Source organism: Flavobacterium succinicans LMG 10402 (genome assembly GCF_000611675.1).
GTDB classification, from domain to species: domain Bacteria; phylum Bacteroidota; class Bacteroidia; order Flavobacteriales; family Flavobacteriaceae; genus Flavobacterium; species Flavobacterium succinicans.
Genome location: NZ_JATV01000017.1, coordinates 1 through 57,671 on the forward strand (window position 1 = coordinate 1; position 57,671 = coordinate 57,671).

Below are 57,671 nucleotides of genomic sequence, written 5' to 3' on the forward strand. Positions count from 1 at the left end.
GGTACGGTCACCATTACTTATAGTGCGAGCAATACAAGTGGTTGTGTGACTAGTGTAAGCAAAACCATCACGGTAACCCCAGAGCCAGTAACACCTGTTATAGCAACTTCAGGTCCTACTTCCTTTTGTTTACCGGGTTCGGTAGTATTGAGTAGTAGTGCCACCACAGGGAATCAGTGGTATAAAAATGGTGGACCTATAGCAGGGGCTACAGCGAGTGTTTATACTGCTACAGATTCAGGATCTTATACGGTAATTAGCACCCAAAGTGGTTGTTCGAGTAATGAGAGTGGCGCTGTTGTGGTTCAGGCGAATGTGGTACCAGTGTTAGACCCCATAACTGGAGCAGATGTAGTATGTACAAGCACAACGACCTTGCTGAGCAATACGTTTCCTAGAGGAGTGTGGAGTAGTAGTAATACAGGTATTGCCACTATTGATGGTTCAGGACTTTTAACAGGAATCAGTGCAGGTAGGGTAACAATTACGTATACCATAACCAGCCGATTATCGGGTTGTTCAAGTACTGTTAGTAAAGAGATTACGGTTAGTACTTTACCTAGTAAGCCAAGTATTACCACATCTGGGGCTACAAGCTTCTGTGCCCCAGGCTCGGTGGTCTTAAGAAGTAGTGCTAGTTCAGGCAATCAGTGGTACAAAGACGGTACTGCAATAACAGGAGCAACAACAAACAGTTATACTGCCACCGATTCGGGTATTTACACGGTAATAGTGACGCAAAACAGCTGTGTTAGTCTAGAGAGTAACCAAGTAACGGTAACAGCCAACGCTACCCCGAGTGTTCCAACGCTCAATGCTACAGGCAACACGGTTATTTGTGAAGGGGCAAGTGTTCAAAAAATAACAGGCAATAAATGGTTTAAAGACGGTGTAGAGATTTTAGGGGAAACTGGCAGTGATTATATCGCGACCACTACGGGTACTTATACAGTAGAGAGTATCAATACGACGGGTTGCGTAAGTGGTTTGAGTGTGCCTATTGTGGTAACGGTAAACCCTAACCCAATAGTAGTGCCTATCACAGGAGCAGACAGGGTTTGTGCCAATGCGAGCATCACCTTAAGCAATGCTACTGCAGGTGGGGTTTGGAGTAGTAGCAACACTGGTATTGCCACTATTGATGGATCGGGAGAGGTTACAGGAATAATTGGTGGTACGGTAAGCATTAGTTATAGCGTGACCAGTTCAAGTGGTTGTGTGACGAGTGTAACCAAAACCATTATGGTAACCCAAGAGCCAGTAACCCCTGTTATAGGAACTTCAGGTCCTACTACATTTTGTATACCGGGTTCGGTAGTATTGAGTAGTAGTGCCACCACAGGAAATCAGTGGTATAAAGATGGTTTACCTATAGCAGGGGCGACAGCGAATGTTTATACTGCTACTGACTCAGGATCCTATAGGGTAATTAGCACCCAAAACGGTTGTTCAAGTATTGTGAGTGGCGCTGTTGTGGTTCAGGCAAATGTAGTACCAGTGTTAGACCCCATAACTGGAGCGGATGTTGTATGTACAAGCACAACGTCTTTGCTAAGCAATACGATTCCTAGAGGAGTATGGAGTAGTAGTAATACAGGTATTGCCACTATTGATGGTTCAGGGCTTTTAACAGGAATCAGTGCAGGTAGGGTAACGATTACGTATACCTTTACCGCCCGATTATCGGGTTGTTCAAGCAGTGTTAGCAAAGAGATTACAGTTGGTACTTTGCCTAGTAAGCCAAGCATTTCCACATCAGGAGCTACAAGCTTCTGTACCCCAGGCTCAGTGGTCTTAAGAAGTAGTGCCAGTTCAGGCAACCAATGGTATAAAGACGGTACTGCCATAGCAGGAGCAACAACAAACAGTTATACCGCCACCGATTCGGGTAGTTATAGCGTAATTGTGACGCAAAACAGCTGTGTTAGCCTAGAGAGTGACCAAGTAACGGTATCAGCCAATGCTACCCCAAGTATCCCTACATTGAATGCGACAGGTAATACGGTTATTTGTGAAGGGGCAAGTCTTCGTTTACACACGTCCTCTTTAACAGGCAATAAATGGTTTAAAAATGGAATAGAAATTCCAGGGGAAACTGGCAGTGATTATATTGTAACCACTAGTGGATCATATACTGTAGAGACAATCAATACGACAGGTTGCGTGAGTGGCACAAGCGCTCCGATACTAGTAACGGTTGATCCGAACCGAATTGTGGCACCTATTACTGGAGCAGACAGGGTTTGTGCCAATGCGAGCATCACCTTAAGCAATACTACTGCAGGTGGGGTTTGGAGCAGTAGCAACACCGGTATTGCCACTATTGATGGATCGGGAGAGGTTACGGGAATAATTGGCGGTACGGTAAGCATTAGTTATAGCGTGACCAATTCAAGTGGTTGCGTGACTAGTGTAAGCAAAACCATTACAGTAACCCCAGAGCCAGTAACACCTGTTATAGCAACTTCAGGTCCTACTTCCTTTTGTTTACCGGGTTCGGTAGTATTGAGTAGTAGTGCAACCACAGGAAATCAGTGGTATAAAGATGGTTTACCTATAGTAGGGGCAACAGCGAGTGTTTATACTGCTACTGACTCAGGATCTTATTCGGTAATTAGCACCCAAAATGGCTGTTCGAGTATTGATAGTGGCGCTGTTGTGGTTCGGGCGAATGGTTTACCTTTCTTAGACCCCATAACTGGAGCGGATGTTGTATGTACAAGCACTACGACTTTGCTGAGCAATACGATTCCTAGAGGAGTATGGAGTAGTAGTAATACAGGTATTGCTACTATTGATGGTTCAGGGCTTTTAGCAGGAATCAGTGCGGGTAGAGTAACAATTACGTATACCTTTACCTCCCGATTATCGGGTTGTTCAAGTACTGTTAGCAAAGAGATTACGGTTAGTACTTTACCTAGTAAGCCAAGCATTTCCAAATCAGGGGCTACAAGCTTCTGTGCCCCAGGCTCAGTGGTCTTAAGAAGTAGTGCTAGTTCAGGCAATCAGTGGTACAAAGACGGCACTATAATAGTAGGAGCCACCGCCAGTACCTATACCGCTACCGATTCAGGTATTTATAGCGTAATTGTGACGCAAAATAGCTGTGTTAGCCTAGAGAGTGACCAAGTAACAGTAACGGCCAACGCTATCCCGAGTGTTCCAACATTGAACGCTACAGGCAATACGGTTATTTGTGAAGGGGCAAGTGTTCGTTTACACACCTCTTCAGTAACAGGCAATAAATGGTTTAAAAATGGAATAGAGATTCCTGGAGTAACCGGCAGTGATTATATCGCGACCACCACAGGTACTTATACCGTAGAGACAATCAATGCGACAGGTTGCGTGAGTGGCACAAGCGCTCCGATACTGGTAACGGTAAACCCAAATAAAATTGTAGCGTCTATCACAGGAGCGGACAGGGTTTGTGCCAATGCGAGCATCACCTTAAGCAATGCTACTGCAGGTGGGGTTTGGAGTAGTAGCAACTCCGGTATTGCCACTGTTGATGGATCGGGAGAGGTTACAGGAATAATTGGCGGTACGGTCACCATTACTTATAGTGCAAGCAATACAAGTGGTTGCGTGACTAGTGTAAGCAAAACCATTACAGTAACACCAGAGCCAGTAACACCTGTTATAGGAACTTCAGGTCCTACTACATTTTGTATACCGGGTTCGGTAGTATTGAGTAGTAGTGCAACCACAGGAAATCAGTGGTATAAAGATGGTTTACCTATAGTAGGGGCAACAGCGAGTGTTTATACTGCTACGGATTCAGGATCTTATTCGGTAATTAGCACCCAAAATGGCTGTTCGAGTATTGAGAGTGGCGCTGTTGTGGTTCAGGCGAATGTGGTACCAGTGTTAGACCCAATAACTGGAGCGGATCTAGTATGTACAAGCACTACCACTTTGCTAAGCAATACGTTTCCTAGAGGAGTATGGAGTAGTAGTAATACAGGTATCGCTACTATTGATGGTTCAGGACTTTTAACAGGAATCAGTGCAGGTAGGGTAACAATTACGTATACCTTTACCGCCCGATTATCGGGTTGTTCAAGTACTGTTAGCAAAGAGATTACGGTTAGTACTTTACCTAGAAAGCCTTCGGTTACGGCAGCTAGTAGTACAAGCTTCTGTGCCCCAGGCTCAGTGGTACTGAGAAGCAGTGCCAATACTGGCAACCAATGGTTTAAAGAGGGTGTAGCCATTCAAGGAGCGACAGCCAATAATTATACCGCTACTGATTCGGGTATTTACACACTAGTAGTTACTCAAAATGGATGTGTTAGCCTAGAGAGTGACCAAGTAACAGTAACGGCCAATGCCACCCCAAGTGATCCAACGCTCAATGCTACAGGTAACACGATTATTTGTGAAGGAGCCAGTGTGCGTTTACACACATCATCACCGTCAGGGAATATATGGTTTAAAGACGGTGTAGAGATTCCAGGAGAAACCGGCAGTGATTATATCGCGACCACCACAGGTACTTATACCGTAGAGACCATCAATACGACGGGTTGTGTGAGTGGCTTAAGCGCTCCGATACTGGTAACGGTTGATCCGAACCGAATTGTAGCACCTATTACTGGAGCAGACAGGGTTTGTGAGGGTTCTAGCATCACTCTTGCTAGTACTACTACAGCAGGAGTTTGGAGTAGCAGCAATACCGGCATCGCAAGTATTGATGGTTCTGGAGTAGTGACAGGGGTGAGTGCGGGTACAGTCACCATTACCTATAGCGCAAGCAATACAAGTGGTTGTACAACTAGTGTAAGCAAAACCATTACAGTTATAGCCCAACCGATACAGCCTACCATTACCGCTTCAGGAGTCACAAGTTTCTGTTCTCCAGCAACAGTTACTTTAACTAGTAGTGCTACAACAGGCAACCAGTGGTACAAAGACGGCGCTGCGATAACGGGTGCTACCGCTAGAGTCTATACTGCATCGGATTCAGGGTCTTATACAGTCAGTGCGGTAAACGGCTGTTCTAGTATAGAGAGCATTCCAGTGGTAGTTACCGTTAGCGTGCCACCAGTGGTAGATCCTATAGTAGGAGCAGCAGTGGTGTGTGCAGGAAATACAATACAGTTGAGCAATACCATCCTTAAAGGGGTTTGGAGTACTAGCAATACAGGCATCGCCACAATTGATGGTTCAGGACTTTTAACAGGAGTAAGTGCAGGAACGGCTACCATTATTTTTACCGTTACCACTAAATTTGGATGCGTGACTAGTGTGAGTAAAGACATCACGGTAAGAGGCTTACCCAACAAGCCAAGCATTACCCCATCAGGAGCTACAAGCTTCTGCGCTCCAGGCTCAGTGGTACTTAGAAGCAGTGCTACAACAGGCAACCAATGGTACAAAGATGGAACCGCGATAGTAGGAGTAACAACGAGCAGTTATACCGTTACCGTTTCAGGTATTTACACGGTAATAGTGACGCAAAACGGTTGTGTTAGTATTGAGAGTGACCAAGTAACAGTAACGGCCAATGCTACGCCTAGTGTTCCAACGCTCAATGCTACAGGCAACACGATTATTTGTGAAGGAGGCAGTGTGCGTTTACACACCTCTTCAGTAACTGACAATATATGGTTTAAAGACGGACTAGTAATTCCTGGAGTAACCGGCAGTGATTATAACGCGACCACTACAGGTACTTATACTGTAGAGAGTAGTAACATATCGGGTTGCGTGAGCGGCTTGAGTGTGCCTATTGTGGTAACGGTAAACCCTAACCGAATTGTAGCGCCTATTACAGGAGTAGATAGGGTTTGTGAGGGTTCTAGCATCACCCTTTCAAGTACTACCACAGCAGGAGTTTGGAGCAGCAGCAATACCGGCATCGCAAGTATTGATGGTTCTGGAGTAGTAACAGGTCTGAGTGCAGGTCGCGTAACGATTACCTATAGCGTAACTAATGCTGCTGGTTGTACAACTAGCGTAAGTAAACTTATGACGATTATCTCACAAACTATAAAACCTACCATTACCCCGGCGAGCAGCACAAGTTTCTGTGCCCCAGGCTCAGTGGTACTTAGAAGCAGTGCTACAACAGGCAACCAGTGGTACAAAGACGGTAGCACCATAACAGGAGCAATAACCAGCAGTTATACCGCTACTGATTCAGGTATTTATAGCGTAATTGTGACACAAAACAGTTGTGCTAGTGAGATGAGTGATGGGGTATTAGTAACAGCCAATGCTACTCCTGGCATTCCAATAATTCGTTCCTCAAGAAATACAACGGTTTGTGAAGGCACTAGTGTTCGTTTGTATACGTCATCTACAACAGGTAACCAATGGTTAAAAGACGGCCTAGTGATAGCTGGTGCTACAGGTAGTGAGTATTTTGCTACTACAAGTGGAAGTTATACCCTTGAGACGATTAATGCTACAGGCTGCGTTAGTGGGGTAAGTACAGTCATACAAGTAGTAGTTAGCCCAAATCTAGTAGTAACCCCAATCACAGGAACAGATACAGTTTGTGCGGGTTCTAGTATTCTCCTATCCAATAGCACCACAGGCGGCGTTTGGAGTACTAGCAATACAGGCATCGCCACTGTTGATGGTTCAGGTCTTGTAACAGGGGTGAGTGCAGGTAGCGTAACCATTACCTATAGCGTAACTAATGCTGCTGGTTGTACAACTAGCGTAAGTAAATCTCTGACGATTATCGCACAACCTATACAACCTACCATTACTCCGGCGAGTAGCACAAGTTTCTGTACACCAGGATTAGTTATTTTAAACAGTAGTGTAAGTACGGGCAACCAATGGTTTAAAGATGGTACCGCAATACTAGGTGCTACCGCTAGCAGCTACACTGCTACAACATCAGGATCTTATACGGTGCAAGTAACCCAAAACAGCTGTTCGAGTGTAGTGAGTAATGTGATATTGGTTACGGCTAATGCATTGCCAGTACTTGGACCAATAAGTGGTCCAAATTCTCTAAATGTCGGAAGTTCTATTACGTTGACCAATGGAACATCAGCAGGAGTTTGGAGTAGCAATAACAATGCTGTAGCAACCATTACGCCCTCTGGAGTGGTTACAGGTATTTCTTCTGGTTCAGTGATTATTAGTTACACTGTTACTAATGGAGCAGCTTGTACTTCAGTAGTTACAAAAACAATTACAGTATTGGATTTTGTACTTAATGCTGTAGATGATGATTTTACTTCGACTCCGTTTGATGCATCAAAAGAGCAAGTTTTGGATGTTTTGGCAAATGATAAAGAAAATAATGGAACAATAAATGCTCAAAGCATTGTAGTTACCATTGTAGACAATGATGGTTTGCAAGGAGTAACGGTGGATAGCCAAGGAAGAGTTGTTATTCCTGCAGGTTCAGCAATAGGAATCTATATTTTAACGTATTCAATTTGTGATAAACTCAATGCTAATAATTGTTCAACGGCCATGATTACGGTTGAATTAAAAGACCCTTGTGACTTTGATGACAGTGCAGCTGGTTGTGATGTTGTTGCAAGGAATGCCATATCACCCAACAATGACGGTTTGAATGATGTATTTATAATCGACCGAATTGAGAATTATCCTGACAATACTGTGGAAATTTATAACAGATGGGGACAATTGGTATTTAAGATGAATGGCTATAATAACAGCTCGAAAGTGTTTGTTGGAAATGCAGAAGGCGCTGGTGTTAATGATAAGAACGCCAACTTAGCTTCAGGTACTTATTACTATGTAATCAAATACAAAAAACCAATAAGTGGCGCTATGAAACAAAAAGTAGGATTCTTATATATTTCATATTAAACAGAAGTAAACGAATATACTTTTCCAATAGAAAACCCTTTCTGAATCAATATATTCAGAAAGGGTTTTTAAATTATGAGAGATTTGGACTAAAACAGTAGCATAGCGATGCTTTAGGTAGTCTATTTTGGGGTGTTAAAGTCGATCTTTGTTCTTCGTAGTTCAAAATTTTGTCCCAAATATACTCGGCGCACCATTTCATCTTCCACCAATTCTTCAGGAGTTCCCGCTTTTAGAATCCCTCCTTCAAACATCAAATAAGTTTTGTCGGTGATGGCTAAGGTTTCTTGTACGTTATGATCGGTGATCAAAATACCAATGTTTTTGTTTTTTAATTGTGCTACAATGCGTTGAATGTCTTCTACAGCCACTGGGTCTACGCCCGCAAAAGGCTCATCCAACAAGATGAATTTTGGGTCGGTGGCTAAACAACGTGCAATTTCTGTTCTTCTTCGTTCACCTCCCGAGAGCAAGTCGCCACGATTGGTACGAATGTGTTCTAAACTGAATTCTGCAATGAGACTCTCCATTTTAGCTACTTGCTCTTCTTTGGTGTGATTCGTCAATTGCAAGACACTCAAAATATTATCTTCGATACTTAATTTTCTAAAAACAGAAGCCTCTTGTGCAAGGTATCCCACGCCTTGTTGTGCTCGTTTGTACATCGGATATTGTGTAATGTCCAAATCATCCAAATAAATATGACCAGAATTGGGTTTTACCAATCCTACAATCATATAAAAAGACGTGGTTTTACCCGCGCCGTTAGGACCCAAAAGACCTACAATTTCCCCTTGGTTCACTTCCAATGAGATGCCTTTTACAACACTACGTCCTTTATATGTTTTGATGAGGTTTTCTGCTCTTAATTTCATTTTCTTTGAGTTGCTAAAATCCTGAGATTTTGTATTGTTTTTAAGTTGAGAAGCTAAAGTTAGCGCAAATACTCTTTGCTAAATAGCGAAAAAATAGGTGCGTTAAGGCTTATTTTTGCTCTTCCAAGGCTTCCCAAAATTCATAAGCTCGACGTAAATGAGGGACTACTATGGTACCGCCAACCAAAGTGGCTATGCCCATGGCTTCCATCATTTCTTCGCGAGTGATGCCTTCTTTGTAACTGGTTTCTAAATGGTATTTGATGCAATCATCACATCGTAAAACCGCTGAGGCTACTAAGCCTAAAAGTTCTTTCGTTTTCACGTCCAAAGCACCTGCGGCATACGCATTGGTGTCAAGGTTAAAGATGCGTTTTACAATTTTGTTGTTATCCGCCAACAGTTTTTCGTTCATTTTTGAACGGTATTCATTGAATTCAGTTACGATATCAGCCATTTTGTTTTTTTTGGTTACGTACAACTAGTTTTGAAATTAAAATACTTACTTCATAAATCAACAGCATAGGTAAGGCAATTATGGTTTGACTTACTACATCTGGAGGCGTCACAATTGCAGCTATTATTAGAATAATCACCACGGCATATTTCCAATATTTTCTTAAAAATTCGGGAGTTACCAACCCTAATTTGGTTAGAAAATAGATAATTATTGGTAATTCAAAAAATAATCCTCCTGCTAAGACAGAGGTTTTTACCAGGCCAATATAGGATTCTAGTGTAAATTGATTTTTTACCATATCAGAAACGGTGAAGGTAGCTACGAAGTTAACCGACATCGGAATGATAACAAAATAACCAAACAATACGCCTAAAAAGAATAACAAAGAGGAGACGCTGATGAAAAATTTAGCTCCTTTTTTTTCTTGTTCATACAATGCGGGGCTGATGAATTTCCAGATTTCAAATAAAATATAAGGAAAACTTAGAATGAAGCCTGCCAATAAACACATCCAAACAAACATGTTGACCTGTCCTTCCATCAAAGTGTTTTGAATGATAAAGGGAAGTTCGGTGATACAAATACTTTCGGCAAAACCGAGTTGCTCTTGCAGGTCGCAAAAAAAGCGATAGGTAAAAAAGCTTGGACGTGTAGGTCCAAAAATGATACTATCAAACAGAAAATTACTAAAAAAATAAGTAACACAAGCCATTATTAGTATTGCCGTTGTACTGCGAACGAGTACCCATCTTAACTCTTCAAGATGGTCTAAAAACGACATTTCGTTCAGGTTTTTCTTAGCCATTATACAATACCTTCTTTTAAAATGTCGTGAATATGTAAAATGCCTTTATATTGTCCATTATCAATAACAATGAGTTGCGTAATGGCGTTGTCTTCCATCATGTTGAAGGCGTCAATGGCCATGGCTTCTGAATGAATTTGTTTCGGATTTTTAGTCATGATCTCTTGAGCCGTTACGTCTGCAATGCTGTCTCTATCGTTTAGCATTCTACGAATATCGCCATCGGTAATGATGCCTACCACTTTTTCGTTTTCGATTACTGCCGTAACGCCTAGTCTTTTTTCTGAAATTTCAAAAATCGCTTTTTTGATGGATGTTTCTGGAGTAACTACTGGTTGTAAAGAATTTTCGATAAGGTCTTTTACTTTGAGTAATAATTTTTTTCCTAAGGCACCACCTGGATGGTATTTAGCAAAGTCTTCTGCCTGAAATCCTCTCATTTCCATCAAACAAACCGTCAAAGCATCGCCCATTACTAATTGTGCAGTGGTGCTATTGGTGGGAGCTAAATTCATGGTACATGATTCTGCATCAACCGTAGTATTCAAAACAAAATGGGAGCCTTTGGCTAAGAAAGAAGTCATGTTTCCGGTTATTCCTATTAAAGTATTACCAAAACGCTTTAATAAAGGAACCAAAACTTTAATTTCTGGACTGTTTCCGCTTTTTGAAATACAGATAATCACATCCTCATTTTGAATCATTCCCAAGTCGCCATGAATGGCCTCTGAGGCGTGTAAAAATAAAGCTGGAGTTCCCGTAGAATTTAAGGAAGCTACGATTTTTTGAGCAATGATGGCGCTTTTGCCAATACCAGTAACCACCACACGACCTTTGGAGTGGTAGATTTTTTCTACAGTGGCAATGAAATGATCGTCTAAAAAAGTAGTCAACTTGGCAATAGACTCACTCTCAGAAAGTATAGTTTTTTTGGCTAATGCCAGTAGGTTTTCGTTGCTTATCAAAACAGAATGTTTAAATTTGTAAAAAATAAAGATTTTTGTATCTTTAAAGGATGCAAATTTATACAAAATACCACATAATAAAGAATGAATTCAAACGAAATTGATATCCACAAAGAATTAAAAAAGTATTTTGGCTTCAGTCAGTTCAAAGGATTGCAAGAACAAGTCATTACGACACTTTTGAATAAAGAAAATACTTTTGTTATTATGCCCACGGGTGGTGGTAAGTCCTTATGTTACCAGCTTCCAGCCCTAGTGTTAGAAGGAACTGCGATTGTAGTTTCTCCTCTAATTGCTTTGATGAAAAATCAAGTAGATGCTATTAGGAGTTTGTCCTCTGATAATGGAGTGGCTCATGTATTAAATTCCTCTTTGACCAAAACAGAAATTACTCAAGTTAAGGCTGACATTACCAAAGGCGTCACCAAATTATTATATGTGGCACCTGAATCCTTAACTAAAGAGGAGTATGTTCAGTTTTTACAACAAGTTCCTTTGTCTTTTGTAGCTATTGATGAAGCGCATTGTATTTCGGAATGGGGTCACGATTTTAGACCTGAATACCGCAATTTACGCCATATTATTAAGCAATTGGGTAAAGTGCCAGTAATTGGTTTAACCGCTACGGCTACGCCAAAAGTGCAAGAAGATATTTTGAAAAATTTAGAAATGTCGGATGCCAAAACCTTTAAAGCTTCTTTTAATCGTCCGAATTTATATTATGAAGTTCGTACGAAAACTAAAAATATTGAGTCAGATATCATCCGATTCATCCGCCAACACAAAGGAAAGTCAGGAATTATTTATTGTTTGAGTCGTAAAAAAGTAGAGTCTATCGCTGAGGTTTTACAAGTAAATGGCATTAGTGCCGTACCGTACCATGCCGGATTAGATGCTAAAACGCGAGCCAAACATCAAGACATGTTTTTGATGGAAGATGTTGATGTGGTTGTAGCAACGATAGCTTTTGGGATGGGAATTGACAAACCCGATGTACGTTATGTGATTCATCACGATATCCCTAAATCCTTAGAAAGTTATTATCAAGAAACTGGTCGTGCAGGACGAGATGGCGGTGAAGGACATTGCTTGGCGTATTATTCCTATAAAGATGTAGAAAAGCTTGAAAAATTCCTTTCTGGAAAACCGGTTGCTGAACAAGAAATAGGATTTGCACTGTTGCAAGAAGTGGTGGCTTATGCAGAAACTTCGATGTCCAGACGTAAGTTCTTATTGCACTATTTTGGTGAAGAATACGACAATGAAGCCGGTGAAGGCGGTACAATGGACGACAATGTTAGAAATCCAAAAACCAAGATCGAAGCCATGAATGAGGTGGTAAAACTTCTTCAAGTGGTTAAAGGAACCAAACATATTTACAAGTCAAAAGAAATAGTATTCACTTTAATTGGTCGCGTCAATGCCGTGATCAAAGCACATAAAACGGATTCACAATCCTTTTTTGGAAGTGGTAAAGAGCATGATGAAAAGTATTGGATGGCTGTGCTGCGTCAAGTGCTCGTTGATGGATATTTGTCGAAAGACATTGAAACCTATGGCGTGGTAAAAATCACCTCCAAAGGACTTGATTTTATAGAAAACCCATTCTCTTTTATGATGTCTGAAGATCATGAGTATAATGAATCAGAAGACGAAGCAATTGTGACAGCTTCTAAGTCAACAGGAACCGCTGATGAAACCTTAATGGCCATGTTGAAAGAGTTGCGTAAAAAAGAAGCCAAGAAACTAGGCGTGCCTCCCTTTGTGGTTTTTCAAGACCCTTCTTTAGAAGATATGGCCTTGAAATATCCTATCTCGCTCGATGAATTGATCAATATTCATGGGGTTGGAGAAGGAAAAGCTCGGAAATATGGTAAGGCATTTGTGACTTTGATTCAAAGTTATGTAGAAGATCATGATATCATTCGTCCGGACGATTTGGTGGTAAAATCAACGGGTGTGAACTCAGCTAATAAGTTGTACATTATTCAGAATATTGATCGCAAATTAGCCTTAACGGATATTGCTTCTGCAAAAGGCTTAACGATGGGTGCTTTGATCAAAGAAATGGAGCAGATTGTGTATTCGGGAACCAAATTAAATATTGGTTATTGGGTAGATGATCTTTTGGATGAAGACCAACAAGAAGAAATTCACGATTACTTTATGGAATCGCATTCTGATAATATTGAAGAAGCCTTGAAAGAATTCGACGGCGATTATGATATTGATGAGTTGAGATTGATGCGCATTAAATTCATTAGTGAAGTAGCGAATTAAAATCAAATCACAATATTTTAAAAATCCAAATTCCAAGTTGCTCTTTTGAGTTTTGGAATTTGGATTTTTTTTATTGGAATTTAGCTTTCATAAACTTCTCCTCGATGTGGTTTTAAGGCATCGCGTACTGGAATCATATCTCTTTCTTCTACGACCATAAAAGCAATAGCGTGCATTTCTCCATAGGTTTGAAATCCAGTAATTTCAAGGGGTAGCTTTTCGATTTTGATATATTCTTTCAAATGTATTTCGTGATGTTCAGCGGTTTTTGCAGAAGCAGGACCTCGAAAATCCCAAATTAATTTTATTTGTCTAGACATAGTATTTGATTTAACTAGTGCACAAAACTACAAAGACTTATAATGAAAATCTTTGTTTATTGCTGATAAAAAAGTCAAAAGCTACAGATTAAAAGATTACAAAAGATATTATCACATAACTTCTATGTTCATAAATTCCTTATATGGTCTAAACACACACACACACTTCGTTTTATTAAAATTTTCATGACTTATATGTTTTGTGATTTTGAGCCCCTTTCGGTTAATCTTTTTTTAATTTTGATAAGGATGTTAGTAAAACTTATATGCCCTCAAATGCCTTATATGGTTTAAAAACATAAACACTTCATTTCAATTAAAACTTCCATGACTGATATGTTTTATTTTTTTGAGGACCTCTTGTCGTTTTTTATTCTTATTCTCAAAATTGAATTCAAAATAGTACTTTTGTAGCCTGAGTAAACGAAGATGATTTACTCTAAAAATTGAAGTATTCAGATACCATGCCACAAGAACTCCTATTACAAGTTGCTCCAGAGATTGCCGCTAACGAAACGTTACTACACGATTATTTGTCTCGACAATTAAAAATTTCGGTCAAAGAAATTCAGCATGTAACTATTGTAAAACGTTCTATTGATGCGCGTCAAAAAGTTGTCAAAATCAATTTAAAAGTGATGGTTTACTTAAAAGGAGAACCTTTTTTGGAGCAAAAAATAGCTTTGCCAGACTATCAAAACGTAGCGAATGCACAAGAAGTGATTGTAGTAGGTGCTGGACCTGCTGGACTTTTTGCGGCACTTCAGTTGATAGAACTGGGTTTGAAACCTATAGTTATTGAACGCGGAAAAGATGTTCGCGGCCGACGTAGGGATTTGAAAGCCATCAACAGAGACCATATAGTAAACGAAGATTCGAATTATTGTTTTGGTGAAGGTGGAGCAGGAACCTATTCGGATGGAAAATTATACACACGTTCCAAAAAAAGAGGTGACGTAAATAGAATATTAGAATTATTGGTAGCTTTTGGAGCTACTCCTGATATTTTGGTTGACGCTCATCCACACATTGGTACCAATAAATTACCGCAAATCATTCAAGATATTCGAGAGAAAATCATCGAATGCGGTGGTAAAGTCCTTTTTGAAACTAGAGTTACGGATATTAGTATAAAAAACAACGAAGTTCAAGGAGTGACAACTCAAAATGGTGAAGTCATTTCTGCCAATAAATTAATTTTAGCTACTGGACATTCTGCACGTGATATTTTCGAGTTGTTGGATAAAAAGAAAGTTTTAATTGAAGCCAAACCTTTTGCCCTTGGCGTGAGAGCCGAACATCCACAGTCTTTGATTGATAGTATTCAATACAGTTGTGATTACCGAGGGGAACATTTACCACCAGCGCCGTATTCAATAGTAAAACAAGTGAATGGTCGCGGGATGTATTCATTTTGTATGTGTCCGGGAGGTGTAATTGCACCTTGTGCTACCAGTCCAGGTGAAGTAGTTACTAATGGTTGGTCGCCTTCTAAAAGAGATCAGCATACGGCCAATTCAGGAATTGTAGTCGAATTGAAATTGGAGGATTTTAAACCCTTTGCCAAGTTTGGAGCACTTGCAGGAATGGAGTTTCAAAAAAGCATTGAACAAAAAGCATGGCAATTGGCGGGACAAACGCAAAAAGTGCCTGCACAACGTTTAGTCGATTTTACCCAAAGCAAAATGTCCTCTGATATTCCTAAAACATCTTATGTTCCGGGAACAACCTCAGTAGAATTGGGACAAGTTTTTCCAGGGTTTTTAACCCAAATCATGCGAGAAGGATTTTCAGAATTCGGAAAATCGATGAAAGGCTATGCTACCAACGAAGCGATTTTGCACGCACCCGAATCTAGAACCTCTTCCCCAGTTCGAATTCCAAGAGACAATTACACCTTAGAGCATCTTCAAATAAAAGGTTTGTATCCTTGCGGCGAAGGAGCGGGTTATGCAGGAGGCATTATTTCGGCAGCGATTGATGGCGAGAAATGTGCACAGAAGATTGCGGAGGTATTGAAAAATTAACTTTTGGATAGCTGTGTGAGGGCAATGTCATTAAGTTAAGGATTAAATGATTGCTGATTTTTGCTTAACGATTTTTGATTGCAGAGGTGTAAAATGCTGCAAAACAAGTAATTTTATTCACTAGCACAAAAATCTTAAATCAAGAATCGTTAATCATCAATCTAAAATCTTTTAATTTAATGCGTGCGGGATAGGAGCCAATGTCATTAAGTTAAGGATTAAATGATTGCTGATTTTTGATTAACGATTTTTGATTGCAGAGGTGTAAAATGCTGCAAAACAAGTAATTTTATTCACTAGCACCAAACTCTTAAATCAAGAATCGTTAATCAACAATCTAAAATCTTTTAATTTAATGCGTGAGGGATAGGAGCAATCCGCCATTGCGGAGCGGATAGCCCGACAGCATAAAAAAAAGAGGCCGACTCACCACTAGCATGAGTTGGCCTCTTTTTTTTATGGTGGCACGCCCTGAATAGGATTAAAATTGATTTGTGAAAAATACATTTTAATGGTCATAACTTATCATTCGTGAAACTTTCCATTGATTGCCTATTTTTTTCCAGATGGCAACAAATTTAAAGGTGCCAACTTCTTCTTTTCCGTTCTCCATATGTCGGAATTGATGTTGGGCTACTTCGATGGCTCCAAAATCTTTTATAGGATGTACTTCAAGGCTTCCTTTTACTAGCGTTCGAGTAAGTTTGTTTTCGTTTTTGAACATTTTTTCAAAATTGGCAAAAACAGTGTCATACGACAATAAACCACCATTGTCTTGGTACCATTCTAAGTCTTCGGTAAACAAGGGTTTAAATTTGTACATGTCTTTTGCGTTGAAGGCCTCAAAAAGTTGAGTGTCCATAGTAGCAATTTCATTGTACAACTCTTGTGAAGTTGGCGCTACTTTTTTTTCTTGAGCAATAACGGTTGTTGCGAATAAAAAATTGCAAATAATATAAATGGAGAATAGATAGGTTTTCATGTATTACTTTTTAGCATTCATTTCCATATAGTCCAAAGTCAAAGCTGCCATACTGGTCATTCCTAAAACAAAGCTGCCTTCGTCTATATAAAAGTCAGGAGTATGATGTGAAGGCATTTCACTGGCTTTTTTTCCTTTGGGCATTCCTCCAATAAAATAAAACAATCCAGGAATTTTGGCTTGATAAAAAGAAAAGTCTTCGGCTCCAGTAACAGCTTCGGTTAAATGAACGTTGTCTTTTCCTGCGGCTGCTTGCAAAGTTGGTAGCATTTGTTCTGTAAGCGTGGGTTCATTGTAAGTAATTAATGTTTTTTTGGTAATGGTAACTTCTGAAGTGGCTCCAGCACTTTCGGCTATATTGGTAGCAATAGTTTTGATTCTACCATGAATAAAGTCTTGAGTTTGGGAATCTAACGTTCGAATCGTACCACTCAGCGTCAACGACTCAGGGATGATATTGCTTCGAACTCCAGCATTAATTTGGCCTACGCTCACCACAGCAGCGTTTTCGGTTAAATTTACATTGCGACTTACAATAGTTTGTAGGCCGAGAACAATTTGTGATGCGGTAACGATAGGGTCAACGGATTGCCATGGATAAGCACCGTGCGATTGCTTACCGTTGACTTGTATGGTAAACCAATCTGAGGACGCCATAGTTCCTTTTGGACGGTATTTGATTTGGCCGACTTCGGTTTGTGCATTAATGTGAAGACCAAAAATAACATCTACTTTAGGGTTATTCAAAACCCCTTCTTTTACCATTAATTCAGCGCCGCCTTCTTCGCCTTCTGGTGGTCCTTCTTCCGCAGGTTGGAAAATGAATTTTACAGTTCCTTTAATTTCATTTTTTATCGAGGCTAGAATTTCAGCTGTTCCCATTAACATGGCTACGTGGGTATCATGGCCGCATGCATGCATTACACCAACAGCTTGTCCATTATATTCTCCTGTAACTTTGGAAGTAAAGGGTAAATTCACTCGTTCTTTTACGGGGAGTGCATCCATATCGGCTCTTAGTGCTACAACAGGCCCTGGTTTTCCTCCTTTTAGAATGCCAACAACTCCTGTTTTTGCCACTCCTGTTTGCACTTCTATGCCTAGTGAACGCAAATGGGCCGCTATTGTTTCGGCTGTTTTAAATTCTCTGTTTCCTAATTCTGGATTTTGGTGCAACTCTCGTCTCCAACTAACTACTTTCGATTCTAAACTGGCTGCTTTTTGAGCCACTTTTGTTTTTAGAGCTTGATTTTGGGCGCTACTGCATAATGCCATCAGCAAAAGGCAGGAAGTAATTGTTGCTTTTTTCATGAATTTGGTTTTCGGTTACAAACAAATATAGTGAAAATGGAACTGCTTCGAGGCATAAAAAAAAGCCGAAAATTCGGCTTCTTAAGAGGTATACAAATTGGGTTGTACTTTAATTTTTTGCTTTAATTCGGTTTTTAAACACTTTTTCGAATTTCTCTAATTTGGGTTGTATCACGAGTTGGCAATACGGTTGAGATTGGTTTTTTTCGTAATAATCTTGATGACTGTCCTTGGCTTTATAAAAAGCAGTAAGAGGTTCTAGTGTAGTTACTATTGGGCGGTCAAAAGCTTTTGCCTTGGTTAGCGCTTGAATTATTTGCTGACCCGCTTTTTTTTGAGCTTCATTTTTATAAAATATTGCAGAACGATATTGAGTGCCTACATCAGCTCCTTGGCGATTCAATGTAGTTGGGTCGTGAACGGTAAAAAACACTTTGAAAATTTCATCCAAATTGGTTTCACTTTTATTAAAGGTAATTTGAACCACTTCAGCAGCGCCAGTTGTACCTGAAGAAACCGCCTCATAACTAGGATTTTTTGCCGTACCTCCAGCAAATCCAGATACTACTTTTTGTACTCCTTTTAGGTTTTCATAAACAGCTTCAACGCACCAATAGCAGCCCCCAGCTAATACAATTGTGTCTAAGGAAGATGGAGTAGAAGATAAGGATGATTTTTTTTGAGCCAAACTTATAGTCGTATACAAAAGAATAAGGAAAAATATTTTTTTCATAGTACTATAATTATTGGTTTTCAGGAACGAAATCTAAAGAAATAGCATTCATGCAATAGCGTTTCCCCGTTGGAGCAGGACCGTCATCAAATAGGTGACCCAAATGGCTATCACAGCGCCCACAATTAGCTTCTATTCGCTGCATACCATACGAATTATCGGGTTTGAAAGTGATACTCTCTTTGTTTTCTTGCTCAAAAAAACTTGGCCAACCGCAACTACTTACAAATTTTTGATTGGATTTGAAAAGTAAGTTACCACAGGCAGCGCAATAATAAGTGCCTTTGGTTTCAGAATTCCACATCGTTCCTGTGAAGGCTCTTTCTGTATCAGCTTCTCTTGCCACAGCGTATAAATCAGGCGACAATACCTTTTTCCATTCTGAATTGGGAATGTTGATTTTTTTAGTGTCAGTGTTCGAGTAATAGGGATTTTCTGGTTTTGAAAGAGATGGTTTCATACTTGTTGATTTTGAGGTTTTTGAAGTTGTAGTCTGTGCACAGGCCTGAAACATCAGGCAAGTCAGTAAAAGGAGTATGGTGAATTGTTTTTTCATTAGTTGTACTTATAGGTTGATGTAAAAGTATAAGGAGTTTTGATGTTTATTTGTCGTAAACTTTACAAGGCTTCTTTTTTGTGTTAAATTTAACTTTTGTTTTATTAATTAAAAATAAATCCAAACAAATATAGTGTGTAAATTATCTAAAAATAGGTGCTAATTCCTTAGCTCGCTGCGAGTATTATATAGTTAAAATTAGAGTTCATGCCATTTTTTTTAAAAGAAAACACTTTTAAATAAATTGATATTCAAGTTATTGAAGTTGTTTTTGTTGTTAGTAAAGATACAAAAGTTAGGATGTGAAAAGTGTGTCAAAAAGCAAAAAGAACTTTCGTTGATGGCAAGGATCGACAAAAATAAAGACAATGTTAAAGTGTTTGATTGTACTATCAATTTTGTACTTTTGAGCACTATTGTAATTATGGAAGAAGAAAAAGTAATCTTAGTAAACGAGTTAGACGAACCAATCGGTCTAATGCCCAAATTAGAGGCGCATCAAAAAGCCATCTTGCATCGCGCCTTTTCGGTTTTTGTGTTAAATGATCAAAATGAAATCATGCTACAACAAAGAGCCAGTCATAAATATCATTCACCCTTATTGTGGACCAACACGTGTTGTAGTCATCAACGAGAAGGCGAAACCAATATTGGAGCAGGGACCAGAAGGTTGTATGAAGAAATGGGGTTTACGACTGATATCAAAGAGTTATTTCATTTTATTTACAAAGCTCCTTTTGATAATGGATTAACAGAGCATGAATTGGATCATGTGATGTTGGGGTATTACAACGGACAGCCCGAAATTAACCCTGAAGAAGTTGAAAGTTGGAAATGGATGAAAATTGAGGATATTAAAAACGATATGATCCTTCAACCGGAACAATATACTGTTTGGTTCAAAATTATTTTTGATCAATTTTACCATTTTCTTGAAGATCATACCTTACAAGCTTAAGGGCACAAATTCTATATCCCCCAAAAAATACTATCCGATGAGAGTAACCATTTCAAGAAAAGCCCATTTTAATGCTGCACATCGTTTGTATCGCAAAGATTGGAGTTTTGAACAAAATGATGCCGTTTTTGGCAAATGTAATAACCCCAATTTTCATGGGCATAATTATGAGTTGATTGTGAGTGTTACCGGTGAAATAGATCAGGAGACGGGCTATGTTATGGATGTAAAGTTTTTGACTGACATCATCAAGTCGGAGGTTGAAGATCAAATGGATCATAAAAATTTAAATTTAGACGTACCCGAATTTGAGAACCTTAATCCTACAGCTGAAAATATCGTGGTAGTTATTTGGAATAAACTACGAGCCAAAGTAAAATCTACATTAGATTTGGAAGTAGTGCTCTACGAAACACCTCGAAATTTTGTAACCTACAAAGGTGAATAATAAAAAAAAATAGGGTTAAATTTAACAAAACCTTGCTATGGTTTTTGGCCCTAATTGGCTTAATTTGTAATAAAAAAAATGCAAACCAAATTCTATCCTCTACAATTTACCCCTATTCTTAAAGAACGCATTTGGGGTGGCGAAAAACTTCAAACACTTTTAAATAAATCAATTTCCTCTCCGATTACTGGTGAGAGTTGGGAATTATCAACTGTTACAGGAGATGTTAGTGTGGTGTCTAACGGCGCTTTTCAAGGACGATCTTTAACGGAACTTATTGAACAACAGCCGGAAGCTATTTTAGGAACCAAGGTTTTTCAACAATTTGGCACACAATTTCCTTTGCTTTTTAAATACTTGGATGCCCGTGAAGATTTGTCCATACAAGTTCACCCTAATGATGCTTTGGCAAAAGAACGTCATAACTCTTTTGGCAAAACTGAGATGTGGTATGTGATGCAAGCCGATCCCAAATCACGATTAATTGTTGGTTTTAAAGAGGATTCTAGCCCAGCAGAATATGTTGAAAAGCTAGACAAAAGTGAATTGCTTTCAATTTTAGATACTAAAGAAGTTCAAAAAGGAGATGTTTTCTTTTTGGAAACAGGAACCGTTCATGCCATAGGTGCTGGATTGGTCATTGCAGAAATTCAGCAGACCTCAGATATCACTTATCGCTTGTACGATTTTGATCGAAAAGATGCCGCTGGAAATACGAGAGAATTACACGTTGATCTGGCTTTAGAGGCCATCAATTACCAAAAAGTAGATACGCAGCAATCGTATACTAAAATCAAAAATGAGTCCAATGTTATGGTGGATTGCCCTTATTTTACCACCAATTTGATTCCTTTAGAAGGGCAGGTTGAGGTGAACAAAAACGGAACTTCATTTACTGTCTATATGGTGGTTGAAGGAAGTTGTAGTATTGAAGTAAATGGAGAGCAACATGGCTATAAAACTGGGGATACCATTTTAATTCCTGCTGCCTTACAGTTGTTTACCTTAAGCGGAAATGCTTCTCTTTTAGAAATTTACATTTCATAGCTCGTATTCAAAAGATTATATGTACTTTTGCAAACGCAAATTTTAATACACTATATAAATTAAATAAAAATGGCAAACGTTAAGAATTTAAAAAAAGACATCAACTACGTTTTAGGAGATATTATTGAAGCAGTTTATTTATACGAACTGACTACTACAGGAAAACCAACTGAAGTGACTAATGCACTTATTGACGAAGCAATTAGTGCTTTTGATGCTTTAATTGTAAAAGTGAACCAAAAAAATGTAGAAAATAAAAAATCTCATTTCAAACAAATCAATGTAGAGTTGGAACAAGTTGCCAATCAATTGATTGCTAAAATCAACGAATTGTAATTCAAAAAAAGTAAAAAAAAGTCTGAATTTGTTTTGTAAAATTCAAATTCAGACTTATATTTGCACTCGAAATAAGACGCCAGCGTAGCTCAGTCGGCTAGAGCAGCTGATTTGTAATCAGCAGGTCGTGGGTTCGAGTCCCTCCGCCGGCTCTCAGTAAAACCATCTAAGCAATTAGATGGTTTTTTTCATTTAGACCAGTTTTTAATGGGTAATTTTTTTTTGAAAACTTTATAAAAATTGTTTTGTATATATGATTTATGTCATTATATTTGCACCCGAAATAAGACGCCAGCGTAGCTCAGTCGGCTAGAGCAGCTGATTTGTAATCAGCAGGTCGTGGGTTCGAGTCCCTCCGCCGGCTCTCAGTAAAACCATCTAAGCAATTAGGTGGTTTTTTTATTTACGAAAGTGTACATAAAGGATCAATATTTTGAGATGAGAATGTTTTGCAAAAAAAAGGCCTTGATTGAGTCAAGACCTTTCGTAGGAGTTTAAAAAATGAACTTATTTAAAATTCCATCCAAGGGTTACACCGAAAGCTACAGGTTTTATTTCAGCATCTTTATCAGTACTGTACAAACCATTAGCTTTCCTATCAGATACAGATGTTGGGTTATAACCAATATAGGATTCATTCTTGTTTTGGTCTAAAATTGTACCATATCCATTTTCCAGAAACATTGCCGCATATAACGAATTTTTCTTTCCCATATCAAATGTAAATCCTAACTCAAAAGAACTCATTATAATTCCTTTAGTTTTATACTCTCCTGATGAGGAGTACTTATCCCGGCCACCAAAACCGTATTCTGGTAAATCAACAATTGTCAGGTTTACATCAGGATAATAAGCGGTACCATTAACGTAATCGGCTGTTGATTTAATTTTATAGTTTACCGGTAAAAAATATTTAGCACCCGCTCTAAGGATAAAATCAATACCTGTGCCAATACTTGTGTTATACTGCACAAAAAGCGGGATTTGCAAAGCGTGTAATGTTTGCTTTTCCATATAATTCTTAGTGGTAACATTGTAGCTAAATGCTGATGTGGAAGCATCAATTTCAAAATTTGCCAGCGTAGCTGTAGGCTGAGACAAAGAAACGTATTGTTTGTATTGTGAAAATTCAAGCCCTGAACCAATACCAAAATGAGTATTTAAAGAGTAGATATAACCTGCTTTTACAGCTCCTCCAAGGCGATTACCTTCTTTTGTGCCAGCAATAGTACTCTGAATATTTCCTATTCCCGACTGTAAACCTACATAAAACTGTGCCGTTATTCCTTGGGAAATTAAGAAAGCGATGGTTCCAATTATATTTTTACTATTGAATTTCATAGATGTAAAAGTTATTTGTTTGTGGTCATTTATGGTGTCGTCTTTTCTTATTCGTGTTTGTTTGCAACAAACCTGATTGTAATGGCGATTTCATTTTTTTATTAGAATAATCCATCCTCATTCATTACAAATGAGGATGTCCTATTCGGTAAATTATGTTAATTTTTCACTAAAAGGTTTTTAGTAAAATATTTGCCATTTGCTAAGGTCATTTTTACGATATAAATTCCCCCAGCACTTGGAGCTATCATGTCAATAGTGTTTTGACTTGGGTTTGTAATAGTAGTCAACAAGCTTCCTGTCAAATTATAAAGTTCAACACGCGCATTTTGTAATTTGGTTGAGCTAACGTTAGTAATCAATTGGAAATTCGCATTACTTCTAACAGGGTTTGGAACAATTCTTATGTATTCTTCTTCCACTGATGGAGATAAAGTTAATGGACAGGTCGTAATTAATGTTCCGTCTAATTTTGTTGCTACAGCATAATACGTTCCATTCAAGGCACTATTTTCTTTGAAATATTGTGAGGTTTGGCTCGGAACCAAAACCCCATTTTTATACCAGGTATACGATTTAAAACTCTTAGAACTATTGTCAAAGAAGATAATATTTTCAAATTGTTTTCTAATCAAGTTAGGTTGACTGGATACTACTGGTAAAACTACAGTTGGAGCTGCATTGTAATTCATATTACCTGGTTGCGATGCTGTTATAGTTGCATCCCCATAATTTTGGAAAAGTAATGAATTATTTGATACGCTAGCAATAGTAGCATTAGAAGAGGTATAATTTACCGCTAAACCACTATTAGCAACTGCAGTCATAACAAGACTAGTTTCTCCATTACAACCTAATCCCAAAGTCTGATTCCAAGTAATTACCTGATCTGCCTTAGTAATAGTGAAATTAGAGCCGTTATATGTAATGGTATAATTTCCACCGGCACTTAAGGAGCCTTGCGTTATAGCATAAACACCAACGTTCTCTCCAGCAGCTCTTGTTAATGTTCCAGTGAAAGAATCACCACTTACTAAGCTCGGAGAAACCGTATAAGCAAAAACAGGATCTGTTGTTCCATATACTTTGGTTTGTGAAGCAGCTGCTGTTACTGTGATAGGTTTTGCCGTAATAGTAAAATCTTTGCTTACATAAGTAATGGTATAATTAGATCCAGCACTTAAACTTCCTTGTGTGATAGCATAGATTCCAATGTTCTCTCCACTTGTTCTTGTTAAAGTTCCAGTGAAAGAATCGCCACTTACTAAACTTGGCGAGACAGTATACGAGTAAACAGGATTTGCAGTTCCATATTCTTTGGTTTGTGAAGGATCAGCCGTTACTATAATGGGTTTGGCGGTTATAGCAAAATCCTTACTTATATAACTAATGGTATAATTAGAACCTGCACTTAAGTTTCCTTGTGTAATGGCATAGTTTCCAATGTTTTCTCCTGCAACTCTAGTTAAAGCTCCTGTAAAGGCATCACTACCTACCAAGTTTGGTGAAACTGTATAAGTAAAAGCAGGATCTGTTGTTCCATAAACTTTAGTTTGCGATGGAGTTGCCGTTACTGTAATTGGTTTTGCGGTAATAGTAAAGTTAGCATCTGCGTAGCTAATCGTATAATTAGATCCGGCACTCAAACTTCCTTGGTTAATAGTATAAGTTCCTATGTTTTCCCCCGCAACTCTAGTTAAAGCCCCAGTAATGGCATCACTACCTACTAAACTTGGCGAAACAGTATAATCAAAAATAGGATCTGTTGCTCCGTAAACTTTGGTTTGTGATGGAGTTGCTGTTACTGTAATTGGTTTTGCTGTAATAGTAAAGTTAGTGCCAACGAAAGTAATTAAATATTTAGATCCAGCTGAAAGCGAACCTTGATTAATAGCATAATTACCAATATCTTCACCACTAACTCTTGCTAAAGCTCCAGTAAATGAATCTCCAGGAAGCAAACTTGGTGACACTGTATAAGTTAAAACGGGATCACTCTCCCCATATACTTTAGTTTGAGAAGGTGTTGCAGTTACGGTAATTGGGATTTGATTTAATTTCAGTACATAATTATAGGTAGCAATACAATTATTAGCATCAGTAGCGGTAACTGTAAAATTACTATCAGCAATTTGAGTTGAAATACCCGTTATCTGCCCAGCTGATGATAGGGAAAAGCCAGAAGGTAGACTTCCCGCTGTAACAGCATAGGTTTTAGTTCCTGTTCCTCTTGAAGTTACTATAGTTTCACTATATCCAGTATTATAATCATAACCAGACAAAATGGTTGTTGTGAAATCAATTGGCATGGGTTCTGTGATGGTAAAGTTTTGAGTAGCAGTACAAGAATTTGCATCGGTAACAGTTACGGTATATGTTCCAGCTGCAAGTCCAGTGGCTGTAGCAGCCGTTCCACCCGAAGGCGACCAAGAATAAGTATATCCACCAGCACCTCCCGAAGGAGTAACGGAAGCAGAACCATTAGAATCTCCATTACAAGACACATTTGTTTGCGCAGCAGTTGCTGTACTGATAGCAGTTGGTTGTGTAATTGTAAAGTTTCGAGTAACTGTACATGCGTTAGCATCGGTTACCGTTACAGTATAAGTGCCTGCACTTAATCCAGTTGCTGTAGCAGCCGTTCCACCCGAAGGCGACCAAGAATAAGTATATCCACCAGCACCTCCCGAAGGAGTCACTGAAGCAGAACCATTAGATCCTCCATTACAAGACACATTTGTTTGTGCAGCAGTTGCTGTACTGATAGTCGTTGGTTGTGTAATGGTAAAGTTTCGAGTAGCGGTACATGCGTTAGCATCGGTTACCGTTACAGTATAAGTTCCAGCTGCAAGTCCGGTAGCTGTAGCAGCCGTTCCACCTGAAGGCGACCAAGAATAAGTATATCCACCAGCACCTCCTGAAGGAGTCACTGAAGCAGAACCATTAGATCCACCGTTACAAGACACATTTGTTTGCGCAGCAGTTGCTGTACTGATAGTTGTTGGCTGTGTAATTGTAAAGTTTCGAGTAGCTGTACATGCGTTAGCATCTGTTACCGTTACAGTATAAGTTCCAGCACTTAATCCGGTAGCTGTAGCAGCCGTTCCACCTGAAGGCGACCAAGAATAAGTATATCCACCGGCACCTCCTGAAGGAGTAACGGAAGCAGAACCATTAGAACCTCCATTACAAGACACATTTGTTTGCGCCGCAGTTGCTGTACTGATAGCAGCTGTTTGTGTAACTGTAAAATTTTGCGTTGTGTTACAACCATTAGCATCCGTCACAGTACAAGTCCATGTTCCAGCAGTTAAGCCAGTCACAGATGTGGTTCCATCACCTGTTGGGGTTCCTGGTGTCCAGTTGTAAGTATATGGTCCTGTTCCTCCAGTAGCAGCATTTACTGTTGCAGCTCCAGTTGAACCACCATTACAAGCAATGTTTGTTTGAGATGCTGAAGTTAAAACAATATCACATAGATTATTCACAGTAATTGTAAACACTTTTTCGAATGTCAAACTTCCCTGATCCGTTGTACGAATACGAACAGAATAGGATGATTTGGTTTCAAAATCCGGACTTGCATTAATGGTCAGGCTGTTTCCTGTAATAGAGAACGAGGCATTGTCTGTACTACCTGCTCCAGCAACCAAATTATAGGTAAACGTATTTCCTGAATCAGGATCAGTAGAAGAAAGAGCTCCTACAGCCGAATTAGCACTTACATTTTCGTTAATCGAAGTATTTGAAAGGGCAATATCCGTTGGCGCTTCATTCACATTATTAATGGTAATCGTGAACGCTTTTTCGAAAGTCAAACCGCCTTGATCCGTTGTACGAATACGAACCGAATACGAAGATTTAGTTTCAAAATCAGGACTTGCATTGATGGTCAGGCTGTTTCCAGTGATGGTGAATGCTGTATTATCAGTATCACCCGATCCAGCAACTAAAGTATAGGTAAAAGTATTTGACGCATCAGCATCAGTAGAAGACAATGTTCCTACAGCCGAATTAGCACTTACATTTTCATTGATTGAAGTAGCGGAAAGAGCAATATTCGTTGGTGCAGTATTTGATGCGACTACTGGCGATGATACCTGAATAGAGTTTATACTATGATTGGTAGCTGATTGATCATTAAAGTATCCTCCAGCAGTTATATAAAATCTTACCTCGTCTACATTTTGAAAGGCAGATGTTAAGGTTATCGTTTTTGGAGTATAATCTGAATCAAAACCATCAAAAGTGGTAGAAGCTACTTCACTGCCATCCCTATAACCCTTTACTGTATTAGTAAAAGATGAGGCTTCTCCCCAGTTGTAATAAATAAACTGGTTAAGACGAAACTCACTTCCATTAGCTGATTTTATCGCCATTCCTTTTGAACCAGCATTGTTTTCATTGGTTAGACCTGTATAGGAGGTGCTGGAACTTGCCATAAAAGTATTGTTTTGCAAAGATAATGCGGGTAGTAAAGTTCCGTTGCTATTTGAAATATTATATACTTGGATATCAATATCGGATATAGTTTGAGAACCACCTTCTCCATCGCTTGCAATATCATCGCCAGTAATGGCTGCGGAATTACTGGTAAATGTCAATGTTGGAGAGCTATTTAGTAAAATTCCTTCAGCAAGATTATTGATTGTAATGGTAAATTGTTTATCAAAAGTTAATCCGCCTTGATCCGTTGTACGAATACGAACAGAATAGGATGATTTGGTTTCAAAATCCGGGCTTGCGTTAATGGTCAGGCTGTTTCCTGTAATAGAGAACGAGGCATTGTCTGTACTACCTGCTCCAGCAACCAAATTATAGGTAAACGTATTTCCTGAATCAGGATCAGTAGAAGAAAGAGCTCCTAAAGCCGAATTAGCACTTACATTTTCGTTAATCGAAGTATTTGAAAGGGCAATATCCGTTGGCGCTTCATTCACATTATTAATGGTAATCGTGAACGCTTTTTCGAAAGTCAAACCGCCTTGATCCGTTGTACGAATACGAACCGAATACGAAGATTTAGTTTCAAAATCAGGGTATTAGCGGAAAGTGCAACATCTGTTGGCGCTTCATTGACATTATTCACCGTAATTGTAAACACTTTTTCGAAAGTCAATCCGCCTTGATCCGTTGTACGAATACGAACCGAATACGAAGATTTAGTTTCAAAATCAGGACTGGCCGTGATTCTTAAATCAGAATCATTGATGTTGAACGAAGCATTATCGGTATCACCTGTTCCAGCAACCAAAGTATAAGTAAAAGTGTCTCCTGTATTGGCATCCGTAGAAGTCAATGAGCCTATAGTAGAATTTCCAGTCACATTTTCGTTGATAGTAGTAGCTGATAAAGCGACATCCGTTGGGGCAGTGTTAGGAGGAGTAGTAATTGTGAAAATAGGATTTAAACCTGGAAAGTTTGTCCCTCCTGGATCTATATTATAAGGAATTGTTTCATTATAATTCCATTTGTCTAAATTACATATTTTTGCAAGTATAGATTCTTTTGTACCTTCTCTTATCCCAGTATAAACATTGTTGTCGCCGTGATACGTTACAGTTGTCAGTGCTATCGCGTTTGTGCCTAATGTTAGTGATGGTGGTAAGTAGGTAACAGTAGTAAGGCTTAAATCTCCAATTCCTGTTGTTACAAATTTGCCAGCGGTAATATTAATACTGTTTATATTGAATGGAAATCCATTTCCCCAAAGAAAAATAAAATTACTTACGTTAGTTATACTGCTGCCTTGATAAATAAACCAATTTTCTCCACCAGGGTTTCCAGGACTAGCTGTTGGAGATGGATCGGTCCATCCTGTAACGGTGACATTTCCAGGTAAACCGGTTACAGTATTTGCTCCCTTAGTGATTTCAATTTTGAATACAGTTCCAGGAGTTATAGCAGCGGTTGGTTGCCATAAAATACCACCTTCGGCTTTCAAAGCAATACCGCTTGCAGCCGAAACATTTGTTAAGGTGTTTGGAGTACTTTCGTTGTACCAATAGTCACTAATTCTAATTTGAGTATTAGCAACAATCGGAGCAAGTGTAACGATAGTTATTTCGTAATTTGGAGAGGTGTCAAAGTTAACTCCAATAATTGCAATGTCACCAGCTGACAATGTTTGAGCATTTAAGGATGTAAACAAACTTAGAAAACATCCAATTAGAAGTAGTTTTTTTATCATAATTTTTTAATATAAGTAATGGTAAAAATTTGATGTCGTGTTTTAAAGCTATACATTTCTTAACCACAGCTTTCAAAGATTAGCACAGATTAATTCGTGGCGTAGCAAAAACTCTTTTAAATAATTATGACAATATAAAGTTCTTGCTACTTAGTTATTTTCAAATAAAAAAAAATGGACTATTGAATAATAGTCCATTTTTAATTTATTATGGTCTAGAAGGATAAATACCTATGTAGCAAATTATATATTGCATAGCCACAAAAGGCGGTACCGTTGGAAGAGCTTGAACTCCATTTCCCCAAGGAGTCAAAGTTAATCCTGTTGGATCAAAACTCAAGGAGTTGTTTACTGTTGAACTGCATCCTGCTAAAGGGATGGTTGGTTGAGTATTAGTATAGAGACTGGGTTGGCTAGCTCCTCCAAGATCTATTGCTGTTCCCAAAGCATTATTTGGTGCTGCAGATGGAGATACTCCATCTGCAGTACTCGCTTGTAAAACAGTATTTACTGTTACACCACCTGAAAGATTTGTTCCAGCTCCTTTTATAATTGAGTGAGAGTGAGGAGGCATGTTGTTAGCAGTAACTACTACTGATGGTGCACCGCCAATTTCTCCTAATGAGTATGTTTCGCCTGGATGCGAACCAGAAAAATTGGAACATTGTGTTGGAAATGCACCGCGTAAATCAGGAAGTCGAAATGTAGTTTTTCCATCTCCGCCATAAATATTTCCAATTATAGAAAATAAAGCTGTGTTTTGGCTTATTGATAAAATTTGTCCTTCACAAGTATAAAATCCTCGTGGCGCAAAATTTCCTGCAAAAAGTTTAATAGTTCCCATTATTTCGTCCATAATAGTATAATTTTAGGTTTATAATTATTTAAAAATGTAGAAATTGAGGTATTTTTTAATTGTCTTATATAAAGGTAGTTAAAATATGTTAAAAAAAATATTTTTTGTTATGGCATTGATTTTTAATGGTATAAGATGGGGATAAAGAAGCATGAAAAAAGACTTTTTATTGGCTAGTTTTTTTAAAATAAGATAACCAAGTATCTTTGTTGTTCAATACTAGAGTATGCATCATCATTTCCTTCTTCACAAACCCTACGGCTATCTTAGTCAGTTTATCTATGAACTTAAACGAAAAAAACGTTTGTTGGGGGAACTCTATGATTTTCCAGAAGGCACCATGGCAATCGGTCGTTTAGACGAAGATTCAGAGGGATTGCTATTGTTGACAACAGACGGAAAAGTCAGTGAGCAAATTAGAAGCAAAAAAGTGGATAAAGAATATTATGTGCAAGTGGATGGGCTAATCACTCCCGAAGCCATTGAGCAAATAAAAAAAGGTGTTGAAATTGGTTTCAATGGAACCAAATATACAACCAAGCCTTGCGAAGCTTTTATCTTGAATGAAATCCCTAATTTTGGTCCACGCGGCAAGAAAATTAGAGATGAACGTCACGGTCCCACTTCGTGGGCTTCGATTATAGTTAGTGAAGGTAAATTTCGTCAAGTACGCAAAATGACTGCCGCTGTTGGTTTTCCCACCTTGCGATTGGTTCGCGTTCGAATTGGAAGTGTACATTTGAATAATTTACAAGCAGGCGAAGTACGTGAAGTAAAGAGTTTTGAAATAGCTACTTCCTAAATTCCAAAACCCAAATTCCAAAACCCAAATTCCAAAACTCAAAACCCAATTATGTTAAACATTGTACTCGTTGAACCCGAAATCCCTAATAATACTGGTAACATTGGCCGCTTATGTGTTGGCACTGAAAGCCGTCTGCATCTCATTCATCCTTTTGGTTTTGTGATTAATGACAAAAACCTCAAACGTTCTGGACTGGATTATTGGGTGCATTTGGATGTGACCGAATACCAAAATGTAGCCGAATGGATGAAAGTAATACCTGATACTTCAAGAGTTTTTTTAATGAGTTCGCACGCGGAGCATTCCTATTTGAATATCGAATTTCAAGACGAAGATTGGTTGGTTTTTGGTAAAGAAAGTGTGGGTTTGAGTCAAGAAGTATTGGATTTGTTCGCCAAAGAAAATCAATTAAAAATCCCTATGTCGCCTCTGATTCGCAGTTTTAATATTGCCAATTCCGTTGCCTTTGTGGTAGGAGAAGCGAGAAGACAACTTTCAGTGGACAAAAAATAGTCGGCAGTTTGCAGTGGTTAGTGTTCAGTTTTTATGAGCTGTTACAATTTGCGTCCTTAGCGGTTAATTTTTTACCACAAAGGAACAAAAAGTAGGCACGAAGCAACACAAAGTTATTTAGTTTACTTTGCGATTAATTTTTTACCACGGAATACACGGAATACACGGATTTATTAATTGTTAGTGTGCTTTGTCAACTTTGTGATCTTTGTGTTTGATTTTTAGCTACAGGATTCAAAACTAACCTTATATGGTCTAGTTTGCCTTATATGGTTCAAAATAAACAGTCAATTCAAAAAACTGTTCTGACTTATATGTTTTAGTTGACTTTGCGCCCCTTGCGTAATTCCTTTGCGAACTTAGCGGTTAAACTTTTTTGCCACGGATTACAAGGATAAAACGGATTTATAGCAAATTTAATTGTTAGTGTGCTTCGTGTCTTCTTTGTGAATCTTTGTTTTTGAATTTTTTCAGTTATAGATTTCAAATCTAAACTTATATGCCCTTATTTGCCTTATATGGTTCAAAAAAAGCATTCCAATTCATAAAAAACTGTTATGTCTTATATGTTTTAGTTGACTTTGCGCCCCTTGCGTAATCCCTTTGCGCCCTTTGCGGTTAAATTTTTTTACCACAAAGCAACACAAAGTAGGCACGAAGCAACACGAAGTTGTATAATAGCTTTTGCTTTCTTAGCGTTTAAACTTTTGCCCCAAAGATTCAAAACTAACCTTCTATGCCCTTATTTGCCTTATATGGTTCAAAATAAGCATTCCAATTCATAAAAAGCTGTTATGACTTATATGTTTTAATTTTTTGCGTCCCTTGCGTAAATCTTTGCGAACTTAGCGGTTAAATTTTTAGACACAGATTTTAATTATCCTTTTTGGGGTTAGGAGGCTTAACCCGTAATCACAAACTTCCCTTTTTCATTATCAAAAACAATATGCTCATCTTTAAAAAGCGTATTGAAACTTCCTTTAGCAATCAAATTACAAGGTTCATCTTGCACTACGGTTTCTGGCGTCATAATAATCATTTCGTCACTCAATTGAATCGCCATATCGATATCGTGAGTAGAGAAAAGAATACATTTGCCCGTTTCGTGGGTGAGTTTTTTGAGTAATTTCAATAACGAAACTTTGTGTAGCAAATCCAAATGCGTAGTAGGCTCATCCAAAATAATCAAAGGTGTATCCTGAGCTAAGGCTCGTGCAATGAGTACTTTTTGCAATTGCCCATCACTAATTTGATAATGTTTTTTATCGGCCAAATGACTGATTTGAGTAAGTGACAAAGCACGTTCAACTTGAATTTTATCTTCTTCGGTCAAGGAGCCAATCCAATTGGTATAAGGCTGACGTCCTAATGCTACTAATTCATATACGGTTAAATTACTGGAAGGTAATTTTTCGGTCAAAACCAAACTCATTTCTTGTGACAAATCGGAAGCGCTGTAGATTGCTATATTTTTACCGTGCAACAAAACATCACCCGCAAGAGGCGTTTGAATTCCCGTAATGGTTTTCAGTAAGGTCGATTTTCCAATCCCATTCGCACCAATCAAAGCCGTTAGTTTTCCTTTTTTAAGCGCAATGGAAACATCTTTAGCAACAAGAGTGCTTACTTTTTTGTTGTGATAACCAATGCTTATCGACTCGGTTTGAAGGATGATAGATTCTTCCATTTTTTAAATTTTAAATCCGTACAACGAATTTGATGTAACACATTCTGAGATTTTTTACCACATAGAAGCATAGAATTTATAGTTTTTTAAGAAACAAATAGACGTTTTACTCTTCACATAGATGTTCGATAAATACTACTATCTTCTATATTTCTAATTTTAAATCAATGGGTTCAAATATAATTTAGTCTTTTGGTAGTTGGTGAAAAATTTCATTAACAAAGGTCATTTGTCCTTCTTTAAAGATATTAAAACAATTAAAGTTTATCAAAATTCCTTTTGGAACATTTAAAAGCTTCATATAGGTAAGTAGTTGAGCTTTGTGAATGGGTGTGATTTCGGAAACGGATTTTAATTCAATAACAATAGTATTTTCAACAAGTAAATCACACTTAAAATCAATAGCAAGTTTTTTTTCTTTATAAAATACAGGAATGTTTTTTTCTGAAATAAAATTGATGTTTCTTATTTTTAATTCTTCTATTAAACAATGATGATAAATGTTTTCTAACAATCCCTTGCCCATTGTTTTATGTACTTCAATCGCTGCTCCAATTATTTCGAATGTAAGTTCATTGAGTTGTTTCTGTGTAGTCATAAACAAGTAGTATTGAAAAGAGTTTTTTATTTTAACTAGTTGGTCGCAATTATTTTAAACCATATAGAAACATATAATTTCACAGTATTTAAAGTCTTTCGTTTATATTTTATCTTCAAATTGCCATTCTATGTGTGAAATAGTACTATTTCTATTTGTTCTTTACCTGTTTGCTATTAATCTATGACTCTCCTATGTGGTTAAAATTCATATGCAATTTCAATTTTACACAACTAGTTTATTAATTGTAAAACTATGTTTTTTATTGAGTTAAAACAGCACTCATTTCCATTAGCCCATCATTTTTTGTTTTCTAACTAATAACCAAATCACCACAGGAGCTCCTAAGATAGAAGTCACCGCATTAATGGGAAGACTCACTTCGGTGCCGGGGACTTGTGTGAATATATCGCAAACCAACATAATGCCGGCTCCAAAAAGAAGTGTGCTCCAAAACAAAATACGATGATTACTAGTTTGGAAAGTCAATTTGGCGATATGAGGAACGGCCAATCCAACAAAGGCAATCGGACCAGCAAAAGCGGTAATGCTTCCGGCTAGTATACTAGTAGCAAAAATGATAATTAATCGCGCTCTGTTGTAGTTGAGCCCCATACTCTTGGCGTAGTTTTCACCCAAAAGCAAAGCATTGAGCGGTTTGATGCTAAAGGCACTTAGGACTAACCCAATTCCCACGCAACCACTCAAAATCCACAGCGATTCCCATGATAAATTTCCTAAGCTACCCAACGACCAGAAGGTGAATTTCTGCAATTGCTCTGCCGAACTAAAATAGGTGAGTGTCCCTACAATGGCAGAGGTTAAGCTGCCAAACATTAGACCAATAATGAGTATCGCCATAGTGTCTCGTAACCGTTGGGATACAATTAATACCAGTAATAAAACGCTACTGCTTCCAATGGTCGAAGCCAAAACAATACCGTAATTTGAAAGTAACAAGGGAATTAAAAAGGAAGGCATAAAACCAGCACCTAGAATCACAAAAGCCACACCCAAACTCGCACCAGAGCTCAATCCCAATACATAAGGACCAGCCATTGGATTTCTAAACAACGTTTGCATCAACAGTCCGCTCATCGATAAGCCCATACCAACCAATACAGCTGTAATCGCTTTCGGTAATCGATAATTCAAGATAATGTATTCCCAAGTGTCTTTGGAAGCGGTTTGGCCTAATAAACTTTTCAAAACTTCCTTTGCAGGAATAGCGATGGAGCCATAACAAATGTTGACCACAAACAGCGCAAACAATCCTAGACTTAAGATGATAAAAAGAATACTGTGTTTATAGGAAGACCTCAATTTATTGTAATTTTTCAGCAAAGGTAAACGTATAATTCGGAAGTAATTCGGGATGAAAAATTTTGATATAATCTTTCAATACCAAATCGGGTCGACTTGCTGCCAATTCATAATAAACAGTACCACCGGTGGCTCCGTGTTTATTTTCAAAAGTATAGACATTTTTGTTTTTCACAGCGTAAAATTGTTGGTAATGCGGATTGCTATTTTGCAATTCCGCTAAGTTTTTAAAGGAGCCCGTGGCAATCCAATAATCAGCCTTTTGTGCTTTTTCCAAAATCTTTTCAAAGGGCAACGATAAACTTCCAGTTCCTTTGGTAGTGCTCCACAAATAATTAGATTTGGCATCTTTTAAAAACTGTGCCACCCAACTGTCGCCTTTGGCCACAAACCATTGATCTTGGTACATTGAGCCATACAATACCGTTGAATTTGTCTTTTTTTGAGCGATCAAGGCTAGTGTTTCGTTGTAACTTTTTACGATGTCATTAAATAAAACTTCAGCTTCTTTTTCTTTGCCGAACAAAGCGCCGTACAATTTAATCCATTCGGCTTTGCCTAGTGGCGTTTGTTCCATCCAATCGGCTTGAATGAGTACTTTCAAACCGCTTTTTTGCAGATTAGTGATAGCGGTATTGGAATTGTCAATCCCAAAAGCCACAATCAAATTAGGACTTAAATCAATCAATTGTTCGGTGTCTAGTTTTTCATTTTGACCAATGTTTTTCACTTTTCCCGCATCGATTAATTGACGTGTTTTTGGAGACGAAATATAATCGGTATGCGGAAAACCAAGTAATTTTTTTTCCACACCCAACATTTCCAAAAACGGAATATTGGTGGTCGAGGTCACCACTATGCTTTGCAAAGGCACAGCGATTGTCGGGTATTTTTGTAAACTATCCGGAACGATACCGTTTTTTTCTTTCAAAACATAGGTGAAGTTCTGTTTCGCGTCAGGCCAAGCATTGCGAACCGTTACCACTGAAAATCCTTGGTTTTTCTGTATCGAAAGTCCAGAAGCATAACGAATACTATTGATGGCAGCGGTTTCAGAAAGAGGGGTAGTGTTACCTTTTTTCTCGCAAGCACTCAAAGAGAGCAACAAGCTTATTAAGGCAATAAGAACAATTTTAGTCTTCATAATCAAATTTTGATAGCAGCAAATGTAACGCAAAAACTAAAATTTCTTGTTTATTTTTAACATTAAAAAATTCAACAAAGACTATCTTTGCTCTTTAATGAAGCCATAAATTAGCCCAAATGATGTACTTGATTACTGGAGGAGAACGTTCTGGAAAGAGCGGTTTTGCTGAAAAATTAGCCAAAGAAAAGTCGGATAACCCAATGTATGTTGCCACAGCGCGTCAATGGGATGCCGATTTTAAAAACCGCATCGACAGACACCAAAAAGACCGTGACGAACGTTGGGAAAACATCGAAAAAGAAAAGTTTCTGAGCGAGATAAATTTCGAAAACCGTGTGGCTGTCATCGATTGTGTGACCTTGTGGTTGACCAATTTTTTTGTAGACAACAAAAACGACATCGATTTGTGTTTGGCACAAGCCAAGAAAGAAATCGATGCCCTCGCACAGCAACCCAACACCACCATCATCATCGTTTCGAACGAAATCGGGATGGGTTTGCACGCAGATACACACATCGGTCGAAAATTCACCGAGTTGCAAGGTTGGACCAATCAATACATCGCCCAAAAAGCCGATACCGTAGTTTTTATGGTAGCGGGAATCCCAATGGTAATCAAAGGCGAAGTTTAAAATAATCAGTTGTTTGAATTCAATATGATAAAACAAAAAAATAACCACATAGAGGCATAGTCAAAGCTAATTGGACAAAGAACGAATAGAATTACTAGTATTTTACACATAGGATTTCTATGTGAATAGTAAAACGTCTATTGGCTTCTTTTGAAAAACTATAAATTCTATGTTTCTATGTGGTAAAAAAAATACTAAAAGGTTTCAATAACAATATTTTGGGCGTTTCCACAAGGGCCGGGCTGTCCGTTATATCTTTACTGCCGAACCCCGGCAGTAAAGGATGCCACTACCATCCCTAACGCAAAACAAAGACTATGACACTACAAGAAATCATACAATCCCGTCGCGATACCCGCCACTTCACCACCGACGAAGTGCCAGAAGACGTCTTGCAAAAAGCGTTACAAGCTGGACATTACGCACCTTCTGTTGGACTTACCGATGCCACTCGATATTACGTTATACGTTCCTCCGAAGTCAAAAAAGCCATCAAACTTTTGTTTGAAGACTATGATAAAAAAGCTGCTAATGCCACCAATAACGAGCAACAAAAGCAACAATACCAAGCCCTAAAACTCGAAGCCATCGAAGAAGCTCCTGTGGGATTGGTCATTGCTTACGACCGTTCGGTACTGAATAACTTTACCATCGGAACCGTGGGGAGCAACGAAGCGATTAAGTTTAGCGCGGTTTGTGCGGCACAAAACATTTGGTTATCCTTAACTGAACAAGGCTATTCTATGGGATGGGTGTCGATTCTAAACTATCACGAATTCAAATCCATTTTAGGATTACCCGAAAGCATAGAGCCTTTGGGCTATTTTTGCGTTGGCAAACCCGCCTCTAATTATGAACATCAGCCGATGTTGCAACAATTAGGTTGGAAGAAAAAAGAGCCATTTCCGGCTATCACTGCGATTGATTCGGTACAATCAAAAGAAACTATAATTTCCTCCATCGAAGAAAAAGTAACGAAACCCAACGCGATTTTATCTAACCAATTGCAACACAAAATCGATAACAAAACGAAACCAACAGGAGCCTTGGGAGATTTAGAAGCACTCGCTCACCAAATAGGGATGGTGTTTCAAACTACTTCGCCCCAAATTAAACAACCGCATTTGGTGGTTTTTGCTGCCGACCACGGTATTGCCAATCACGGCGTAAGTGCCTATCCACAAGAAGTAACCCGACAAATGGTGACTAATTTTCTGGAAGGTGGAGCAGCAATCAATGTATTTTGTGCCCAAAACCAAATTGAATTGTCGATTGTAGACGCGGGAGTGAATTATGATTTTCCAACGAACACCAAGTTGATTCACAATAAAATTGGCAAAGGCACGCAGTCGTTTTTACACACCGCTGCGATGAGCTCTTTAGAAGTAGCGACTTGTTTTTCGAAAGGCGCTGCTGTTGTGTCACAAATCGCGCAATCGGGTAGTAATTGCATCGGTTTTGGAGAAATGGGGATTGGGAATACAGCGACCGCTTCGGTAGTAATGCATTTTTTGACCCAAATTCCCTTAGCGGATTGCATTGGAAAAGGAACGGGAGTTACAGCTGAAAAGCTACAAAACAAGCATCAAATTTTAGGAACTGCCATTGCGAATTATAAAGGCACTACCGATTTAGACTCGATTTTGGCCTACTTTGGAGGTTTCGAAATTCTGCAAATCGCTGGCGGAATACTCGAAGCTCATCGAAATAAGATGTTGATTTTAGTCGACGGATTCATTACAACAGTAGCCTTTTTGATTGCTTTTAAGAAAAACCCAGCTATTATGGGTAATGCTGTTTTTTGCCACGCTTCGGCTGAAAAAGGACACCAACAACTCTTGGAATATCTAGGAGCAAAAGCATTGTTGCACCTTCAATTGCGCTTGGGGGAAGGAACGGGTTGTGCTTTGGCTTTCCCTTTGGTGCAATCAGCAGTGGCTTTTTTGAACGAGATGGCTAGTTTTGAATCGGCTGGGGTGAATAACAAAAAGGAATAATTGTTTTGGCTAAAGCCATTTGAGGCAAATGCTAATTTTATTCCTCCAGATAAATCTGGAGGCAATTCAAAGAGAGAATAATGAAAATCATTGTTTTAGATAAATTTGGAAGCAAATCAAAAGATGAATTAATCAAAAATTGTGTTTGTTTTATTGCAAAATTTGAATAGGAATGGGCTTTAGCCTGTTTTGTTTTTATTGTAAAATTTGAATAGGAATGGGCTTTAGCCCATTCATTAAAATGATTTTAGCATTGGGCTTTAGCCTAAATTACTATTGTAATTTAGGCTAAAGCCCATTTGAGGCAAATGCTATTTATTCCTCCAGATAAATCTGGAGGCAATTAAAAGAGAGAATTATAAAAAAAACATTGTTTTAGATAAATTTGGAAGCAATTCAAAAAGATGAAATAATAAAAAACAATGTTTTTTTTATTGCAAAATTTGAATAGGAATGGGCTTTAGCCCATTCATTAAAATGATTTCAGCATTTGGCTTTAGCCAAACTATTGTAATTTAGGCTATAGCCCATTTGAAGCAAATGCTAATTTTATTCCTCCAGATAAATCTGTAGGCAATTCAAAGAGAGAATTATAAAAACATTGTTTTAGATAAATCTGTAGGCAATTCAAAAAAATGAAATAATAAAAATAGTGTCTATTTTATTGCAAAATTTGAATAGGAATGTGCTTTAGCCCATTCATTAAAATAAAATCCCTAAATTGGCTTTAGCCCAAGTTTCAACAACTAAAAAAACAAGAATGCCATTTGTAAAAGTCTATCTTCATTGTGTTTGGAGTACAAAAAACAGAATCCCGTATTTAGATTCTATTGAATTACGCCAAAAAGTTTGGAATCATATCAGAGAGAACGCCATTCAAAAAGGAATTTTTATTGATTTTATAAATGGATATTCTGACCATTGTCATTGTTTGATTTCCTTAGGAGTGGACCAAAATATTCAAAAAGTAATTCAGCTTATCAAAGGAGAATCTTCTTTTTGGATTAATAAAAATGAATTGACTAAAGAAAAATTTCAATGGCAGGATGAATATTTTGCGGTTTCCGTGTCAGAATCGGTTCTCGATAAAGTTAGAGATTATATTAAAAATCAAGAGACACATCATAAAAAGAAGACATTTCAAGAAGAGTATGATGAATTTATTTTAAAATATGGATTTAAAATGATTGATAATAAATGAAAAAACAATTCCACATCTTTTTTACCGCTTTGATGTTCTACACTCGAATTCCGTGTCCTAAGAATATCGACCATAATCCGGAATATTTGAACAAAGCGTCTCGTTATTTTCCATTAATTGGTTGGATTGTGGGGGCAATCGCTTTTGGAGTGTATGCCGCGGCTTCTTGGTTGTGGAATGCGGAGATTGGGATGGTGCTTTCGATGATGGCGAGTGTGTTGGTTACAGGCGCTTTTCACGAGGATGGTTTTGCCGATGTCTGCGACGGATTTGGTGGCGGTTGGACCAAAACTAAGATTTTGACCATTATGAAAGACAGCGCTATTGGTGCTTATGGTGCGATTGGTTTGGTATTGCTTTTTTTGTTGAAGTATATGAGTTTGGTTACTTTGTCCAAAAGTGATTCACTATTCACTAATTACGCTTCACTCTTCACTCTTTTCTTGGTTTTCATAACAGGGCATTCTTTGAGTCGATTGGCGGCGATTTCGATTGTGTTTACCCACGAATATTCTCGGGAGGATGCTACGAGTAAAAGCAAACCCATTGCACAGCAATATTCTTGGAAAGAAGTGCTAGGCGCCTTGTTTTTCGGGCTATTACCTCTGTTGTTTTTGATGTCGAGTCACCTGATTATTGGGTTGGTAGTGTTGCCTGTTTTTTTGGCTCGTTATTTTTTGGCTCGTTATTTCCAGAAATGGATTGACGGCTACACGGGCGATTGTTTGGGAGCAACACAACAAGTGTGTGAAGTTATTTTTTACTTAAGCTTACTAGCGATATGGAAATTTATTTAGTGCGCCACACCGAAACGGTTTGTGAAAAAGGCATTTGTTATGGGCAAAGCGATGTGGGCATTCGAGCACCTTATAATGCGATTTTTGATGCCATTTTGGAGCAATTGCCAGAGCAAGGTATTTTGTATACCAGTCCGCTACAACGCTGTTCGATTTTGGCACAGCATATTCATCAAATAAAAGGAATTCCTATAGTTGCCCAAGAACCTCGATTGAAAGAAATGCATTTTGGGGATTGGGAATTGCAGGCTTGGAACGACATCCCGAGAACTGTTCTGGACCCGTGGATGAATGATTTTGTGAATGTTGCGGTGCCCAATGGCGAATCGTTTATTGATTTGGACCAAAGGGTTTGGGAATTTTTGGAGGAGGAATTAGAGAAACCCAATGAAAAACCGCTGATTTTAGTCACGCATTCTGGAGTGATTCGAAGTGTTTTGTGTAGAATAAATAAGATTCGTTTACAGGAGGCATTTGCTACACCCTTAGATTATGGAGTGGTGGTGAAAGTAGATTTTACTGGTTGAGCAGGCTTTGCGTGAGGGCTTGACTATTTAACTGTGTGATGAATTTCATTTGTAGTTAGATGATCGAATACTCTCTACAATTAAAATTGTAGCTATAAAACCAGCCTACATTGTCTTGTTTTTTTATCTATTGGAATAATCCTTAGGTTCTTTGTGCGAATGAATAATTGCTAAGATTACAATTTGTTTTTGGTTATCATCAATCAGATAATGGATGTGATACGGAAATTGTTGGAGTAAAATAGTCCTTACGTTATTGTATTTTATTTGAAATCCAAAAGGAGTCTGTGCGATATGTTGTTTAGCCTCTTTAACTCGTAACAAAAAGTGTTGTGCCAGTTTGGGACTGATTTCTTTATAATATTCAATGGCATTAATGATGTCAGCCTCTACAAGCGGACGGTTCTTGATAGAATAAATCATAGCAGCCGTTTTTCAATAGCCTCTATCATTTTGTCAAAATCCATGACATCTGTGGGGTTTTTGTAATAATCGTCTAGTCGAGCATCGAGTATCTCTTTTTGCCATTGTGGCAATTCATCCTCTACAGCAACCTCAGAGGGTAAGATGATTACCTCTACTCTACGCGCCGTAAATCCTTCGGGTAGAGAAACCTGAATGGCATTATCTTTTACGTCTATAAATTGTCTGATAGCCTCCATACGATTATATTTATTGAATTGTTGTTCTATTTATTTAGAGAGTCCATGCATAAGGTTTCAAAACATTTTTTCTTCTGAAAATAGTGTGAACTAAAGTCGGAATGTTTGTTATCACAGCGGTAGTGCATCAAAAAAAACGCTGTGTGGTACTTCCGTAGACAATCAAAATTAGCAAAAACAAAACTGGCATCCTAAAAAAATCTAGTTTATAACGTCATTACTTCAAGACCTAAAAAATTATTCCTTTAAAAATGTGCTTTCAGTTGAAAAGTATAGATGTAAATTTGCTCCTTTTCAGTTGTTTTTTTTTTTTGATTCTAATGAAAAAACAAGGTTCATTTAGTCATCGAATTTGAAAATCCAAGCATAAATCAAAAGGTCGAAAAAACAAATATTTTTTCGACCTTTCACTTTTAGTCACCTCTTTATTTCAAAATGTATTACTCCACTTTTGCCACAGGAGTTTTGGGTCCGATACCATTATTGTTAAAGGCTTCGATTTGGAAATAATACGCATCGGAGCGGTCTAAGGCATTCAAATAGTATTCGTTTTTGCCGTACACCATGACAGATCCGTATAATTTATCAGGCGATTTTCCGAAGTAAATCACATAACCATCCGCTTGGGGTTCTTGTTCCCATTTGAACCACACGTTGCGGCGTTCGCCTTTTACTTTGGGTCCGGAACGCAGTGGCGCGAAGTTTTTGACCATTGCAGGGGCTTTTCCGTTCCCTTTTCCAAAAGCTCTGAAGCCACTGATGGCAAATTTACCGTCTGGCATGGCTATGTTTTCTATTTTCAAATAGCGGCCTTTGATTGGTTTTTCGAATTCTAGGTACTCGTGCGGCACGTCTTTGGTACTTTTACTTTTATCAGCAATCACTTTCCAGTTTTTTTGATTGTCAGAAACCGAAAGGATGTATTTATGTCCCGAAGTCGTTTCGGGTTTGCCCATTAGCGTGGCGTCTTGATCGGCAAAATTGATTTGCACGGCGTTGATGGTACTTACTTCACCTAAATCCGAAATTATCCATTCGCCTTTGCCACCGGTTTTGGCCGACCAATAGGTTTTGATGTCTTCATTAACCGCATTGTTGGCTTGAAAGCCACCCAAAGTTGAGGAAACACTTACTGGTTTGTTGTAATTCAGCAACATCCAACCCGAAAAACTTTCTTGGCCATGGCTTTTTTGTTGGGCAGGCAAGAAGGTAGGATAGTCGCCATAAGCAGTGTTAGAATACAAAATCCCATCCTTGTCGATACCCGCGGGCCAAATCCCTAATCGACGTTCGAAGTTATTTTTGGTACCCACCACAATGGTCGAAACGTGCCAAAACGCATCGTTCGCGTCTTCAAACGTGGCACCATGTCCAGCGCCACGAGCATAACCACCCGGTTTGTATGAAAACGGGTTGTGCGATTGGTATTCAAACGGGCCTAACGGATTTTTACTAGTGTACACGCCGTCGCCATAACCGCTAAATTCGGTGCCAGGCCCGCCGTATTGCAAGTAATACGTGCCTTTGTGTTTGGTCATAAACGCACCTTCCATAAACGGTTGCATGAAGGTATTGTCGTTGTTTTCGCCAAAGCGTTCCCAGCCGTGTTCGTGTTCGTTGAGAGCGATAAGCGGTATCACTTCGCCTTCGGGTTGAAAGGTTTTACGATTCAATTTCACGCCATACAACGGATAGACATTGCTTGAACCATAATATTCATAGACTTCGTCTTTCTCTTTATCCCAAAAAATTTGTGGATCCCAAGCGCCGGCTTCTGATTTGTGCACCAATTCTTTCCAGTCGTCTTTGGTGGGGTTTTTACTCATCCAAATCGGGAATTCTTTCCCATGCGTAGAACCCACCACGAGTAGCGTATCGTTCACAAACGAAAGCGAAGGCGCACAAAGTTCGTCATACACTTTGTGTTCCGGACGCAAAAATTTACGCGAGACAAACTTCCAGTCTAGCATGTCTTTACTGTGCCAGTAGCCCCACTGATTGGTGGCAAACAAATAATAATTGCCTTTGAAAAAAGTAATCACCGGATCGGCCGTAGCGCGGTGTTTGCCTTGGGTAACAAAGTTAGGAATAGGGCAGTAGCCATAATCAATATTTATGGGGTTGCAATACGTTTTTTGTTGCGCTTGAACCGAACCAAAAAAGAGGGTCAGCAAAAGAGCAACAGCTAATTTTTTTATAGATAAAATCATTGTAGTCAAATTATTTGAAGGGTTAAGACAGTGTTAGTTTTTTAGGAACAAAAACAAAAGGCCTATCAGGAAACATGGGACCCGCTATCCGCTATATCTTTGTTTTTCTTGAAAAAAAAACAAAGGATGCCGCTACTATCGGGGTTAAAGAGTCACAAAGAGCTTTTTTATTATCATCCCAATGCTTGTAAAAAAAACACCCTCCGAAATAAGTATCGAAGGGTGTTTTTAGTTTAGTCTACTAACTCGAAACTTACTTTGTTTTCGGCATTGGAATCGGTGCCTACAAAAACTTCGAAAAGTCCAGGTTCGGCTACAAAATCCAAATCAGAGTTATAGAATTTTAATTTTTCAATTGAAATTTCAAACGTAACGGTTTGTTTTTCTCCTTTTTTCAAACTGATTTTTTTGAAATCTTTCAATTCTCTAACCGGTCTGGTTACGCTTCCTACCATATCTCTGATGTATAACTGAACCACTTCTTTACCATCGTAATTTCCGGTGTTGGTTACATCAACCGAAACTTTCACAGTTTCATTGGCTTTCATTTTAGTAGAAGAAATAGCCAAATTACTATAGTTGAAAGTCGTATAGCTCAATCCGTAACCAAAAGCAAATAAAGGCTCGTTACGCTCGTCAATATAATTTGAACGGAATTTTTCAAATTTACCTTCTTTGTTCATCAATGGGCGACCCGTATTTTTTGCGTTATAATAAATGGGCACTTGCCCGATACTTCTTGGGAAAGTAGCGGTTAATTTTCCAGAAGGATTCACGTCGCCAAACAACACATCAGCGATCGCTAATCCTGCTTCACTACCCGCAAACCAAGCATTCAAAATAGCAGGTACTTTTTCATTTTCATCTACCAAAACCAAAGGTCTTCCGTTGAAAAGCACCAAAACTACTGGTTTTCCTGTTTTTAATAAAGCAGCCAATAAATCCTTTTGTACTTGAGGAATTTCAAGATTCGTACGGCTACTTGATTCTCCGCTGTACTCCGCAGATTCTCCAAGCGCCGCCACAATCACATCTGATTGGTTGGCAATTTTTAATGCTTCGTCTAATAATTCTTTATCGGTACGGTGGTCTCTGTGTAATGTTTTTCCAAACATGGTCGCTTTTTCTTCCAAAGCAGCGTCGTATTCTAAGTTACTTCCTTTAGCGTACAAGATATTGGCGTTTTTTCCTGCCACGGTTTGCATACCTGAAAGTAATGAAATGGATTTTTCAAAGCGTGTAGCCACACTCCAAGTACCCGACATATTTTCTTTAGCATCTGCCAAAGGTCCGATTAAAGCAATCGTACTTGATTTTTTCAAAGGCAATAGTTGTCCTTGGTTTTTTAGCAATACTAAAGATTGCGCTGCTGTAGTTCTGGCTTCATTACGATTTGCTGTAGTGAAAATTTCGTTTTTAGCACGTTTTTCATCGCAATATTTGTAAGGGTCGTGGAATAACCCAAGGTCATATTTGGCTTCCAACATCAATCGAACGGCGTTGTCGATTTGTGCGATGGTTACCTTTTTTTCATCCACAGATTTTTTTAGGGTTTTCAAGAAACCTTCTCCTACCATGTCCATTTCTACTCCTGCATTCAAGGCCAAAGCCGAAACGGTTTGCAAATCGCCCATACCGTGATCGATCATTTCAGGAATTCCTGTAAAATCCGTTACTACAAATCCTTTGAAACCCCATTGTTTTCTCAATACATCGGTCATTAACCATTTGTTCCCGGTAGCTGGAACACCGTCTACTTCGTTAAATGAGGCCATTACTGATCCTACACCTGCGTCGATAGCTGCTTTGTAAGGGGCAAAATATTCGTTGTACATTCTGATTTTACTCATGTCAACTGTGTTGTAATCTCGTCCTGCTTCTGGAGCGCCATACAAGGCAAAGTGTTTTACACAGGCCAAGATCGTATTGTTTTTGGTCAAATCATCGCCTTGATACCCTTTAACCATGGCCTCAGCGATTAGTGAACCCAAATATGGGTCTTCTCCTGAACCTTCAGAAACTCTTCCCCATCTAGCATCTCTCGAAACATCTACCATAGGTGAGAACGTCCAGTTGATACCATCGGCGCTGGCTTCTTGAGCAGCGATTTGTGCACTTCTTTTGATCAATTCCATGTCCCAAGTGCTTGATAATCCTAATGGAATTGGGAAAGTGGATTCATATCCGTGAATCACGTCCATCCCGAATAACAACGGAATTTTAAGACGGCTTTTTTCAACGGCTATTTTTTGAACTTCTCTAATTTTTTTAGCCGATTTGATGTTGAATAAACCACCTACTTTACCCTCTTCAATATTTTTACCCACATTCGTACTACTAGAAGCTCCTGTGGTAATGTCTCCTGAAGTCGGAAGGTTTAGCTGACCAATTTTTTCATCCAACGTCATTTGGGAAATTAAATCGGCTACAAATTCGGCTTTTGGTTTGATTTTGGCAGTGTTTTTTGCTCCCTTTTTTTGGCTGTAGCCAATACAGGAAACACTTAATAGTAGTACTAGTAATCTTGTCGTGTTCATCATCATTGTCTTTTTTTAATTGATTCTATGTTCTTTTGAAATCTCAAAAGAAGGGTAAAATTTGTACCAGAATTAGGCTTGTTAAGGCTCAATTCTGGTACAATTGATAATTCATTTAACCGAAATACGGCTTATCGAATTCCGTATTTTGGGGATTCAAATCCTAATTTAGTCAAGCCGGCTTTTACTTCGGGGGCGTTCATAAATAGTTTCCATAACAATCCAGATCTATAATTTTCGATCATAGGAGCGATGGTTCCTTGGTCGATGGCCAAATAGCGAGGCGTTACCCAATTGTAATGCGGTGAAAAGGCATCGTAAGGACCAGCGATTCCGACATATTTTGCTTTATTTTCATCGTATACATAGCGTAAAAATTTCATAGATTCTACGGGAGTAAACGGGAACGAAGACAAGGCAGCCGTTGGTGTAATTACTCCGTTATCGTTTTTAGGTTCATGGGCGGTGTAGCCTGTGGTGCCATCAGGATTACGGGTGTAACTTGCTGTTAATCCCCAACATTTGTCAGAGTAATCTTTAAAGTTTTTAGGATTGTCTTGACTGTATTTCACCATGATTTTGGCGTGATTTTGCGTCAAAGTGCCATAGTCGGCATATTGGTCTTTCAATTGGTTTGGATCTAATCCTAAATAGGAATAATGCGACCAAAACATTGGGCCCACATGACCCGCTGAACCGTTATAGCTCAACACGACAGGTAAGCCGTATTGCGAACCACCGTGTTTGATACCGCCATTTCGAGCCCAACCTTCGGTATAGGCTTTGTTGGGAATAGTATGCGTTGGAGATGCAGCAGCCATGATATAGGTGATGAAACATTCGTTGTATCCTTCCAATTTAAAATTCATGTCCCAACCGTAGTTAGGTGACCAGTGCCAATACAAGGCGTTTTCACCTTTGGTGTACCAATCCCATTCTACACCTTTCCAAAGTTCGTCAGCTTTTTTAGCCAAGGCTTTTTCGGTAGCGTTTCCGTTTTTGAAATATTCTCTAATGGTGATTAAAGCCTGGCAAACAAAAGAAGTTTCTACTAAATCTCCTCCGTTGTCTTTGGTGCCAAAAGGAATCACTTTACCATCTTTATTATTCATCCAATGGGGCCAAGCTCCATGAAAACGATCGGCTTTTTCCAAAAAGTTTAAGGAAGTAGTTAGTCTTGCAACAGCTTCACCTCTTGGTAAAAAACCACGGTCTATTCCAACAATTAGCGTCATTAACCCAAAACCAGAGCCACCTGTTGTAATAATGTTAGCATCGAAATTTGGGTCGTCCGTAATATAGCGTTCTCTTGCCAATTTTGAGATCGGATCGGCATAGTCCCAGAAGTATTTGATGGCGTCTTTTTGAACCAAATCGAGTAACTCATTGTCGGTCAAAACGGCTTCTGGTGGAGTAGGTAGTGGGCTACCTTCTCCTTTGTTGTTGTTGTTGTTGTCAGAGGTGCATTTAGTACAAGCACTGACCGTCACAGCTATTAATAATATATACCAGTATTTTTTCATCTTCATTTATTTTATGATTTGATACCCATCAGAGAGAAGTATTCTGATGGGTACTAAATCCTTATTATCGATTGTCTTTTTCTAGTTTGAATAAAGCAGACACTTCATTGTCGGTTAGTGCCGAGTCATACATCCTAAATTCATCCATCAAGCCAGCAAAACTTGTTGCCCAAGGTTGGTCAGAACCGTTATTTAAAGGTGGAGTGGTTTCAAATTGATGCGTTCCAAATACTACCTTTCCATTGGTGCCTACCATTTCGAAATTGCCATATTTTGGGGCATTGTTCGGATTGTCAGGACCACCAGGATTGTTGGCATAACATAGTTTAGCTAAAACGACAGCACCATTTAGGTAACCAGAAATAGTGCTTGTTGTTGCGTTATATGAAAGCACTACATGAATCCATTTGTTTAAACTATCATCAATATTCATGATAATACTTTGTCCTCTCCATACTACACCAGCTCTTCCATTTTGAATGTCGAGTTTTAGTCTCAATCTATTTGGGAAGTTTTTATCTGGATTTTCCAAAAAGACATTTAGTCCCCCCCAAAACTCGGTAGGTCGTACAATAGAGAACAAGCCTTGTGCCCCTTTTCCTTGTCCAGGACTACCTGCATCAGGCACGGTGTTGGCGGTGTTTAGCCAAAATGAGATCGTATGGTTGTTAACACTAGTAATTTTAGATGTACCAGTACCTATGGCATATCGAGCTTCTGTACTCGATCCTTTATAGGCATTACCTTTGATTCCTTTAGTGAAGTTTACTTTTGTGCCTTCTACATTCGAAATATTATTTTTACTATCGTTTAAGTTTCCATCAAAACTAAATTTAGCCACTAAATGATCTTTGGCGATATCGTCTGAATTTTCATATCCACCTACCGGTACGTAGGGAATAGGACTATTTACTTTGTCGATACTATCTTCGCAACCCAAAAGAAAAAGCGAGGCAATAGCAGCAGTTACTAATGAAATTGGTTTTATGTTTTTCATTTTGATTATTTTAAAAGTTAGTAGTTAGGATTTTGGGTAGTAATACCACCACTTTGGCGGATAAAATCAAATGGGATTGGGAATACTTCATGTTTGCCTTTGACAAAAGTTTTCCCTTGTTTAGCAAATGCGCTTTCTGCTTGTCCTGTTCTCACTAGGTCAAAATAACGATCGTGTTCAAAGGCTAATTCTACGCGTCTTTCTTTCCAAATAGCTTGCTTCACTTCGCTTTGTGAAAGCGCAGTAGTGTTGGCTAAACCTGCACGGTTTCTAATTTGGTTCAATAAAGGAATGGCTGCACTTGTTTGTCCTAATTCGTTCAATGCTTCTGCTTTCATTAAGAGTACTTCTGCATAACGCATGTACTTGATGTTGGTGTCAGAATGGTCAGCATCAGTAAATTTAGAGGAATAAGCTTTTAAATTATAGGCAGCATTTTCAACCGTATTTGGAACTACTCTGCCATCGTATAAGGTTGTACCTCTAAAAATAATAGTTCCCTCTTTACGGACATCACCAGGCTCATAAGCATCTATCAGACTTTGTGAAGGTGTGTTGAAGCCCCATCCCCAACCTCCGGCACCACGAGCACCTTGAACTTGGGAATATTGTTGAATTCCTTTTGCTGGAATTTCTCCCACTCCTTGAATTTCATAAATGGATTCCGCATCGTTTTCTCCTTCTATGCGAAACATTTTAGCGTAATCAGGGCTTAAGGAATAACCAGTCACTGCATTACAGTGGTCTACCACATTTTGCCATTTTTGTTGGTACAAACTTACTTTGGCTAATAAGGCATGTGCTGCACCTTTTGAAGCTCTTGCTTTTTCACTGCTTGGATAAGCAGATCTATCTGGTAAGGCTGCTATAGCATCTTTCAAATCATTTTCGATAAAAGCATACACTTCAGTGGCACTTTTACGAGTCAAAAGCATTAATTTATCTTCTTCAGAAGAAGGATTGGGTAATCGATCCACGATAGGTACTCCACCAAAGGTTTTAACAAGGGTAAAATACATCATGGCGCGTAGATACTTCGCTTCGCCAATTAATCGGTTACGAAGTCCTTCATCTGCTTTTGTTAGTTTAGGAAGGATATTCAAGGCTTGATTTGCTCTGTTGATTCCGACATAATTAGCATTAAAAACATCTCGTACCGATGGAATAGAAGAGTTAAACGTTAATGCATCTAATAGGTCTTTATCCGATCCTGTGTCGCCAGGAGACGATCCTTTGTCTGCATCATCAGAAGCGATACTCGTAAGGCCGATCCATTGGAAAGAAGACATGTCGTAGTCTAAAAATTTACTATAAATAGCCGTTACAAAAGATTTGGCACCTTCGTTGTTGTTGAACAATTCAATATCATCTGTAGAAATAGATTCGTTTTGATCTACGTCTAGAAAATCATTAGCACATCCCGCAAAAAGGAAAACGGATAGTGAAAACAGGGATATATATATCTTTTTCATTGTATTAAAATTTAATGTTAGCTCCAATAATAAAGGATCTTGTAGTAGGATAAGCATCTAATTCGATACCTTGAGAACCATAAGGATCACCATTACCATTCAATTCAGGAGAGAATCCAGAGTATTTTTGGAAAATAAAAGGGTTGATGACATTGACATACAAACGACAAGCGCTAATTAGCTTGTTATCCATTTGAAGTTTATAGCCCAATGAAATATTATTGATTCTAAAGAAATCTCCCGATTCTAAGTAATACGTTGAAGCTACAGGTACTTGATTGAATGGACCTACCGAGCTTCCTCCCGGGTTATTTGGCGTCCAAAAGTTGTTAGCTAATGATTCTTCGATATTCTCACCAGCAAAACGTTGTGCTTTTTTTCCGTTGTAGACTTTACTACCAGCGGTTCCGTATCCATCCACAGAGAAGTCCCAGTTTTTGTAGGCAACTCCTAATGATAAACCAAAATTTGAGGTAGGCAATACAGATCCTACGTATTTTTTGTCGGTTTCAGCTAAGGCATCTTGTTTTACTTTTTCCCCTTTGGCATTGAAATATTGCATTTTACCATCTGCAGGATCAAAACCTGCATATTCATACATAAAAAAGCTTCCTAATGACTGACCAATTGAAGTATTGTCTAATAGTTTGGTGTTTTGTCCATTACCTAAACCTCCTCCTACTATTGGAGAAAGCTGCACATCTTTTAATCCTTGCAATTTGTTTTTGTTGTACGAATAATTAGCTCCTACCCAGTACGAAAGATCATCGGTTATTTTATCGTCCCAACGTAACGAAAGTTCTAGTCCTTTGTTAGATACTTCACCAACATGCGCTGGAGAGGCTTGATTAATTCCAGAAGTTGCATACGGTTTGGTGTTCAAAATGACATTGGTTGTCGTTTTATCATACACATCAAAAGTACCTTTTAATCGGTTGTCCAGCATTTCGATATCTATACCAAGAGAACCTTCTTGAGTGATTTCCCATGATAAGCTTGGGTCAATTTGAGAAGCAATAGTAGTTCCTTCATAAAGGATTGAACCTCCTAAATAAGAATTCAATCCAGAGGTATACCCTTGACGGTTCAAAGGCACACTTTGATTACCTAATTTACCCCAACCCCCTCTTAATTTCAATACATTGATTGCGGTTACATTGGCCATAAAGTCTTCTTTTGAAATTACCCATCCTAATCCAAAGGCTGGAAAGGTACCCCAACGATAGTCTTTAGAAAAATTGGAAGATCCGTCACGACGTAGCGTTCCTGTAAACAAATATTTGTCCATTAATTTGTATTGGAAACGTCCAAAATAAGAAGCTAAACGTGTTTGGTTGAACATTTCATCTTTGTAACTAATTACATTGGCAGCATTTTCAACGCCTGCTAATCCCCAATAATTTTCGTTTGGGTTTACATTTTTTCTAGCAATTGTTAGTCGTTCTCTGTTTCCTCTCACAGAAGCTTCCATACCTGCGGTTATTTCTAGATCGTGAATATCTGCAAACTTTTTGTTAAATGTAAGGTAGTTCATAAGGTTCCAATTGAAGTATTGCTCTCTTCCTCTAGTCAACACATTATTGAAATTACTAGTAGGGTAGGCTTCAGGAACACGTGTAGGATCTGCGGCTAACCAAATGTTTTTTCTATCCTCAAAATTATAGTTCTTCCAAGTATAAAATTCTCCGTTGAATTGAGAGGTGAATTTTAAAGGTTTGGCAATTTCGTAGTCTAATTTCAATCCCCCTTGAAGCATGACACTTCGTTGTTGTTCATTAAAAAAGTCCAATTGTGCTACTGGATTGCCTACGTTATTAAAGGAGGATCCTGATGGGGAAGCAAAACCATTCGCTCCCACAAATGACACCCCATATTGACCATTCGGGAAACGAACCGGAACGATAGGCGATTGTTTGTAAGCGCTAGTAAAGGCACTTAAGGGTTTAGGTGCTGAATTAGCCGAGGTAAAACTGAAATTTTGGTTTAAGGTCAGTTTTTTAGAAATTTTATACTCATTATTGTTTCTAAAAGTAGTTCTGCTGTAATCTAATCCATTCAAAATACCTTTTTCCTCATAGTGACCCGCACTAAAGAAATATTTAACATTCTCGGATGACCCTAAAACAGAAAGGTTGTTTTGGGAATAAATTCCTGTTCTTGTAATTTCGTCAAACCAATCGGTGTTCACTGGTTGATCTTGAGAAAAAGTAGTGTTTTGTAAGGCGGCATTGGAATAGTGTGCATACTTATTGGAACCCGCCATTTTTACTTTTTTAAGGGTGTTTCTAAATCCTGTAAAGTGTTCAAGCTCTACCGATACCTTGTCACCTTTCCCTTTTTTGGTGGAAATGATAATTACCCCATTAGCGGCTCTTGTTCCGTAAATTGCCAAAGAAGAGGCGTCTTTTAAGATTTCATACGAAGTAATATCATTAGCATTGATGTTGGTAATGTTATCCGTTGGCATTCCATCTACCACATACAAGGGATTTCTTCCTCCCAAGGCGGTACCCAAACCTCTAATCAATACCGTTGGTGCGCTACCAGGTACATCTGAAGCGATTACTTGAACACCGGCTGCTTTACCTTGAATGGCTTGTGAGGCATTCAACACTTTAACTTTGGTGATTTCTTCTGCTTTTATAGATGAAATAGAAGTGGTATTGTCAATTTTCTTTCGAGATCCGTACCCAATGATGACTACGTCTTTCAAAAGGGTATCATCAGATTCGATTAGTGTTATTTTCATAAAAGCGGCAGTGGCTTTTATGCTTGCGGCTGTAAAACCTAGCATGGAGACTTTTAGTAGTTCTCCCTCCTTTGCTTTGATTTCAAAACCACCATCAAAATCAGCTTCTGCTGAAGTATTTGAAGAGGTGGCAATAATTATTGCTCCCGGTATTCCTAGCCCTTGATTGTCTAGGACTTGTCCTTTTATAGTCTGTGCATAAAAATATGCAGGAGCTAAAAGGAAAAGTAATACAGTTAAATAAAGATTTCTCATAACATTATAATTAGATAAAGTTGTTGAGCAAAATTAGTTAATTACAACGTTGTAGTTGAGGTGTGTGAGTACTACATAACTACATCAATCGAGTTTTTTTAAATGTAAAAATTCTGTAAATCAGAAATTTAAAAGGTTTTTTTGCGAAATTATACAAAGTGATGATGTAGTAATGATGTAGTGTGTTGAAGTAGGATTTATAGTATTTAACTAATTATCGGTATGTGATAAAGAAGACGGTTTATATTGTTAGTAAGAATTTAGTTAAATTTTCTTCCTGTTTTAATTCCAATTTCTTTCTTAATCTATAACGATGTAATTCGACTCCTCTAAAAGAAATGTTCATCATCGGAGCAATTTCTTTAGAAGAAAGGTTCATTTTAAGATAAATGCATAACCTTATATCTTTTGGAGTCAAATTTGGGAACGAAGTACTCAAGGTGGCAATGAACTCTTTGTGAATTTGATTCAAGTTGGTTTCAAAAGTTTCCCATTCATGTTTGTTAACCGCATTGATTTTAATCACTTTTCGAATATCACTCTTTAGTTTACTGATATCTGAATCTGATTCCAAGATGGTTTGTATGCTATCCATCATTTCGGTTTGTTTGGCAATAGAAAGCGATTTGCCAGCTACTTCAGAAGATTTAGTTTGCAATTCTAGTTCTAGTATGTGTTTTTCATATGATTGAATCTGCAAATCATTTTGCACTTTCAACTCCATTTGTTTTAACTCGTTTTGATGTTTAAATTCTTCTTCTTTTAATTTCATTATTTGGACGTAGCGAAGTTTGTTCCATTTATAATATAAGAAAAGAATGCCTCCTAAGGCCAATAAGTAAAGGAGGATCATCCAAATTGAAAAATACCAAGGTTGTCTCACAGCAAAAGAAAAGCTTTTGACTTTGTTGTAGTGTATGCCGTCATAATGGTGAATCGTAAGGGAGTGAGATCCTGTACTCAAATTATTTAACCTAATGATACCAGTTCTCAAAGGAGTAAATCGGTTTAATCCGTCTAATTTGTAAAATAAATTGGGTTTGTTTATGCCAAAAACACCAGAAACCACCTGTATTTTTAATTCAGAATCATGGTCAATTTTAGCCCCATCTTTGACAATTGTTGTGTTATTATATGCCTCAATTTCTGGGATCTCATGAGGTCTGTTTTTAAAATCAAACTCCAATGAAATAAAGCCATCGTCTAAATTTAGCAAGTACTTGTTTTGCGTTTTAAAAATTTTCAACTGATTATTGATCAATTTTCCTTTGTAGTATTTTTCAGGAATAAGGTTCCATTGGAATCGATTTCCTTTGGATCGAATATGATACAACAATTCACCACTGATGACTAAAAATTGTTGATCATCTATAGGTATGATGTCTGAAATATTTTTAAAGTTATATTGAAACCAATCGTTAACTTCTAAGGTATTGGTCAAAGAGTTGAAAACATACCACGAGTTATTGATCAAAAAGAGGAGTTGGTTTCTAAATTCAAAGAGTTTAACTCCAAAATCGTTTTTAATCTGCGAATTTTGGGTAATATTCTCTATTTTTTGGGTTTGATACTTCTCATCAAGAGTTACTCGGTACAATCCGCGATAATTATCTGCGGCCCAAATTTCGTTTTTACGAATTTGAGCTACATATTTTATGGGCTTTATTAATTTTAGAATAGCACTACTTTCCTTAAAATTATTCGTATTGGGATACACCCTGATGCCTGCATAGCTAGCTTGCAGGTAAGTCGAATTGATACTGCTTTTAACAAAATTCCAACCACCTGCAACTTGATTAATTAGGGATAATCCACTCGAAGTGTCATAAAAAAAAGTGCCGTCGTTATGTCCGATAATATAGCCAGAAGGTACGGCCGTTATGTTCCAAGCTTGTCTTTCGGTATTGGGAAGTTGCGTGAGTTTGTTTTGCTCGAATTCAAACAATCCATGGTTAGAAGCTAATAAATATTTTGAATTGGTAGTTTTTGTTACCGCATATACCGATCCTAAAACGCCTGAATTATCATTTAAAATAGCAACAGGCGAATTGGTTTCTATGTGAGAAATTCCATTGTCTAATCCTAGCCACAAATCTTTCTCTTTGTCCACAAAAACACTCAAGACTGTGTTGTTCAATAAGGTGTTTTTGCGATTGATATTTTGATACGTGCCATTTGTAAAATCATAAAGATACAATCCGTTTGAACCAGAACAGATAATCATTTTTTCTGGGGACAGCATTTTCGCTTTATTGATGTTTACCTTTTTTAAAACGGAATTTAAAGGAGAAGACCATGCTTTTAATTGGTTGTTTTCAGTAACAAAAACCCCGTTTTTTTGAGTAAAAACAAACCATTGTTTACCTCTTTTTTGTAAGCCGTGAATGACATTGTTTTGGAGTGCCTCCCAGCCCGGAATAGGTTGCAGTTTTTGACCCACTAATTTAAAAATTCCTTGCTCCACCGAGGCGACATAAATAGCGTTATCCACAAGAAAACAATACGATATTAAATACGGAAAATTTATTTTTTGAATGTTTCCGTTTTCATAAATGTATAAGTTGTTGAACGATTGAAAATAGAGTTGATTTTTGAGTTTGAAAATTTTCCAAACTTCTTCATTTTCTTTCTCATTAAAAACATTTTTACCTTTGGAAATAGAATAATACGTCATTTTTCCATCCTTTCGTTTCCAATATCCAAATTCTTTGTAGGACCCAGAATAGATGCGATCCTGATCTGCAAAAACCGAACGAATTACTGTTTTGTTGGGTAAATAGTATTTCTCCCAAACCACTCCATTGTATCGTAACAAATATTGGTTGTTGGCAAAATAGAGTGCGTTGTCTAGGCCTTGTGTTACATCCCACACTTGATTGTCACCTTTGTAACTTGACTTATCATATTTTTCGACAAAAGGGAGTAATTCTTGGGAGGAAGTGGTCAAAGTAGTTAAAAACAAGAAAAGGGAAACTATTTTTTTCAAAACGATATTTTTTGTATCAAATTTAATAGGTTTTTGTCAAAATCATTAATTTTTAGGTCAATTTTACAATTTGAACTTTTATTTTGAGAATAGCTATAGGACGATACTTTTTTAATTCTATATTTGCATCCGAATTGAGGTTGCGTTTTACTGTTTTTAGAAAACGCATTAAAAGGGAATTAGGTTCAAAACCTAAGCTGTACCCGCAACTGTAAGCTATCAAGCTTGTTGTTATCTACAAAGCCACTGTTTTTAAAGTGGGAAATTAGAAATTAGAAATATGAAGTATAGCTTCTGACCTCTAACTTCTAACTTCTACCTTGGAATGGGAAGGTCAACAACAAGACGCAAGCCAGGAGACCTGCCTTTTTTCTTAACCAATAGCGGACTTTCGGGAAAAAAGGTTCAGGAAATTATGATACATTTAAAATCTTTTCTTTGTTTTTGCCTGCTGGCAAGTCAACTGACTTTTGCTCAGAATGATTCGATTACTCGCTTGAAAGAGGTCATCATTGCTGATGCGAAGCTGCGCAAATTCTCAAGTTCTCAAACAATTTTGAGTTTGAACGATGCTGTTTTGTCTAAAAATAGCGCGTTGTTGACCAATTTACTCAATTACAATTCGGTTTTATATTTTAAAGAATACGGTCGTGGTATGTTGTCGACGGTGGCTTTTAGGGGAACAACTGCGTCGCAAACGGCTGTGATTTGGAACGGTCTCAATATCAATTCTCAAATGAATGGGAGTACAGACTTC

The 57,671-nt window shown here is 38.2% G+C and carries 41 protein-coding genes, 2 tRNA genes and 1 riboswitch (1 of these 44 running past the window's edge); of the genes, 17 read left to right on the plus strand and 26 right to left on the minus strand.

Annotated features, from left to right (window positions below; translation table 11 throughout):
* Positions 1-45 precede the first annotated feature (45 nt).
* Complete coding sequence (locus AO58_RS0114515; RefSeq protein WP_217998273.1) at positions 46-7,806, plus strand: T9SS type B sorting domain-containing protein; 7,761 nt, start codon at positions 46-48, stop codon at positions 7,804-7,806.
* Between the two features lie 122 nt (positions 7,807-7,928).
* On the opposite strand, the gene lptB is transcribed toward AO58_RS0114515, so the two are convergent.
* From lptB to AO58_RS0114535, 4 genes are all read right to left on the minus strand, one after another.
* Entirely contained in the window at positions 7,929-8,681 is a 753-nt protein-coding gene (gene lptB / locus AO58_RS0114520; RefSeq protein ID WP_024982395.1) for an LPS export ABC transporter ATP-binding protein, read from the minus strand.
* 109 nt (positions 8,682-8,790) lie between these two features.
* On the minus strand, positions 8,791-9,138 hold the full coding sequence (locus tag AO58_RS0114525) for a carboxymuconolactone decarboxylase family protein (RefSeq protein ID WP_024982396.1): 348 nt from the start codon (positions 9,136-9,138) through the stop codon (positions 8,791-8,793).
* Positions 9,131-9,946, minus strand: a complete 816-nt coding sequence (gene tatC / locus AO58_RS0114530) for a twin-arginine translocase subunit TatC (RefSeq protein ID WP_024982397.1) — start codon at positions 9,944-9,946, stop codon at positions 9,131-9,133. Before tatC ends, AO58_RS0114525 begins: the two co-directional genes overlap by 8 nt.
* The gene (locus AO58_RS0114535; protein ID WP_024982398.1) at positions 9,946-10,911 is read right to left on the minus strand and encodes a KpsF/GutQ family sugar-phosphate isomerase; all 966 of its coding nucleotides are present in this window, start codon (positions 10,909-10,911) and stop codon (positions 9,946-9,948) included. The genes tatC and AO58_RS0114535 overlap by 1 nt, the downstream gene beginning before the upstream one ends.
* Before the next feature lie 84 nt (positions 10,912-10,995).
* Between AO58_RS0114535 and recQ the strand changes: the two genes are divergently transcribed.
* A complete protein-coding gene (gene recQ / locus AO58_RS0114540) occupies positions 10,996-13,191 on the plus strand; it encodes a DNA helicase RecQ (protein ID WP_024982399.1) in 2,196 nt (731 codons plus the stop codon).
* Positions 13,192-13,271: 80 nt separating this feature from the next.
* Here the strand turns inward: recQ and AO58_RS0114545 are convergent, their stop codons facing one another.
* Complete coding sequence (locus AO58_RS0114545; RefSeq protein WP_024982400.1) at positions 13,272-13,511, minus strand: hypothetical protein; 240 nt, start codon at positions 13,509-13,511, stop codon at positions 13,272-13,274.
* Between the two features lie 464 nt (positions 13,512-13,975).
* Between AO58_RS0114545 and AO58_RS0114550 the strand changes: the two genes are divergently transcribed.
* Positions 13,976-15,538, plus strand: coding sequence for an NAD(P)/FAD-dependent oxidoreductase (locus AO58_RS0114550; protein WP_024982401.1), 1,563 nt, complete (start codon positions 13,976-13,978; stop codon positions 15,536-15,538).
* 508 nt (positions 15,539-16,046) lie between these two features.
* On the opposite strand, the gene AO58_RS0114555 is transcribed toward AO58_RS0114550, so the two are convergent.
* The 4 genes from AO58_RS0114555 to msrB all read right to left on the minus strand — a co-directional run bounded on the left by AO58_RS0114555 (position 16,047) and on the right by msrB (position 19,024).
* Positions 16,047-16,520, minus strand: coding sequence for a nuclear transport factor 2 family protein (locus AO58_RS0114555; protein ID WP_024982402.1), 474 nt, complete (start codon positions 16,518-16,520; stop codon positions 16,047-16,049).
* Positions 16,521-16,523: 3 nt separating this feature from the next.
* On the minus strand, positions 16,524-17,831 hold the full coding sequence (locus tag AO58_RS0114560; protein WP_024982403.1) for an amidohydrolase: 1,308 nt from the start codon (positions 17,829-17,831) through the stop codon (positions 16,524-16,526).
* Between the two features lie 109 nt (positions 17,832-17,940).
* Positions 17,941-18,564 (minus strand): peptide-methionine (S)-S-oxide reductase MsrA, encoded by a 624-nt coding sequence (gene msrA / locus AO58_RS0114565; RefSeq protein WP_024982404.1) that lies wholly within the window; start codon positions 18,562-18,564, stop codon positions 17,941-17,943.
* A gap of 10 nt (positions 18,565-18,574) precedes the next feature.
* The gene (msrB, locus tag AO58_RS0114570; protein ID WP_244530678.1) at positions 18,575-19,024 is read right to left on the minus strand and encodes a peptide-methionine (R)-S-oxide reductase MsrB; all 450 of its coding nucleotides are present in this window, start codon (positions 19,022-19,024) and stop codon (positions 18,575-18,577) included.
* A gap of 520 nt (positions 19,025-19,544) precedes the next feature.
* Here msrB and idi point away from each other — a divergent pair.
* The 6 genes from idi to AO58_RS0114600 all read left to right on the plus strand — a co-directional run bounded on the left by idi (position 19,545) and on the right by AO58_RS0114600 (position 22,273).
* Entirely contained in the window at positions 19,545-20,078 is a 534-nt protein-coding gene (gene idi / locus AO58_RS0114575; RefSeq protein WP_024982406.1) for an isopentenyl-diphosphate Delta-isomerase, read from the plus strand.
* A 37-nt stretch (positions 20,079-20,115) separates the two neighbouring features.
* A complete protein-coding gene (locus AO58_RS0114580) occupies positions 20,116-20,526 on the plus strand; it encodes a 6-pyruvoyl trahydropterin synthase family protein (protein ID WP_024982407.1) in 411 nt (136 codons plus the stop codon).
* A 78-nt stretch (positions 20,527-20,604) separates the two neighbouring features.
* Positions 20,605-21,573: a type I phosphomannose isomerase catalytic subunit gene (locus AO58_RS0114585; RefSeq protein ID WP_024982408.1), complete on the plus strand. Its 969-nt coding sequence runs from the start codon at positions 20,605-20,607 to the stop codon at positions 21,571-21,573.
* 69 nt (positions 21,574-21,642) lie between these two features.
* On the plus strand, positions 21,643-21,909 hold the full coding sequence (locus AO58_RS0114590; RefSeq protein WP_024982409.1) for a hypothetical protein: 267 nt from the start codon (positions 21,643-21,645) through the stop codon (positions 21,907-21,909).
* Between the two features lie 78 nt (positions 21,910-21,987).
* Positions 21,988-22,061 (plus strand) — tRNA-Thr (locus AO58_RS0114595).
* Positions 22,062-22,199: 138 nt separating this feature from the next.
* Positions 22,200-22,273 (plus strand) — tRNA-Thr (locus tag AO58_RS0114600).
* A 143-nt stretch (positions 22,274-22,416) separates the two neighbouring features.
* Here AO58_RS0114600 and AO58_RS0114605 read toward each other — a convergent pair.
* The 4 genes from AO58_RS0114605 to AO58_RS0114620 all read right to left on the minus strand — a co-directional run bounded on the left by AO58_RS0114605 (position 22,417) and on the right by AO58_RS0114620 (position 30,296).
* Positions 22,417-23,250: a hypothetical protein gene (locus AO58_RS0114605; protein ID WP_024982410.1), complete on the minus strand. Its 834-nt coding sequence runs from the start codon at positions 23,248-23,250 to the stop codon at positions 22,417-22,419.
* 158 nt (positions 23,251-23,408) lie between these two features.
* Positions 23,409-28,229: an MBG domain-containing protein gene (locus AO58_RS17655; RefSeq protein ID WP_024982411.1), complete on the minus strand. Its 4,821-nt coding sequence runs from the start codon at positions 28,227-28,229 to the stop codon at positions 23,409-23,411.
* Positions 28,226-29,440: a cadherin repeat domain-containing protein gene (locus AO58_RS0114615; RefSeq protein ID WP_024982412.1), complete on the minus strand. Its 1,215-nt coding sequence runs from the start codon at positions 29,438-29,440 to the stop codon at positions 28,226-28,228. The genes AO58_RS17655 and AO58_RS0114615 overlap by 4 nt, the downstream gene beginning before the upstream one ends.
* Before the next feature lie 208 nt (positions 29,441-29,648).
* Complete coding sequence (locus tag AO58_RS0114620; RefSeq protein WP_024982413.1) at positions 29,649-30,296, minus strand: phage tail protein; 648 nt, start codon at positions 30,294-30,296, stop codon at positions 29,649-29,651.
* Between the two features lie 226 nt (positions 30,297-30,522).
* Between AO58_RS0114620 and AO58_RS0114625 the strand changes: the two genes are divergently transcribed.
* Both AO58_RS0114625 and AO58_RS0114630 read left to right on the plus strand, forming a co-directional pair.
* Positions 30,523-31,098 (plus strand): pseudouridine synthase, encoded by a 576-nt coding sequence (locus AO58_RS0114625; RefSeq protein ID WP_024982414.1) that lies wholly within the window; start codon positions 30,523-30,525, stop codon positions 31,096-31,098.
* A 51-nt stretch (positions 31,099-31,149) separates the two neighbouring features.
* Positions 31,150-31,614 carry a tRNA (cytidine(34)-2'-O)-methyltransferase gene (locus tag AO58_RS0114630; protein WP_024982415.1) on the plus strand — a complete coding sequence of 155 codons (465 nt, stop codon included), beginning with the start codon at positions 31,150-31,152 and terminating at the stop codon, positions 31,612-31,614.
* Positions 31,615-32,515: 901 nt separating this feature from the next.
* Here the strand turns inward: AO58_RS0114630 and AO58_RS0114635 are convergent.
* The 4 genes from AO58_RS0114635 to AO58_RS0114650 all read right to left on the minus strand — a co-directional run bounded on the left by AO58_RS0114635 (position 32,516) and on the right by AO58_RS0114650 (position 36,366).
* The gene (locus tag AO58_RS0114635; RefSeq protein WP_024982416.1) at positions 32,516-33,301 is read right to left on the minus strand and encodes an ABC transporter ATP-binding protein; all 786 of its coding nucleotides are present in this window, start codon (positions 33,299-33,301) and stop codon (positions 32,516-32,518) included.
* Between the two features lie 184 nt (positions 33,302-33,485).
* Entirely contained in the window at positions 33,486-33,899 is a 414-nt protein-coding gene (locus AO58_RS0114640; protein WP_024982417.1) for a GxxExxY protein, read from the minus strand.
* Between the two features lie 291 nt (positions 33,900-34,190).
* The gene (locus AO58_RS0114645; RefSeq protein WP_024982418.1) at positions 34,191-35,222 is read right to left on the minus strand and encodes a FecCD family ABC transporter permease; all 1,032 of its coding nucleotides are present in this window, start codon (positions 35,220-35,222) and stop codon (positions 34,191-34,193) included.
* Position 35,223: 1 nt separating this feature from the next.
* Positions 35,224-36,366 carry an ABC transporter substrate-binding protein gene (locus AO58_RS0114650; protein WP_024982419.1) on the minus strand — a complete coding sequence of 381 codons (1,143 nt, stop codon included), beginning with the start codon at positions 36,364-36,366 and terminating at the stop codon, positions 35,224-35,226.
* 119 nt (positions 36,367-36,485) lie between these two features.
* Between AO58_RS0114650 and AO58_RS0114655 the strand changes: the two genes are divergently transcribed.
* The 5 genes from AO58_RS0114655 to cobC all read left to right on the plus strand — a co-directional run bounded on the left by AO58_RS0114655 (position 36,486) and on the right by cobC (position 41,523).
* Positions 36,486-37,001, plus strand: coding sequence for a bifunctional adenosylcobinamide kinase/adenosylcobinamide-phosphate guanylyltransferase (locus tag AO58_RS0114655; RefSeq protein ID WP_024982420.1), 516 nt, complete (start codon positions 36,486-36,488; stop codon positions 36,999-37,001).
* A gap of 317 nt (positions 37,002-37,318) precedes the next feature.
* Positions 37,319-38,998, plus strand: a complete 1,680-nt coding sequence (gene cobT / locus AO58_RS0114660; RefSeq protein ID WP_024982421.1) for a nicotinate-nucleotide--dimethylbenzimidazole phosphoribosyltransferase — start codon at positions 37,319-37,321, stop codon at positions 38,996-38,998.
* Positions 38,999-39,758: 760 nt separating this feature from the next.
* Positions 39,759-40,199, plus strand: coding sequence for an IS200/IS605 family transposase (tnpA, locus tag AO58_RS0114670; RefSeq protein ID WP_024982422.1), 441 nt, complete (start codon positions 39,759-39,761; stop codon positions 40,197-40,199).
* On the plus strand, positions 40,196-40,996 hold the full coding sequence (locus AO58_RS0114675) for an adenosylcobinamide-GDP ribazoletransferase (protein WP_024982423.1): 801 nt from the start codon (positions 40,196-40,198) through the stop codon (positions 40,994-40,996). Before tnpA ends, AO58_RS0114675 begins: the two co-directional genes overlap by 4 nt.
* On the plus strand, positions 40,981-41,523 hold the full coding sequence (gene cobC, locus AO58_RS0114680) for an alpha-ribazole phosphatase (RefSeq protein ID WP_024982424.1): 543 nt from the start codon (positions 40,981-40,983) through the stop codon (positions 41,521-41,523). Before AO58_RS0114675 ends, cobC begins: the two co-directional genes overlap by 16 nt.
* 123 nt (positions 41,524-41,646) lie before the next feature.
* On the opposite strand, the gene AO58_RS0114685 is transcribed toward cobC, so the two are convergent.
* From AO58_RS0114685 to AO58_RS0114725, 9 genes are all read right to left on the minus strand, one after another.
* Positions 41,647-41,946, minus strand: coding sequence for a type II toxin-antitoxin system RelE/ParE family toxin (locus tag AO58_RS0114685; protein WP_051536733.1), 300 nt, complete (start codon positions 41,944-41,946; stop codon positions 41,647-41,649).
* On the minus strand, positions 41,943-42,185 hold the full coding sequence (locus AO58_RS0114690) for an addiction module protein (protein WP_024982426.1): 243 nt from the start codon (positions 42,183-42,185) through the stop codon (positions 41,943-41,945). The genes AO58_RS0114685 and AO58_RS0114690 overlap by 4 nt, the downstream gene beginning before the upstream one ends.
* 440 nt (positions 42,186-42,625) lie before the next feature.
* Positions 42,626-44,395 carry a family 43 glycosylhydrolase gene (locus AO58_RS0114695; protein ID WP_170852017.1) on the minus strand — a complete coding sequence of 590 codons (1,770 nt, stop codon included), beginning with the start codon at positions 44,393-44,395 and terminating at the stop codon, positions 42,626-42,628.
* Between the two features lie 233 nt (positions 44,396-44,628).
* Complete coding sequence (bglX, locus tag AO58_RS0114700) at positions 44,629-46,935, minus strand: beta-glucosidase BglX (RefSeq protein ID WP_024982428.1); 2,307 nt, start codon at positions 46,933-46,935, stop codon at positions 44,629-44,631.
* A 128-nt stretch (positions 46,936-47,063) separates the two neighbouring features.
* Entirely contained in the window at positions 47,064-48,455 is a 1,392-nt protein-coding gene (locus tag AO58_RS0114705; protein ID WP_035717892.1) for a glucoamylase family protein, read from the minus strand.
* Positions 48,456-48,519: 64 nt separating this feature from the next.
* Positions 48,520-49,452, minus strand: a complete 933-nt coding sequence (locus AO58_RS0114710; RefSeq protein ID WP_024982430.1) for a LamG-like jellyroll fold domain-containing protein — start codon at positions 49,450-49,452, stop codon at positions 48,520-48,522.
* A gap of 17 nt (positions 49,453-49,469) precedes the next feature.
* Positions 49,470-50,924: a RagB/SusD family nutrient uptake outer membrane protein gene (locus tag AO58_RS0114715; protein ID WP_024982431.1), complete on the minus strand. Its 1,455-nt coding sequence runs from the start codon at positions 50,922-50,924 to the stop codon at positions 49,470-49,472.
* 4 nt (positions 50,925-50,928) lie between these two features.
* Positions 50,929-53,928 carry a SusC/RagA family TonB-linked outer membrane protein gene (locus AO58_RS0114720; protein ID WP_024982432.1) on the minus strand — a complete coding sequence of 1,000 codons (3,000 nt, stop codon included), beginning with the start codon at positions 53,926-53,928 and terminating at the stop codon, positions 50,929-50,931.
* Positions 53,929-54,169: 241 nt separating this feature from the next.
* Positions 54,170-56,914, minus strand: a complete 2,745-nt coding sequence (locus tag AO58_RS0114725) for a helix-turn-helix and ligand-binding sensor domain-containing protein (RefSeq protein WP_244530679.1) — start codon at positions 56,912-56,914, stop codon at positions 54,170-54,172.
* Between the two features lie 120 nt (positions 56,915-57,034).
* Positions 57,035-57,297, plus strand: a riboswitch (cobalamin riboswitch).
* Positions 57,298-57,329: 32 nt separating this feature from the next.
* On the opposite strand from AO58_RS0114725, the gene AO58_RS0114735 reads away from it, so the two are divergent.
* Positions 57,330-57,671 carry the 5' end (the start) of a TonB-dependent receptor plug domain-containing protein gene (locus AO58_RS0114735; RefSeq protein WP_035717906.1) on the plus strand. Its footprint extends 1,512 nt past the window's final position, so 342 of the gene's 1,854 nt are visible here — the first part of the coding sequence; its start codon is at positions 57,330-57,332; its stop codon lies off the right edge, out of view.

Bases quoted from the DNA above. Each gene is read 5' to 3' on its own strand.
- lptB (WP_024982395.1), bottom strand. From the start codon at position 8,681: ATGAAATTAAGAGCAGAAAACCTCATCAAAACATATAAAGGACGTAGT.
- AO58_RS0114525 (WP_024982396.1), bottom strand. From the start codon at position 9,138: ATGGCTGATATCGTAACTGAATTCAATGAATACCGTTCAAAAATGAAC.
- tatC (WP_024982397.1), bottom strand. From the start codon at position 9,946: ATGGCTAAGAAAAACCTGAACGAAATGTCGTTTTTAGACCATCTTGAA.
- recQ (WP_024982399.1), top strand. From the start codon at position 10,996: ATGAATTCAAACGAAATTGATATCCACAAAGAATTAAAAAAGTATTTT.
- AO58_RS0114545 (WP_024982400.1), bottom strand. From the start codon at position 13,511: ATGTCTAGACAAATAAAATTAATTTGGGATTTTCGAGGTCCTGCTTCT.
- AO58_RS0114550 (WP_024982401.1), top strand. From the start codon at position 13,976: ATGCCACAAGAACTCCTATTACAAGTTGCTCCAGAGATTGCCGCTAAC.
- AO58_RS0114555 (WP_024982402.1), bottom strand. From the start codon at position 16,520: ATGAAAACCTATCTATTCTCCATTTATATTATTTGCAATTTTTTATTC.
- AO58_RS0114560 (WP_024982403.1), bottom strand. From the start codon at position 17,831: ATGAAAAAAGCAACAATTACTTCCTGCCTTTTGCTGATGGCATTATGC.
- msrA (WP_024982404.1), bottom strand. From the start codon at position 18,564: ATGAAAAAAATATTTTTCCTTATTCTTTTGTATACGACTATAAGTTTG.
- msrB (WP_244530678.1), bottom strand. From the start codon at position 19,024: ATGAAACCATCTCTTTCAAAACCAGAAAATCCCTATTACTCGAACACT.
- idi (WP_024982406.1), top strand. From the start codon at position 19,545: ATGGAAGAAGAAAAAGTAATCTTAGTAAACGAGTTAGACGAACCAATC.
- AO58_RS0114580 (WP_024982407.1), top strand. From the start codon at position 20,116: ATGAGAGTAACCATTTCAAGAAAAGCCCATTTTAATGCTGCACATCGT.
- AO58_RS0114585 (WP_024982408.1), top strand. From the start codon at position 20,605: ATGCAAACCAAATTCTATCCTCTACAATTTACCCCTATTCTTAAAGAA.
- AO58_RS0114590 (WP_024982409.1), top strand. From the start codon at position 21,643: ATGGCAAACGTTAAGAATTTAAAAAAAGACATCAACTACGTTTTAGGA.
- AO58_RS0114605 (WP_024982410.1), bottom strand. From the start codon at position 23,250: ATGAAATTCAATAGTAAAAATATAATTGGAACCATCGCTTTCTTAATT.
- AO58_RS0114615 (WP_024982412.1), bottom strand. From the start codon at position 29,440: ATGATAAAAAAACTACTTCTAATTGGATGTTTTCTAAGTTTGTTTACA.
- AO58_RS0114620 (WP_024982413.1), bottom strand. From the start codon at position 30,296: ATGGACGAAATAATGGGAACTATTAAACTTTTTGCAGGAAATTTTGCG.
- AO58_RS0114625 (WP_024982414.1), top strand. From the start codon at position 30,523: ATGCATCATCATTTCCTTCTTCACAAACCCTACGGCTATCTTAGTCAG.
- AO58_RS0114630 (WP_024982415.1), top strand. From the start codon at position 31,150: ATGTTAAACATTGTACTCGTTGAACCCGAAATCCCTAATAATACTGGT.
- AO58_RS0114635 (WP_024982416.1), bottom strand. From the start codon at position 33,301: ATGGAAGAATCTATCATCCTTCAAACCGAGTCGATAAGCATTGGTTAT.
- AO58_RS0114640 (WP_024982417.1), bottom strand. From the start codon at position 33,899: ATGACTACACAGAAACAACTCAATGAACTTACATTCGAAATAATTGGA.
- AO58_RS0114650 (WP_024982419.1), bottom strand. From the start codon at position 36,366: ATGAAGACTAAAATTGTTCTTATTGCCTTAATAAGCTTGTTGCTCTCT.
- AO58_RS0114655 (WP_024982420.1), top strand. From the start codon at position 36,486: ATGATGTACTTGATTACTGGAGGAGAACGTTCTGGAAAGAGCGGTTTT.
- cobT (WP_024982421.1), top strand. From the start codon at position 37,319: ATGACACTACAAGAAATCATACAATCCCGTCGCGATACCCGCCACTTC.
- tnpA (WP_024982422.1), top strand. From the start codon at position 39,759: ATGCCATTTGTAAAAGTCTATCTTCATTGTGTTTGGAGTACAAAAAAC.
- AO58_RS0114675 (WP_024982423.1), top strand. From the start codon at position 40,196: ATGAAAAAACAATTCCACATCTTTTTTACCGCTTTGATGTTCTACACT.
- cobC (WP_024982424.1), top strand. From the start codon at position 40,981: ATGGAAATTTATTTAGTGCGCCACACCGAAACGGTTTGTGAAAAAGGC.
- AO58_RS0114685 (WP_051536733.1), bottom strand. From the start codon at position 41,946: ATGATTTATTCTATCAAGAACCGTCCGCTTGTAGAGGCTGACATCATT.
- AO58_RS0114690 (WP_024982426.1), bottom strand. From the start codon at position 42,185: ATGGAGGCTATCAGACAATTTATAGACGTAAAAGATAATGCCATTCAG.
- AO58_RS0114695 (WP_170852017.1), bottom strand. From the start codon at position 44,395: ATGATTTTATCTATAAAAAAATTAGCTGTTGCTCTTTTGCTGACCCTC.
- bglX (WP_024982428.1), bottom strand. From the start codon at position 46,935: ATGATGAACACGACAAGATTACTAGTACTACTATTAAGTGTTTCCTGT.
- AO58_RS0114705 (WP_035717892.1), bottom strand. From the start codon at position 48,455: ATGAAAAAATACTGGTATATATTATTAATAGCTGTGACGGTCAGTGCT.
- AO58_RS0114710 (WP_024982430.1), bottom strand. From the start codon at position 49,452: ATGAAAAACATAAAACCAATTTCATTAGTAACTGCTGCTATTGCCTCG.
- AO58_RS0114715 (WP_024982431.1), bottom strand. From the start codon at position 50,924: ATGAAAAAGATATATATATCCCTGTTTTCACTATCCGTTTTCCTTTTT.
- AO58_RS0114720 (WP_024982432.1), bottom strand. From the start codon at position 53,928: ATGAGAAATCTTTATTTAACTGTATTACTTTTCCTTTTAGCTCCTGCA.